Source organism: Psychromonas sp. MME1 (genome assembly GCF_041080865.1).
Lineage (GTDB): Bacteria > Pseudomonadota > Gammaproteobacteria > Enterobacterales > Psychromonadaceae > Psychromonas.
In genome coordinates, this window is sequence record NZ_CP160906.1 from 3,517,959 (window position 1) to 3,575,629 (window position 57,671).

58 protein-coding genes and 5 pseudogenes (2 of these 63 cut by a window edge) are annotated in these 57,671 nt (G+C 40.5%); 38 read left to right on the forward strand and 25 right to left on the reverse strand.

Going from position 1 to position 57,671, the window contains the following annotated elements; genetic code table 11:
• From AB2N10_RS16110 to AB2N10_RS16125, 4 genes are all read left to right on the forward strand, one after another.
• Positions 1–2,285, forward strand: partial view of a pilus assembly protein gene (locus tag AB2N10_RS16110; RefSeq protein ID WP_369434106.1) — the 3' portion only. 1,087 nt of this gene lie to the left of the window's left edge; only the last 2,285 of its 3,372 coding nucleotides appear in the window; its start codon lies beyond the left edge, outside the window; its stop codon occupies positions 2,283–2,285.
• A gap of 22 nt (positions 2,286–2,307) precedes the next feature.
• Positions 2,308–2,793, forward strand: a complete 486-nt coding sequence (locus tag AB2N10_RS16115; RefSeq protein ID WP_354623376.1) for a type IV pilin protein — start codon at positions 2,308–2,310, stop codon at positions 2,791–2,793.
• A 179-nt stretch (positions 2,794–2,972) separates the two neighbouring features.
• Positions 2,973–4,259: a DEAD/DEAH box helicase gene (locus AB2N10_RS16120; protein ID WP_354623377.1), complete on the forward strand. Its 1,287-nt coding sequence runs from the start codon at positions 2,973–2,975 to the stop codon at positions 4,257–4,259.
• Between the two features lie 8 nt (positions 4,260–4,267).
• The gene (locus AB2N10_RS16125) at positions 4,268–4,741 is read left to right on the forward strand and encodes an NYN domain-containing protein (RefSeq protein WP_354623378.1); all 474 of its coding nucleotides are present in this window, start codon (positions 4,268–4,270) and stop codon (positions 4,739–4,741) included.
• Here the strand turns inward: AB2N10_RS16125 and udk are convergent.
• Entirely contained in the window at positions 4,738–5,376 is a 639-nt protein-coding gene (gene udk / locus AB2N10_RS16130; RefSeq protein ID WP_369434107.1) for a uridine kinase, read from the reverse strand. The two genes, AB2N10_RS16125 and udk, sit on opposite strands and share 4 nt — an antisense overlap.
• A 168-nt stretch (positions 5,377–5,544) precedes the next feature.
• Here udk and AB2N10_RS16135 point away from each other — a divergent pair, with 168 nt between their 5' ends.
• Positions 5,545–6,018 carry an FKBP-type peptidyl-prolyl cis-trans isomerase gene (locus AB2N10_RS16135; RefSeq protein ID WP_354623379.1) on the forward strand — a complete coding sequence of 158 codons (474 nt, stop codon included), beginning with the start codon at positions 5,545–5,547 and terminating at the stop codon, positions 6,016–6,018.
• Positions 6,019–6,039: 21 nt separating this feature from the next.
• Here the strand turns inward: AB2N10_RS16135 and AB2N10_RS16140 are convergent, their stop codons facing one another.
• The 7 genes from AB2N10_RS16140 to queG all read right to left on the reverse strand — a co-directional run bounded on the left by AB2N10_RS16140 (position 6,040) and on the right by queG (position 10,420).
• Entirely contained in the window at positions 6,040–7,413 is a 1,374-nt protein-coding gene (locus AB2N10_RS16140) for an L-serine ammonia-lyase (protein WP_354623380.1), read from the reverse strand.
• Positions 7,414–7,435: 22 nt separating this feature from the next.
• Positions 7,436–8,062 carry a LysR substrate-binding domain-containing protein gene (locus AB2N10_RS16145; protein ID WP_369434684.1) on the reverse strand — a complete coding sequence of 209 codons (627 nt, stop codon included), beginning with the start codon at positions 8,060–8,062 and terminating at the stop codon, positions 7,436–7,438.
• Positions 8,047–8,340 (reverse strand): LysR family transcriptional regulator, encoded by a 294-nt coding sequence (locus tag AB2N10_RS16150; protein ID WP_369434108.1) that lies wholly within the window; start codon positions 8,338–8,340, stop codon positions 8,047–8,049. Before AB2N10_RS16150 ends, AB2N10_RS16145 begins: the two co-directional genes overlap by 16 nt.
• Positions 8,341–8,366: 26 nt before the next feature.
• The gene (locus AB2N10_RS16155) at positions 8,367–8,768 is read right to left on the reverse strand and encodes a DUF2750 domain-containing protein (protein WP_354623382.1); all 402 of its coding nucleotides are present in this window, start codon (positions 8,766–8,768) and stop codon (positions 8,367–8,369) included.
• Positions 8,769–8,836: 68 nt separating this feature from the next.
• Positions 8,837–9,064: a hypothetical protein gene (locus AB2N10_RS16160; protein WP_369434109.1), complete on the reverse strand. Its 228-nt coding sequence runs from the start codon at positions 9,062–9,064 to the stop codon at positions 8,837–8,839.
• Positions 9,042–9,164: a hypothetical protein gene (locus AB2N10_RS16165; RefSeq protein ID WP_369434110.1), complete on the reverse strand. Its 123-nt coding sequence runs from the start codon at positions 9,162–9,164 to the stop codon at positions 9,042–9,044. Before AB2N10_RS16165 ends, AB2N10_RS16160 begins: the two co-directional genes overlap by 23 nt.
• A 71-nt stretch (positions 9,165–9,235) precedes the next feature.
• On the reverse strand, positions 9,236–10,420 hold the full coding sequence (queG, locus tag AB2N10_RS16170; protein ID WP_354623384.1) for a tRNA epoxyqueuosine(34) reductase QueG: 1,185 nt from the start codon (positions 10,418–10,420) through the stop codon (positions 9,236–9,238).
• Positions 10,421–10,444: 24 nt separating this feature from the next.
• Between queG and AB2N10_RS16175 the strand changes: the two genes are divergently transcribed.
• The 16 genes and pseudogenes from AB2N10_RS16175 (at position 10,445) to AB2N10_RS16250 (ending at position 30,020) form a co-directional block, all read left to right on the forward strand.
• A complete protein-coding gene (locus AB2N10_RS16175) occupies positions 10,445–12,001 on the forward strand; it encodes an NAD(P)H-hydrate dehydratase (protein WP_354623386.1) in 1,557 nt (518 codons plus the stop codon).
• A complete protein-coding gene (gene tsaE, locus AB2N10_RS16180; protein WP_354623387.1) occupies positions 11,935–12,393 on the forward strand; it encodes a tRNA (adenosine(37)-N6)-threonylcarbamoyltransferase complex ATPase subunit type 1 TsaE in 459 nt (152 codons plus the stop codon). The genes AB2N10_RS16175 and tsaE overlap by 67 nt, the downstream gene beginning before the upstream one ends.
• On the forward strand, positions 12,390–15,272 hold the full coding sequence (locus AB2N10_RS16185; protein ID WP_354623388.1) for a LysM peptidoglycan-binding domain-containing protein: 2,883 nt from the start codon (positions 12,390–12,392) through the stop codon (positions 15,270–15,272). The genes tsaE and AB2N10_RS16185 overlap by 4 nt, the downstream gene beginning before the upstream one ends.
• Positions 15,273–15,295: 23 nt before the next feature.
• A pseudogene (mutL, locus tag AB2N10_RS16190) lies at positions 15,296–16,288 on the forward strand (DNA mismatch repair endonuclease MutL); the annotation flags it as partial.
• A gap of 266 nt (positions 16,289–16,554) precedes the next feature.
• Positions 16,555–17,160 carry a hypothetical protein gene (locus AB2N10_RS16195; RefSeq protein ID WP_369434111.1) on the forward strand — a complete coding sequence of 202 codons (606 nt, stop codon included), beginning with the start codon at positions 16,555–16,557 and terminating at the stop codon, positions 17,158–17,160.
• Positions 17,153–18,070: a tRNA (adenosine(37)-N6)-dimethylallyltransferase MiaA gene (gene miaA, locus AB2N10_RS16200; RefSeq protein ID WP_369434112.1), complete on the forward strand. Its 918-nt coding sequence runs from the start codon at positions 17,153–17,155 to the stop codon at positions 18,068–18,070. Before AB2N10_RS16195 ends, miaA begins: the two co-directional genes overlap by 8 nt.
• Before the next feature lie 225 nt (positions 18,071–18,295).
• Positions 18,296–18,523 (forward strand): RNA chaperone Hfq, encoded by a 228-nt coding sequence (hfq, locus tag AB2N10_RS16205; RefSeq protein ID WP_354623391.1) that lies wholly within the window; start codon positions 18,296–18,298, stop codon positions 18,521–18,523.
• Positions 18,524–18,662: 139 nt separating this feature from the next.
• Positions 18,663–19,954, forward strand: a pseudogene (hflX, locus tag AB2N10_RS16210) (ribosome rescue GTPase HflX).
• A gap of 101 nt (positions 19,955–20,055) precedes the next feature.
• The gene (hflK, locus tag AB2N10_RS16215) at positions 20,056–21,231 is read left to right on the forward strand and encodes an FtsH protease activity modulator HflK (protein WP_369434113.1); all 1,176 of its coding nucleotides are present in this window, start codon (positions 20,056–20,058) and stop codon (positions 21,229–21,231) included.
• On the forward strand, positions 21,231–22,097 hold the full coding sequence (gene hflC / locus AB2N10_RS16220) for a protease modulator HflC (RefSeq protein WP_354623393.1): 867 nt from the start codon (positions 21,231–21,233) through the stop codon (positions 22,095–22,097). Before hflK ends, hflC begins: the two co-directional genes overlap by 1 nt.
• Positions 22,098–22,829: 732 nt before the next feature.
• Positions 22,830–24,095, forward strand: coding sequence for a carbohydrate porin (locus AB2N10_RS16225; RefSeq protein ID WP_369434114.1), 1,266 nt, complete (start codon positions 22,830–22,832; stop codon positions 24,093–24,095).
• A gap of 88 nt (positions 24,096–24,183) precedes the next feature.
• Complete coding sequence (locus AB2N10_RS16230) at positions 24,184–25,161, forward strand: MalM family protein (RefSeq protein WP_369434115.1); 978 nt, start codon at positions 24,184–24,186, stop codon at positions 25,159–25,161.
• Positions 25,162–25,455: 294 nt separating this feature from the next.
• Positions 25,456–26,852 (forward strand): annotated as a pseudogene (locus tag AB2N10_RS16235) (sodium-dependent transporter).
• A gap of 81 nt (positions 26,853–26,933) precedes the next feature.
• Positions 26,934–27,545, forward strand: a complete 612-nt coding sequence (locus tag AB2N10_RS16240) for a YitT family protein (RefSeq protein WP_354623399.1) — start codon at positions 26,934–26,936, stop codon at positions 27,543–27,545.
• A 135-nt stretch (positions 27,546–27,680) separates the two neighbouring features.
• The gene (locus AB2N10_RS16245; protein WP_354623400.1) at positions 27,681–29,027 is read left to right on the forward strand and encodes a magnesium transporter; all 1,347 of its coding nucleotides are present in this window, start codon (positions 27,681–27,683) and stop codon (positions 29,025–29,027) included.
• Positions 29,028–29,057: 30 nt separating this feature from the next.
• Positions 29,058–30,020: a zinc transporter ZntB gene (locus AB2N10_RS16250; protein WP_369434116.1), complete on the forward strand. Its 963-nt coding sequence runs from the start codon at positions 29,058–29,060 to the stop codon at positions 30,018–30,020.
• Between the two features lie 13 nt (positions 30,021–30,033).
• On the opposite strand, the gene AB2N10_RS16255 is transcribed toward AB2N10_RS16250, so the two are convergent.
• Positions 30,034–30,885, reverse strand: coding sequence for a LysR family transcriptional regulator (locus tag AB2N10_RS16255; RefSeq protein ID WP_354623403.1), 852 nt, complete (start codon positions 30,883–30,885; stop codon positions 30,034–30,036).
• A gap of 147 nt (positions 30,886–31,032) precedes the next feature.
• On the opposite strand from AB2N10_RS16255, the gene rimK reads away from it, so the two are divergent.
• The 3 genes from rimK to AB2N10_RS16270 are packed head-to-tail and all read left to right on the forward strand — an operon-like array spanning position 31,033 to position 33,344.
• Complete coding sequence (rimK, locus tag AB2N10_RS16260; protein WP_354623404.1) at positions 31,033–31,938, forward strand: 30S ribosomal protein S6--L-glutamate ligase; 906 nt, start codon at positions 31,033–31,035, stop codon at positions 31,936–31,938.
• A gap of 6 nt (positions 31,939–31,944) precedes the next feature.
• The gene (locus AB2N10_RS16265; protein ID WP_354623406.1) at positions 31,945–32,973 is read left to right on the forward strand and encodes a succinylglutamate desuccinylase/aspartoacylase family protein; all 1,029 of its coding nucleotides are present in this window, start codon (positions 31,945–31,947) and stop codon (positions 32,971–32,973) included.
• A gap of 26 nt (positions 32,974–32,999) precedes the next feature.
• Positions 33,000–33,344: a RimK/LysX family protein gene (locus AB2N10_RS16270; RefSeq protein ID WP_354623407.1), complete on the forward strand. Its 345-nt coding sequence runs from the start codon at positions 33,000–33,002 to the stop codon at positions 33,342–33,344.
• Between the two features lie 190 nt (positions 33,345–33,534).
• Here AB2N10_RS16270 and AB2N10_RS16275 read toward each other — a convergent pair whose 3' ends face one another.
• A complete protein-coding gene (locus AB2N10_RS16275; RefSeq protein WP_369434117.1) occupies positions 33,535–34,392 on the reverse strand; it encodes a mechanosensitive ion channel family protein in 858 nt (285 codons plus the stop codon).
• Between the two features lie 215 nt (positions 34,393–34,607).
• On the opposite strand from AB2N10_RS16275, the gene AB2N10_RS16280 reads away from it, so the two are divergent.
• Positions 34,608–34,853 carry a DUF2960 domain-containing protein gene (locus tag AB2N10_RS16280; protein WP_354623411.1) on the forward strand — a complete coding sequence of 82 codons (246 nt, stop codon included), beginning with the start codon at positions 34,608–34,610 and terminating at the stop codon, positions 34,851–34,853.
• A 73-nt stretch (positions 34,854–34,926) separates the two neighbouring features.
• Here AB2N10_RS16280 and ovoA read toward each other — a convergent pair.
• The 3 genes and pseudogenes from ovoA to AB2N10_RS16295 form a co-directional block, all read right to left on the reverse strand.
• Positions 34,927–37,043, reverse strand: a pseudogene (gene ovoA, locus AB2N10_RS16285) (5-histidylcysteine sulfoxide synthase).
• Between the two features lie 204 nt (positions 37,044–37,247).
• Positions 37,248–37,835: an alpha-isopropylmalate synthase regulatory domain-containing protein gene (locus tag AB2N10_RS16290; RefSeq protein WP_369434118.1), complete on the reverse strand. Its 588-nt coding sequence runs from the start codon at positions 37,833–37,835 to the stop codon at positions 37,248–37,250.
• Positions 37,832–38,992 carry a 2-isopropylmalate synthase gene (locus tag AB2N10_RS16295; protein WP_369434119.1) on the reverse strand — a complete coding sequence of 387 codons (1,161 nt, stop codon included), beginning with the start codon at positions 38,990–38,992 and terminating at the stop codon, positions 37,832–37,834. Before AB2N10_RS16295 ends, AB2N10_RS16290 begins: the two co-directional genes overlap by 4 nt.
• A 248-nt stretch (positions 38,993–39,240) precedes the next feature.
• On the opposite strand from AB2N10_RS16295, the gene AB2N10_RS16300 reads away from it, so the two are divergent.
• Positions 39,241–39,717, forward strand: coding sequence for an Lrp/AsnC family transcriptional regulator (locus AB2N10_RS16300; protein ID WP_354623413.1), 477 nt, complete (start codon positions 39,241–39,243; stop codon positions 39,715–39,717).
• A gap of 135 nt (positions 39,718–39,852) precedes the next feature.
• Positions 39,853–40,185 carry a rhodanese-like domain-containing protein gene (locus AB2N10_RS16305; protein ID WP_354623414.1) on the forward strand — a complete coding sequence of 111 codons (333 nt, stop codon included), beginning with the start codon at positions 39,853–39,855 and terminating at the stop codon, positions 40,183–40,185.
• 23 nt (positions 40,186–40,208) lie between these two features.
• Here AB2N10_RS16305 and AB2N10_RS16310 read toward each other — a convergent pair whose 3' ends face one another.
• The 4 genes from AB2N10_RS16310 to AB2N10_RS16325 all read right to left on the reverse strand — a co-directional run bounded on the left by AB2N10_RS16310 (position 40,209) and on the right by AB2N10_RS16325 (position 44,443).
• Positions 40,209–40,733: a phosphoribosyltransferase gene (locus tag AB2N10_RS16310; protein ID WP_369434120.1), complete on the reverse strand. Its 525-nt coding sequence runs from the start codon at positions 40,731–40,733 to the stop codon at positions 40,209–40,211.
• A 22-nt stretch (positions 40,734–40,755) separates the two neighbouring features.
• Positions 40,756–41,871, reverse strand: a complete 1,116-nt coding sequence (locus tag AB2N10_RS16315) for an SO_0444 family Cu/Zn efflux transporter (RefSeq protein ID WP_369434685.1) — start codon at positions 41,869–41,871, stop codon at positions 40,756–40,758.
• Between the two features lie 60 nt (positions 41,872–41,931).
• Positions 41,932–42,711, reverse strand: coding sequence for a phosphatase (locus tag AB2N10_RS16320; RefSeq protein WP_354623417.1), 780 nt, complete (start codon positions 42,709–42,711; stop codon positions 41,932–41,934).
• A 136-nt stretch (positions 42,712–42,847) separates the two neighbouring features.
• On the reverse strand, positions 42,848–44,443 hold the full coding sequence (locus AB2N10_RS16325) for an alkaline phosphatase (protein WP_354623418.1): 1,596 nt from the start codon (positions 44,441–44,443) through the stop codon (positions 42,848–42,850).
• Between the two features lie 427 nt (positions 44,444–44,870).
• Here AB2N10_RS16325 and glgC point away from each other — a divergent pair, with 427 nt between their 5' ends.
• Entirely contained in the window at positions 44,871–46,163 is a 1,293-nt protein-coding gene (gene glgC, locus AB2N10_RS16330) for a glucose-1-phosphate adenylyltransferase (protein ID WP_354623420.1), read from the forward strand.
• Between the two features lie 60 nt (positions 46,164–46,223).
• Here glgC and AB2N10_RS16335 read toward each other — a convergent pair whose 3' ends face one another.
• Positions 46,224–46,484, reverse strand: coding sequence for a DUF2999 family protein (locus AB2N10_RS16335; protein ID WP_354623421.1), 261 nt, complete (start codon positions 46,482–46,484; stop codon positions 46,224–46,226).
• A gap of 242 nt (positions 46,485–46,726) precedes the next feature.
• On the opposite strand from AB2N10_RS16335, the gene ltaE reads away from it, so the two are divergent.
• Positions 46,727–47,740, forward strand: coding sequence for a low-specificity L-threonine aldolase (gene ltaE / locus AB2N10_RS16340; protein ID WP_354623423.1), 1,014 nt, complete (start codon positions 46,727–46,729; stop codon positions 47,738–47,740).
• Between the two features lie 2 nt (positions 47,741–47,742).
• Positions 47,743–48,252: a spermidine N1-acetyltransferase gene (gene speG, locus AB2N10_RS16345; RefSeq protein ID WP_354623425.1), complete on the forward strand. Its 510-nt coding sequence runs from the start codon at positions 47,743–47,745 to the stop codon at positions 48,250–48,252.
• Positions 48,253–48,313: 61 nt separating this feature from the next.
• Here speG and AB2N10_RS16350 read toward each other — a convergent pair whose 3' ends face one another.
• The 5 genes from AB2N10_RS16350 to AB2N10_RS16370 are packed head-to-tail and all read right to left on the reverse strand — an operon-like array spanning position 48,314 to position 51,350.
• Positions 48,314–48,811 (reverse strand): CreA family protein, encoded by a 498-nt coding sequence (locus AB2N10_RS16350; protein ID WP_354623426.1) that lies wholly within the window; start codon positions 48,809–48,811, stop codon positions 48,314–48,316.
• Between the two features lie 23 nt (positions 48,812–48,834).
• Complete coding sequence (locus AB2N10_RS16355) at positions 48,835–49,611, reverse strand: Zn-ribbon-containing protein (protein WP_354623427.1); 777 nt, start codon at positions 49,609–49,611, stop codon at positions 48,835–48,837.
• 2 nt (positions 49,612–49,613) lie between these two features.
• Positions 49,614–49,943, reverse strand: a complete 330-nt coding sequence (locus tag AB2N10_RS16360) for a hypothetical protein (RefSeq protein WP_354623429.1) — start codon at positions 49,941–49,943, stop codon at positions 49,614–49,616.
• Positions 49,944–49,978: 35 nt separating this feature from the next.
• Positions 49,979–50,293, reverse strand: coding sequence for a DUF3301 domain-containing protein (locus AB2N10_RS16365; protein WP_354623430.1), 315 nt, complete (start codon positions 50,291–50,293; stop codon positions 49,979–49,981).
• A gap of 16 nt (positions 50,294–50,309) precedes the next feature.
• Entirely contained in the window at positions 50,310–51,350 is a 1,041-nt protein-coding gene (locus tag AB2N10_RS16370) for a DUF3549 family protein (protein WP_354623432.1), read from the reverse strand.
• On the opposite strand from AB2N10_RS16370, the gene AB2N10_RS16375 reads away from it, so the two are divergent.
• Positions 51,349–51,522: a hypothetical protein gene (locus AB2N10_RS16375; RefSeq protein WP_369434121.1), complete on the forward strand. Its 174-nt coding sequence runs from the start codon at positions 51,349–51,351 to the stop codon at positions 51,520–51,522. The two genes, AB2N10_RS16370 and AB2N10_RS16375, sit on opposite strands and share 2 nt — an antisense overlap.
• Positions 51,523–51,640: 118 nt before the next feature.
• Here AB2N10_RS16375 and AB2N10_RS16380 read toward each other — a convergent pair whose 3' ends face one another.
• Entirely contained in the window at positions 51,641–52,186 is a 546-nt protein-coding gene (locus AB2N10_RS16380; RefSeq protein ID WP_369434122.1) for a PEP-CTERM sorting domain-containing protein, read from the reverse strand.
• A 554-nt stretch (positions 52,187–52,740) separates the two neighbouring features.
• On the opposite strand from AB2N10_RS16380, the gene AB2N10_RS16385 reads away from it, so the two are divergent.
• The 7 genes and pseudogenes from AB2N10_RS16385 (at position 52,741) to AB2N10_RS16415 (ending at position 57,049) form a co-directional block, all read left to right on the forward strand.
• Complete coding sequence (locus tag AB2N10_RS16385; RefSeq protein WP_354623435.1) at positions 52,741–53,091, forward strand: YqcC family protein; 351 nt, start codon at positions 52,741–52,743, stop codon at positions 53,089–53,091.
• A gap of 34 nt (positions 53,092–53,125) precedes the next feature.
• A pseudogene (gene truC, locus AB2N10_RS16390) lies at positions 53,126–53,855 on the forward strand (tRNA pseudouridine(65) synthase TruC).
• 1 nt (position 53,856) lies between these two features.
• Positions 53,857–54,651 (forward strand): hypothetical protein, encoded by a 795-nt coding sequence (locus AB2N10_RS16395; protein WP_354623436.1) that lies wholly within the window; start codon positions 53,857–53,859, stop codon positions 54,649–54,651.
• Between the two features lie 8 nt (positions 54,652–54,659).
• On the forward strand, positions 54,660–55,394 hold the full coding sequence (locus AB2N10_RS16400; RefSeq protein WP_369434123.1) for a 5-oxoprolinase subunit PxpA: 735 nt from the start codon (positions 54,660–54,662) through the stop codon (positions 55,392–55,394).
• 8 nt (positions 55,395–55,402) lie between these two features.
• Complete coding sequence (locus AB2N10_RS16405; RefSeq protein ID WP_369434124.1) at positions 55,403–55,672, forward strand: carboxyltransferase domain-containing protein; 270 nt, start codon at positions 55,403–55,405, stop codon at positions 55,670–55,672.
• Between the two features lie 23 nt (positions 55,673–55,695).
• Positions 55,696–56,097: an allophanate hydrolase subunit 1 gene (locus tag AB2N10_RS16410; protein ID WP_369434125.1), complete on the forward strand. Its 402-nt coding sequence runs from the start codon at positions 55,696–55,698 to the stop codon at positions 56,095–56,097.
• Positions 56,090–57,049: a biotin-dependent carboxyltransferase family protein gene (locus tag AB2N10_RS16415; RefSeq protein ID WP_354623441.1), complete on the forward strand. Its 960-nt coding sequence runs from the start codon at positions 56,090–56,092 to the stop codon at positions 57,047–57,049. The genes AB2N10_RS16410 and AB2N10_RS16415 overlap by 8 nt, the downstream gene beginning before the upstream one ends.
• A gap of 63 nt (positions 57,050–57,112) precedes the next feature.
• On the opposite strand, the gene AB2N10_RS16420 is transcribed toward AB2N10_RS16415, so the two are convergent.
• A protein-coding gene (locus AB2N10_RS16420; RefSeq protein WP_354623443.1) for a DUF4382 domain-containing protein crosses the window boundary here: on the reverse strand, positions 57,113–57,671 show its 3' portion. It continues 509 nt past the right edge of the window; the window shows 559 of its 1,068 coding nt (coding positions 510–1,068); its start codon lies beyond the right edge, outside the window — the gene reads right to left on this strand; the stop codon is at positions 57,113–57,115.

Here is a 57,671-nt window from a genome sequence, read left to right on the forward strand (position 1 = left end):
TTGATATGGATCTTAGACCCGACCTAACAAATAGTGATGCCGTGTATAAAAATAACATTACGACCTATATGGTTGGCTTTTCTGAACCGCAAGTAATGAATTCATCCTTAATAAATAATATGGCGGATTTCGGTGTAGGGGCTGATGCAGATACTGGACACCTTCTAACTGCATCGAGTGGTGAGGAGCTAGAAAGTGCATTTGCAACCGCAACCAATAACATTTTTGCTAAAGTAGCTGCTGGATCAGGGCTCGCCTTTAATACGAGTAGACTCAGTGCGGAGAGTTCTGTGTATGCAGCCAGCTTTAATAGCGCCAAATGGTCAGGCAGCTTGCAGGCATTTGAATTGTCCGATACCGGTGATGTTGCTAAAACGGCTAGTTGGGATGCGGCAATTAAACTCGATGCGATGGATTACACCGCTAGAAATGTCTTTAGTTATAATGGGGCAACGAAAAAAGGGATTGTATTCGAGAAAGGTTCTCTAAGTCCAACGCAATCAGCGGATCTTCAGGCTGGGCCTAAAGGTAGTGCTGGAGTTGATAGTCTCATTAATTACATTAAAGGGGATCGTAGTAATGAAGGTGTCGCTGCGACAGATTATCGAACCCGTGCTAGCGCACTTGGTGATATTGTTAATTCAACGGTGATTTATGTTGGTAAGCCTGAGTTAAATTGGCCGAGTTATGATGCTGCTGCTGAGGTTAAATTTGGAAGCTCTACGGCGAGTTATGCGACATTTAAAAGTAATTATAGTGATAGAAAATCGATGCTTTATGCTGGGGCCAATGATGGCATGTTACATGGATTTATTGCCGATAAAACCGATGCGAACGTTGGCCAAGAAAAATTTGCTTATATACCCGGAATAATCGCATCAACGGAAGAGGGGAAAGGGCTTCACTATTTGGCAGAGTCTGACTATGCACACCAATTTTATGTTGATTTATCGCCGACCGTTAGCGATGTTTTCGTCAATGATGCGTGGCGTACGATACTCATTGGTGGCCTACGTAGTGGTGGTAAGGGCTTATTTGCACTTGATATAACAAATCCAGCTAATTTCACTTCATTGGCTGCTAATGCTCAAAAGCTTGCCTTATGGGAATTTAGTAGTGCTGATAATGCTGACTTTGGTTACAGCTATAGCAAACCAACGGTTGCGATGATGGCCAATGGCAAATGGGCAGTGATTGTTGGCAATGGCTATAATAATAGCGGCGATGGCAAGGCTAAATTGTTCATATTATACATTGATCAAGGCACCGATGGGACTTGGACCGTTGATACCGATTACAAGGTGATAGATACCAAGGTCGGTAGTACTGGAACACCAAATGGACTATCTACACCTCGTGCCGTCGATATTGATGGCGATAGTGTCGTGGATCGCATTTATGCCGGTGATTTACAAGGTAACATGTGGGCGTTTGATGTTGGTGATAAGAATGCTACAAAATGGGAGGTTGCTTATGGCAGTAAGAGCACTCCAGCGCCTCTTTTTACCGCGAAAGATAGATTGGGCAATGCTCAGCCTATTACCACTGCACCTATTATTGCTAAAAATGTTAATACACCGACAGGTAATAGCAATGAGCCGAATCTATTGGTCTTTTTTGGTACGGGGAAATATATAGAGCAAACAGACAAATCGTCGCTTAGTGAAATGAGTTATTATGGCATATGGGATAACCAGTCTGGGTCAAAAACACGTACAGATTTAGCTGAAAGAAAATTAATAACTAGCGGCAATAGACGAGTTATCAGTGGTGCAAGTATTGACTGGACTGATAAAGAGGGGTGGTATTTTGATTTGGTTAATCGCACCACGCTATCTAATACTAATGGCTCAGCAATAGGCGAGCGAATTATTTCTGATTCGCTGATTCGTAATGGTGTGCTGCTATTCAGTACCGCTATTCCAAATGTTGTCAATTCAGATCCCTGTGTTTCTAATAGTGAAAGCTGGCTAATGGCTGTCAATATCAATACAGGTAAAGCACCTTTATATGTTGTTTTTGACACTAATAGCGATGGAGAAATGGATTCAGGTGATACCACTTCTAGTTACGACAGTAATGGTGATGGTGTGATAGATGCAAAGGATAATGTCAGTTATGGTGGCACAAAATCCGAAGGTTCGATGATTGTCGGGGATGTCTCTATTCTAGGTGATAATGTTTATAGTAATGATGTTGATGGCAAGCTAAATAAAGAAGAAATCAATATTGAAGGGACTGATAAACAGGGGCGCTTATCCTGGGAAGAGCTGATTAGACCATAAAAATAAGAACTAGGAAGTTATCATGAATAAAGAGAAAGGATTCACCCTCATTGAGTTGCTCATTGTGGTCGCTATTATTGGTATTTTGTCGATGGTGGTTTATCCATCCTATCAGGATAGTATGAAAAGCTCGCGTCGCGCCGATGTTCAGGGGGCACTACAGGGATTAGCGCAAGCGATGGAGCGACATTATACAACCAATGGCAGTTACGCAGGTGCTGCTACTGGCGGAGGCAATACAGGGGCTCCCGCGATATTTTCAAGCAAGTCTCCCATTGATGGTTCAACGACGTACTATAATTTGAAAATTGTTTCAGCGGGCGTATCGAGCTATTTAATCGGTGCAGAGCCTGTTGGCGCTCAAGCGGGGGATGGGGTGTTTATTTTGAAATCAACGGGCGCACGTGGTTGGGATGCGAACAATACAGCTGCAGGGGTGCTTGCTAATTTAGGCGCTTCACCCAATGAGGTTGCCGCTACGGAATGGTGTTGGAAAAAGGGATGTTAGATAAAAGGTTTTTCTTTTCTAATATTATTGAAATTAAATGGCGCTATAGTTGATGTAATACTAGTGCCATTACCCGATGTAGTTGATTCTTAAAAATGTGATATAGCGCAAATCTCTTTGTTGCTGTAAGCTACGCGCCTATTTTATCCTTTTTCACCCATTATATAAGAGACCCCGTTATGAGCTTTGATTCCTTAGGTTTACCCGACTCGCTCGTTAAGGCCGTTGCCGAACAGGGCTATACCGAACCTTCGCCGATTCAACGGCAGGCGATTCCTGCAGTATTGGCGGGTAAAGATGTGATGGCTGCGGCCCAGACGGGAACGGGAAAAACGGCAGGATTTACTCTGCCCCTGCTCGCGTTACTAGAAAAAGGTAATCGTCCTAAATCAAATCAAGTTCGCGCCTTGGTGTTAACACCCACCCGCGAGTTAGCGGCACAGGTGCATGCTAGCGTACAAACCTATGGTAAAAATATGCCATTGCGTAGTGTGGTGGTTTTTGGTGGGGTGAAAATCAATCCACAAATGCAAAACTTACGTCAAGGTGTGGATATATTAGTGGCAACGCCTGGCCGTTTATTGGATCTTTATAATCAAAATGCAGTGAACTTCAAACAATTAGAAGTGCTGATTTTAGATGAAGCGGATCGCATGCTGGATATGGGCTTTATTCACGATATCAAACGTATATTGACTCTATTACCAAAAAAACGTCAGAACTTACTCTTCTCCGCGACCTTTTCCGATGATATCAGGCAATTAGCCAAAGGGTTGGTGAATAATCCCGTGGAGATATCGGTTAGCCCGCGTAATACGACCGCTGAGAGTATCACTCAGTTTATTTATGAAGTCGATAAAAGCAAAAAAACGGTGGTGTTGAGTACCTTAATAAAAGAGAACGATTGGAAACAGGTATTAGTGTTTGTGAAAACAAAGCATGGTGCTAACCGTTTAGTGAAAAGTCTGCAGGGGCGCGGTATTAGTAGTGCGGCAATTCACGGTAATAAAAGCCAAGGGGCGCGTACTAGAGCCTTGGCTGAATTTAAGGAGGGAGTGATTACTGTCCTAGTGGCGACGGATATTGCTGCTCGTGGTATTGATATCGACCAGTTACCGCAGGTGGTTAATTTTGATTTACCACATGTGAGCGAAGATTATGTGCATCGTATTGGTCGTACAGGTCGAGCAGGTAAAGATGGCCAAGCGTTGTCATTAGTCTGTAATGAAGAGTTTAAACTGCTAAAAGATATTGAAAAGTTGATTAAAACTGTTATTCCACGCAAGACACTTGCTGGTTTTGAGCCGGGAGAGCCTCTGCCAATATCGGTATTAGATACGCGTGAAGCGAAACCGAAAAAGCCGAAAAAACCACGTGAAGGACATCGCGATGGGCAGCGTTCAGGTCCAATGAGCGGTAGCAATAAAAAACAGCGCTCCGTGAGAAATAACTTTGTTGGCGGTTAACGCTAAATATGAAAAAAATAGCGATCTTTGTCGATGTTCAGAATATTTATTACACCACTCGTCAAGCCTATGGTAAACAGTTCAATTACCGTAAATTATGGCAAAGAATAGCTGCACAGGGGGAGATCGTGCAGGCCTTTGCCTACGCGATTGACAGGGGCGATAAACAGCAACAGAAATTCCAAACAGTCCTGCAACATATTGGTTTCGAAGTGAAACTAAAACCCTATATAGAACGCTGTGATGGCAGTGCCAAAGGTGATTGGGATGTCGGTATTACCATTGACATAATGGAAATATCTCGCCAAGTGGATACGATTATTTTACTCTCTGGGGATGGTGATTTTGCTATCTTGTTGGATAAAGTAAAACAGCGTTATGGTGTGGCCACAGAGGCCTATGGTGTGCCTAAATTAACGGCAAAAGCCCTTATTGACTCTTGCAGTCTGTTTAATCCTATTGAGCGAAATCTTCTACTCTAATTGAGCAATTGACGGATTTTTGCTTTTAACATATCTATTGCAATACGGTTTTTACCACCACGCGGCACGATTAAATCGGCGTGTTGTTTGGATGGTTCAATAAACTGGATATACATCGGGCGAACGGTCTCTTGATACTGTTTCAATACTGATTCCATGGTACGTCCACGTTCGGCTACATCTCTTTTCAAACGACGTAATAAACAGATATCCAGCGGCGTATCCATAAAAATACTAGCATGTAATTGGTCGCGCAATTTTGGCGAGCTAAGCAGTAGAATTCCCTCTAAAATAATAATTTTCTTAGGGGCTATATGTGTGGTCTCTGGAAGACGGTTATGCGTGTTGTAGCAATACTGTGGGATATCGACGGCTTTACCATTGATTAAACTTTTTAAATGGGAGATAAGTAGTTGATGGTCTAGCGAGTTAGGATGATCGTAGTTGGTTTTGATACGTTCATCCATCGGTATATCGCTTTGATCTTTATAGTAGCTATCTTCGGATATGATGGCGATTTTTTCTGCCCCTAAATCTGCTTTTAATTCTTTAAAAATGGTGTTGGCAATTAAGCTTTTTCCTGATGCAGAAGCGCCTGCAATAGCGATGATTAAGCAGTCAGATTTGTGGGGCATAAATAGAAACCTTGTTTGATTTATTAATCTGTTTATTATCGTGCAAAACTAGCCGATAGTAACCCTCTTTTTTATCTAAAGCGGATTATATTTACCTCTTTAACATGTCACTGAGCGTATAAATTTAGTAAAGTGTTGTTATTCATAACTACTTTTAAGGTATCTATCGTGTTAAAAATTATTATTATCGCACTTATATTAGTTGTTCTATTTTTTATATTTAAAGGCATCGGAACGAATAAAAATGCGGCACAAAATATTCAAATTGGTGCTGATTTTCTCGCTGAAAACGGTCAAAAAGAGGGGGTGATTAGCCTTGACTCTGGTTTGCAGTACAAAGTGTTACAGCAAGGTAATGGAGAAGTTCACCCTAAAGCAGGCAGTAATGTAAAAGTCCATTATCATGGTATGCTCATTGATGGCACAGTGTTTGACAGCTCGGTTGATCGCGGAGAGCCAATCTCTTTTGGTCTGAATCAAGTAATTCCAGGCTGGACTGAAGGCGTGCAATTGATGGTTGAGGGAGATAAATACCGCTTTTATATCCCCAGCAATCTGGCCTATGGCGAGCGTGGTATTGGTAAAATACCCGCTGGCTCATTGTTGATTTTTGATGTGCAATTACTGGCTATAAATAATTAATGTTATTGCCCTCTGTTTTGTTTATTCACAGGGGGCAGCAAGGTGAATAAGGGCAAGACCACCGAGGGATGTTTCACGATATTTTTGATTCATGTCTTTGCCCGTTTGCAGCATGGTGGCAATGACTTTATCTAAAGAGATGATCGATTTACTGTTTCTTTTCAACGCCATGCGAGAGGCATTGATCGCTTTTATCGCTCCCATTGCATTGCGTTCAATGCAGGGAACTTGTACCAAACCTCCAACCGGGTCACAGGTCATCCCTAAGGAGTGTTCCATCGCTATTTCGGCGGCAATACAAATTTGCTCATTACTGCCACCGCGTATTGCAGTTAAGCCTGCTGCAGCCATCGATGAGGAAACACCTATCTCACCTTGACAGCCTACTTCGGCACCCGAAATAGAGGCGTTTTCTTTGTAGAGCATGCCGATGCCTGCGGAAACCGCTAAAAAATCTCTCAGCTGCTTATTATCTAATTCATGGATAAAACGATGGTAATACATTAAAACAGCGGGGATAACGCCAGCCGCTCCATTGGTTGGCGATGTTACTACCTGCCCTCCTGCGGCATTTTCTTCGCTAACAGCAAAGGCGTATAAGTTGATCCAATCCAATATTGTCATGGGATCGCTATCAATGGATTGGTTTGCCTCGAGGGTTTTTAATAATGCTGGTGCTCTACGGGTGACATTTAGCCCTCCCGCTAATACACCTTCAGTTTGTAAACCACGTTGTAAACACAAAGAGATGACCTTCCAAATTTGATCCGTTCTTGTTGCCAGCTCTTTTTCACTTCGTAATTGTAATTCATTTTTTTGTACTAAGGTGCCAATACTTAAGCCAGCTTGTTCAGCTTGTTTAAGTAGTTGTTCTGCTGAGTGAAAGGGGTATGGAAAAACAATTTTATTGTTGGAATCTGGCTGTTTGTCGAGTTGTGATGCGATTTTGATAAAACCACCCCCCACGGAGTAGTAGGTTTCGCTAAAAAGTTGCTCGTTATGTTTATCAAAGGCACTGATAGACATGCCATTTTCATGGTACGGTAACGTTTCGCAATGAAAATGCATATCCTGTTGCATATCAAAATGAATTTTTTGCCGACCTAAAATAGTTAAAGTGTGGGTCGCGAGGCTATTTGCTAATAGTTGTTTTGCAGATTTAACTTTAATGGTATCAGGTTGAGTGCCTAGCAGTCCTAATATGATAGCTTGATCAGTATGATGTCCTTTTCCCGTTAGTGATAGTGAGCCATATAAGTCAATTTTTATTTTGTGGACTTTAGCTAGTTGCCCCTTAATGGCAAGGGCAAACTGGTAGCCGGCAATCATTGGGCCATTGGTATGCGAGCTTGAAGGGCCAATGCCTATTTTGTATATATCAAAAATAGATAACATAGAATTCTCGAAATAGAGTAGGTTAACAGGTTATTTGTACTTTATTCGCGATTAACATATCGCGTATTGTGGTTAATGCTTTACCACGATTAACAACCTTCCATGCTAAGTAAAGAGGGATGGGATTAGTGATATGCTCGATTTGCAATTCGACTAATTCACCGCTATTTAGATAGTGATTAATACGTGATCTTGGTAAAAATCCGTAACCAATTCCAGCCAGTTGTGCTTTGATTTTATATTCGATATTGGGTACATAAAAATAGTGATTATTATTGAGTACCGCATGGGTATTCGCTATCCATTGCCGCGCGCTATCATGCACTACAACCGCGCGGTATTTAGCAAGGGTTTCATTGCTGATTGGTTGTGAAAGCTTAGCAAGCGGATGGTGTTGGCTAACAACAAAAGTGGGCTTGAAGTCGCAAAGATGCACGGTTTGAATGCCTTTTTGTTTGGGAATGGGCCCGGATGCGCCGATGATCATGTCGATACGGTCATCAACTAGGGCTTCCCATGCGCCATTCATGACCTCTTCACTGATATCCATTTCGACACTGGGGTGTTGTGATAAAAAATTGTTGCAGATAGAGAAAATTTGCTCACAGGATAATATTGAATCAATGGCAATATTTATTTTAGGTTCCAGCCATTACTAATTGTTTGTGTGGTGATGCGTAGGCGCTCCACTGCTTGTAGAATTAAACGCCCTTCGTGCAGTAAATTTTTGCCTGCAGGCGTTAATACTGCCCGGCGTCCTTGTTTTTGGAAAATGGTTACCTGCAGCTGATCTTCTAATTTTTGTACTATATAGGAGAGGGCAGAAGGGACTTTATCGAGTAGCTCTGCTGCAGCGGCATAACTGCCCCGTTTATGGATGGCGTCAATCACGGCAATAGCTTCAAGTGTAATCGGAAATGCAGACATGGGAGCTCTCTTTTAGTGGCAACTGGTTAACGTTTATTGCTTTTTTTCCTCTCCTCTTTCTGTAGCTCATAATCAAATTCATCGGGGAAAAAAACAGTGCCCTCACTGTTTTGATCTGGGAAGACAACAATCGCAAGTTCATCATCTGCTAAGCCGTTAGTCCAGCGGCTATGCCACTTTGCGAGTGAAATAGATTCCGCAGTACAATGCTGCCATTCATCAGTTGCCCATGCTTCAGCAAACTCTTTATTAGGCCAAACAGGCACGCAATCCTCTTCATCACTATTGAGCATGACACAACCATGTTCATCTACCAAAAGCCAGATTGCTCTATTTTTAACAACCTCTTTAATGAGATAGTTATGGCGTTGTTTGGCATTGTAGTGCTGAATAGTGTTAATTTGTTGCTCGCTTAATGGTTCGCTCATGGCCTTGACCTCTGTAGAGAATAGTCTGTAAAGAGTAATCGAAAATGGCGTAGTCGTCTTTCTATTTTTTAACTGAGCTGATTTATGTGTGTGGTCTCCGTGGCCATTAGGTGGTCAATAACGGGGATCATAACAATGGGATCATAAGCGCGAATAATTGCTTGAGCCATTTTTATGCGCGCTTGTTCCGTGTTATCGAGTGACTTACGGGCATTGTAAAAGTGATCTTCGCTTATCCATTTACTATAGGATATCCATTCGCCATCTTTGCTCTTAAACAGCCGAACCGAGCGCACCGTGTTTTTCAATATTAAGGTGAACAATCTCTGACCATCCTTCTTTGAAAAGCTGTTCGCTGCCAGCTTTAATGTCCCAGCGAAAAAGTACTGCAATCATAAAAACTCCTCATGTTAGATACCTCTTAAGTCTTTGCGACAATAGCGACTATGTCAAGTTAACGGGAGCGATTAAGCATCGCGTGGAAGACCTTTTTCGATGGCTTTGATTAAGCGTAAGTTCAGTCTATCATTGTCCGTTGCAATATTTTTTTGTTGTTCCTTTAAAGCCCATTCAATGTGTTCATTAAGTAGCGCGGAATGGTTTTCGGCAAGTCTATTTTTTAATGCTGCAATTATCTCATTGCTAGCGGGGGCATTGCCTAATGCTACAGCTATATTACGTAACCAACGTTGATAACCGATACGACGGATTGGGGACCCTTCGGTATTGGTTAAAAATTCATTTTCACGCCAACTAAATAGATTCAATAAGGATTGTTTTTGTAGTTGTTCTCTCGCTTGGTAGTCTGCTTCTTGAGTAGTTTGCGCAAAGCGATTCCATGGGCAGATTAATTGACAATCATCGCAGCCATAAATACGATTACCGATAGCTTTTCTAAATTCAATAGGAATTGCCCCCTGTAATTCAATGGTTAGATAGGAAATACAACGGCGTCCATCAATGATGTAGGGGGCAACAATCGCTTGCGTGGGACAAATTTTAAGGCAAGCAACACATTGTCCGCATTTATTTTCCTGCGTTTTATCTATTGGCAAGGGCAGATCAATAAGTAACTCGCCGATAAAGAACCAAGAACCCGCTTTTGCATCAATTAATAGCGAATGTTTTCCAACCCAACCAAGGCCCGCTTTTTCGGCCAGTGGTCTTTCTAATATGGGGGCGCTATCAACAAAGGGGCGATAGCCGAGTTGCCCGACCTGTTGCTCTATCTGTTGACCAAGTTGTTTGAGTTTTTTACGTACCACCTTGTGGTAATCTCGGCCCAATGCATAACGGCTAATGTAGGCGTTATTTTTATTTTTTAGGGTTTGCGCGAATTGAGCGTGTTCAGGGAGATAATCCATGCGTACGGAAATAACACGCAGTGTGCCAGGGTGAAGTTCAGCGGGGCGCGCACGTTTCATCCCATGTTTTTGCATATAATCCATCTCGCCGTGGTATTGATTATCCAACCACTGTTGCAGGTGCTGCTCTTGCTCGGTTAGGTCAATATTGGTAATACCAACTTTTTGTAATCCTAATGCTTTCCCCCACGCTTTAATATTGTCAGCTAATCTTTTTAAACTTAGATCCGTGAAAGCACTGTTTTGTTCGTTTATGCTTTTTTCAGCTATATTTTTAGAAGTTGTCATAGGTATTCTCAATAGGACGATAAAATGTATTCAGAGCAGATAAAAACGCGAGCTAGTTTACCACAGACATTATATCACTCTCAGCAGATTAAGATCTTTGAAAGTAAAGCAGCGATGTTATCGGGAGTTACACTTTATGGCCTAATGCAACGGGCAGGAGAAGCTTGTTTGGCGGTGTTAAAAATGCATTTTTGTGATGCTAAACAGATTCTCATCTTCACGGGTAAGGGCAATAACGGTGGTGATGGATATATATTGGCGCAGCTTGCGAAGCAGGCTGGATTGTCGGTGCAATTATGTCAAATGGGCTCAAGTTATGATCTTCGTGGTGATGCAGCAATCGCTCGAGATAGTTGGCTTGCTGCTGGTGGTTGCATAGAGTCGGTAACAGAAGCCGATTTTTCGCGTGCCGATCTGCTGGTCGATGCATTATTGGGGACGGGCTTTACTGGTGAGCTTCGTCCTGAATACCAAATCTTGATTGAGCAAATTAATGAGAGTTCCATCGCGGTGTTGAGTGTTGATCTTCCCTCTGGTTTAGATGCTAATTGTGGAACACTGCATAGCCATGCCGTCAAGGCGCAGGCAACGGTCAGTTTTGTGGGATTAAAACAGGGGCTCTTTACTGGCCATGCAAATGATTACTGTGGGCAAATTTATTTCACTGGATTGGGTATTTCTGCTCAATTTAGTAAGTTGGCGAGCAGTGAGGTGAGTCGTATTGGTTATCAAGAGTTATGTGTTCATTTATTACCTAGAAGCCGTTATTGTCATAAGGGAATGTTTGGACGAGTATTGCTGGTTGGTGGAAATTTAGGTATGTCTGGCGCAGTACGACTAGCGGGTGAAGCGGCATTGCGAAGCGGTGCTGGCTTGGTTAAAATATTAACGCGAGTGGAAAATCAAGGCTACATTAATATTGGCTGCCCTGAATTAATGGTAATAATCCAAGAACAACAAAAAAATTTCATGGATTGGCCAACACACCTCGTTATTGGTCCCGGTTTGGGGCAAGATGTATGGGCGCAACAGCTGTTTAAATTAATCACAATGTCTGAGTTACCCTGTGTGGTCGATGCCGATGCCTTAAATTTATTAGCCGAAAATAACCTTTATAAAAATAATTGGGTGTTAACTCCCCATCCTGGCGAAGCGGCTAAATTACTTGCCTGTACGGTGCAGGATATTGAAGCGGATCGCTTTGCCGCTGTGCGTAAAATACAGCGTCGTTTTGGCGGCATTGTTATTTTAAAAGGTGCGGGTAGTCTAATTTGTGACCATCAGCATATCTATGTGGCTAATGTAGGCAATCCGGGGATGGCAAGTGGTGGCATGGGAGACTTACTTTCTGGTATTATAGTTGCTCTGTTAGCACAAGGTTTGAATCCGTTAGTTGCCGTACAGTTAGCCGTATGTCTTCATGGTGAAGCGGGCGATTTAGCTGCACGTTATGAACAACGTGGTTTATTAGCCAGTGACCTATTCCCTTATATTAAGAAGTTAGTTAATCCAAAATGTCTGAATTATTTACAGAAAAATTACAAGATGCAGAGCAGACCGTCGTATTTGGCAGACGATTAAGTGCCGCCTGTCATGAACCAATATGCATCTATTTACATGGTGATTTAGGTGCGGGTAAAACCACCTTAACACGTGGCTTTATTCAAGGGCTTGGGCATAAGGGGAATGTAAAAAGTCCAACTTATACATTGGTTGAGCCCTATCAATTAGAGAATTGGAACGTTTATCATTTTGATTTATATAGACTCGGCGATCCTGAAGAGCTTGAATTTATGGGGATCCGTGACTATTTTGCTGATAACAGCCATTGTTTAGTTGAATGGTCTGAGCGCGGAGAAGGCATTTTGCCTCAAGCAGATATCGATTTAACACTTACTTATGTTGGTCAGCAACGCATTGTTGAGTTACGTGCAAATAATGCCAAGGGCGATCAGGTGTTAAATAAATTATGAGATCTCATACCGCTCTCTTGCTGCGTTTCGCATTGCTATTGTTTATCTCTCTACAGGGCATAAATAACCTCGCCAACGCTGCGCAAGAAAATCAATTAAAGGGCGTTCGTTCATGGCCTTCTCCGGATAATACGCGTGTTGTTTTAGACCTCACGGCGAAACCTGACTATGATATTCATTATTTAACAAAACCAGATCGTGTCGTTATTGATATTAACAATGCACGTAGTCAGGTTAATTTAAAGAAAATAGTAAATAAAGGCCCGCTAATTAACAATGTGCGAGAAAGTGCCAGTGGTAAAAAGGGTACCTACCGTTTAGTGATTGACCTTAATAAAGAGAGTCGCGCGAAAGTATTCACCCTACCTCCTGCTAAACCTTACGGACACCGTTTGGTCCTGGATTTACCACACCAAGCTGATGCAAATAAAAGCAAACCCGCTGTCGCAGAAAATAAAGCTGTTGCACCACCAGCTGTTATAGGGCGTGATATTATAATTGCTATTGATGCAGGGCATGGTGGTGATGATCCCGGTGCGCTAGGCAAATCGACCTATGAAAAAAAAATTACCCTAGAAATATCCAAACGTTTACAAGCTCATATTAACCGTCAAAAGGGGATGAGCGCATTTTTGATTCGCACGGGGGACTATTTTGTTGATTTGAATAAACGTTCTGCGATAGCGAGGAAAGGAAAAGCGGATTTTCTCGTTTCTATTCATGCCGATGGATTTACTTCTAGTAGTCCTCGGGGGGCTTCGGTTTGGGTTTTATCAAACCGTCGAGCGAATACTGAACTTGGTCGTTGGATGGAAAAACATGAAGCTCATTCAGAATTGTTAGGCGGTACAGGTGGGTTGATTGAAGAATCTAGTAGTGTTCCATTTTTAACGGAGATGTTCTTAGATATGTCTATGGGAAATGCCATGGATGTAGGTTATAAAGTTGGTGATTTGGTTGTTACTGAGCTTAAAAAAGTGACCAAGTTACATAAGGGGAAACCTGTTCATGCGAGCCTTGCAGTCCTTAAATCACCAGATATACCTTCCATTCTAGTGGAAGCTGGGTTTATAACGAACCGAACCGAAGAGCGCTTACTTAACCAAGCTGAACACCAAAATAAGATTGCCAGTGCCGTGTTCCAAGGTATTTATAAACACTTTAAAGAGTCTCCACCCCAGGGCACCTTATTCGCTCAGAAAAAGCGCGCAATTAAACATACCGTTCGTAGTGGGGAATCATTATCGCTGCTTGCACAACGCTACGGTGTTTCAAGTACAAGTTTACAGAGCTATAACGGTTTGAAGTCAACTTCGTTGCGTATTGGTCAAGTCATAAAAATTCCACCCAACTACCACCTGATAATAGAAGAGCTACCTGTTACTGTTGCCAGTACTCCTGTGCAAAAAGAGCAAGTTCACCAAGTGCAGCGTGGTGAGTCACTTTCTGTTATTGCCGCAAAATATGATAGCAGTGTCGAGACGCTAAAAAATCATAATGATTTGCGTTCAACCTCCCTGCGTATTGGTCAAAAAATCAAGATCCCAGCAGGCTCAGCAGCCGTGACAACCGTGCAGCTTGTTGCGCCCGTGGTAATCAAAGAGCAAGTTCACCAAGTGCAGCGTGGTGAGTCTCTGTCTGTCATTGCCGCGAAATATGATAGCAGTGTCGAGACGCTAAAAAATCATAATGATTTGCGTTCAACCTCCCTGCGCATTGGTCAAAAAATTAAGATCCCAGCAGGCTCAGCAGCCGTGACAACCGTGCAGCCTGTGGCGCCCGTGGTAATCAAAGAGCAAGTTCACCAAGTGCAACGAGGTGAGTCTCTGTCTGTCATTGCCGCGAAATATGATAGCAGTGTCGAGACGCTAAAAAATCATAATGATTTGCGTTCAACCTCCCTGCGCATTGGCCAAAAAATTAAGATCCCTGCAGGCTCGGTAGCCGTGACAACCGTGCAGCCTGTTGCGCCCGTGGTAATCAAAGAGCAAGTTCACCAAGTGCAGCGTGGTGAGTCACTTTCTGTTATTGCCGCGAAATATGATAGCAGTGTCGAGACGCTAAAAAATCATAATGATTTGCGTTCAACCTCCCTGCGTATTGGTCAAAAAATTAAGATCCCAGCAGGCTCGGTAGCCGTGACAACCGTGCAGCCTGTGACGCCCGTGGTAATCAAAGAGCAAGTTCACCAAGTGCAACGAGGTGAGTCTCTGTCTGTCATTGCCGCGAAATATGATAGCAGTGTCGAAACGCTAAAAAATCATAATGATTTGCGTTCAACCTCCCTGCGTATTGGTCAAAAAATTAAGATCCCTGCAGGCTCAGTAGCAGTGACAACCGTGCAGCCTGTTGCGCCCGTGGCAAAAGAGCAAATTCACCAAGTGCAGCGTGGTGAGTCACTTTCTGTTATTGCCGCGAAATATGATAGCAGTGTAGAGACGCTAAAAAATCATAATGATTTGCGTTCAACCTCCCTGCGTATTGGTCAAAAAATTAAGATCCCAGCAGGCTCGGTAGCCGTGACAACCGTGCAGCCTGTGGCGCCCGTGGTAATCAAAGAGCAAGTTCACCAAGTGCAGCGTGGTGAGTCTCTGTCTGTCATTGCCGCGAAATATGATAGCAGTGTAGAGACGTTAAAAAATCATAATGATTTGCGTTCAACTTCCCTGCGCATTGGTCAAAAAATAAAAATTCCAACGCCTGCTCAAGCCGCTAAAATTGCAAGTAAACAGATAAGTACCCATAAAGTACAGCCAGGTGAGTCTTTATCGGTTATTGCAAAACGTTATGGTACGACAACTCAAGCGTTAAAAATAACCAATAAACTAAGATCTAATTCACTGAAAATTGGACAAGTATTAACAATTCCAGTCACTTAAATTTTCTAGGGATAAGGTTACTGATGCCTATACAAATTTTACCTGCGCGATTGGCTAATCAAATAGCCGCTGGCGAAGTCGTTGAACGTCCTGCCTCTGTTGTTAAAGAGCTAGTTGAAAATAGTTTGGATGCTGGTGCGACAAGTATCGAAATTGAGATCGATAAGGGCGGTGCTAAATGCATTCGCGTTAAAGATAATGGCAATGGTGTTGATAAAGACCAGCTTACGCTAGCATTAAGTCGTCATGCGACAAGTAAAATTAGCCATTTAGATGATTTAGAGGCCATTGTCAGTCTTGGATTCCGTGGCGAGGCTTTAGCCAGTGTAAGTTCGGTTTCTCGTTTGACTTTTACCTCTAGGCCTGTAGAACAAGATCAGGCATGGCAAGCCGTAGCCGAAGGGCGAGATATGCAGGTGCATATTCAGCCTACTGCACATCCACAAGGGACAACCGTAGAAGTCTTAGATCTGTTTTTTAATACGCCTGCACGACGTCGATTTTTAAAAACAGAGAAGACAGAATTTCAGCATATTGATGAGGTTATTCGCCGTATTGCCTTAAGTTATTTTGATATTGCCTTTACCCTCAAGCATAACGGTAAGGTGGTTCGTCAGTATCGAGGCGCGCAAACTGATAGGCAAAAAGAGAAACGACTCGCTGCGATATGTAGTGAAAATTTTGTACAGAATGCATTATATTTTCAAAATAGTGACAACACCTTGAAAGTATCCGGTTGGATCTCAGATCCGAGCGCTGCTCGACTACTTAATGATGTACAATATTGCTATATTAATGGACGGATGATCCGTGATAAATTGATCACTCATGCCATCAAACAGTCCTATGCTACTCTTTTACCTGAAGGAAAATTTGCAGGATATGTTATTTATATTGAGTGCGATCCGAGTGAAGTCGACGTAAATGTTCATCCCGCTAAGCATGAAGTTCGTTTTCATCAAGCACGTTGGGTACATGATTTTATTGTTAGCACATTAGCTGACACGTTAACCCAGCCATTACTCAATAATAATGACGAATACGAACCGCGCGAAGAAAAAGAGCGTCACATGACTATCACGATTCTTCATTTGATAATGAGGACAGCGAGCCAGCACAAATAGATACAGCGACATACTCTCCACGACAAAGCTCCGCTTATTCATCAAGTTATTCAAAACAACCACTGGATCGCAATCAGGTTGATGCTTACTGTAGTTTTGTTAGTGAAGCGCACCCCGTAATTTCTACCTCCTTCTCAGCTGGTCAACCATCTTCATCAGTGAAGGTGTTTAGCATCGTCACTCTGTTTGCTGGCGAATACCTATTAGTTAAATTGAATGCAAAGCAAGCATGGTTAGATAGCGATGCGCCATTACTGGTTTTGTCATTATCGCGTGCGCAGCGGATGGTGAAGCAGTCGCAATTATTTTCAGCCTGGAATAATGGAGAGGTGATTGCACAACCCCTGTTATTGCCCGTACGTATTGAACTTAATGAAAAGGATCGTCACATCATCGATAATTTTCAAATTTTGTTTCATCGTTTAGGTTTTACTTTTAAAGTTCAAGGTAAGAAATTAATAGTGAGTAAAGTCCCTGCACTGCTTAGGCAAGCTCCTATTGGTAAAATTTTACCGATTTTGTTTAGCCACCTTAATAGATATCAAGCAGCACTAAATGAGATAGAAGTTCATGAGTTTTGTTGTTTTTTAGTAGAGACATTAGAAAATAACCAGTTAAAAGAAAATATTTGGACAGAACAATCTGCTCAGCAACTACTTGATTTATTGGTCGACTCATTCACTGATGAACTTAATAATCAGCAAGCGAGGCTGTTTGTTGAACCCGATTTATCCCTCTTATTGCAAGGTTTTGCAAATGAATAAAAATCCGACCGCTATTTTTTTGATGGGGCCGACGGCCTCTGGAAAAACTGATTTAGCAATCAAACTTGCACAGCAGTGCCATTGTGAAATTATTAGTGTCGATTCAGCGCTAATTTATAAAGGTATGGATATTGGTACTGCCAAACCAACCGCTGCTGAGTTGCAACAAGCCCCCCATGCATTGGTTAATATTCTTGATCCACTTGAAGCTTATTCTGCGGGAGATTTCCGTGAAGATGCCTTGCGTTTAATGAAGGCTATTTGTGAACGTGGTAATACACCCTTATTAGTGGGGGGCACGATGCTTTACTATAAAGCATTACTTGATGGCTTATCACTTTTACCGAGTGCAGATCATGTTATTAGGGCTGAAATTGAAGCGCAAGCAGAGCAACAAGGTTGGCAAGCGATGCATGATCAGTTACGAGAAATCGACCCCGTTTCTGCTGCGCGCATTCATGTTAACGATCCACAACGTTTATCGCGAGCGCTTGAGGTGTACCGCATCTCCGGTAAAAGTCTAACCGCGTTAACGGCAATAAAAAATGACCCTATTCCTTATCAAATAAAGCAATTTGCGATAGCCCCAAGTGAAAAAATAGCGCTGCATCAACGTATTGAACAGCGTTTTCAAATGATGTTAGCGGCAGGATTTGAACAGGAGGTACGGGCATTATTTGATCGTGGAGACTTACATTTAGATCTACCATCGATGCGTTGTGTTGGTTATCGACAAATGTGGGAGTATATAGAAGGGAAGATGGATTATGAGGAGATGGTTTTCCGTGGTGTCGTGGCGACACGGCAGCTAGCTAAGAGGCAAATGACCTGGCTGCGGGGTTGGCAAGATGTTACTTGGTTAGAAAGTGGCAGCGAAGAAAATTTTGATATTATAAAAGCCGTGTTATAGGCGCAGCTAATTAAGCTTGTCGTTAATGGTTTATTAAAGGTGAAGAGGGCGGATTAATTGCATTTTTAAACAATCCTTAGAAAAGCGATGAACTATATAAAATTGAGTATCCTGATATTAGAAAGTGTTACAGATCAAAATTTTGGCTGATTAAATCAGTTTTTATTTGTTCATTGTTTATACTTCATCCACTAGCTAATTAATAACAATAATAGGGAATAAAAAATGGCTAAAGGGCAATCATTACAGGATCCGTTTTTAAATACTTTACGCAAAGAGCGTATTCCAGTTGCTATCTATTTGGTAAATGGTATTAAATTACAAGGGCAAATTGAATCTTTTGATCAGTTTGTTATATTGCTAAAAAATACCGTAAGTCAGATGGTTTATAAACATGCTATTTCAACGGTCGTGCCATCACGTCCCGTGCCACCCATTCCTCATGTTGAATAGCCATTTAATCTTTCTGCAATTATTCTGTTTTGGCTTGTCTTTGTGCAAGCCATTATAAACGCTATTTTTTCTGACCTTTCCTCTGCTTGTGGTAAGATGAAGACTTATTTTTTGTATTTTTCTTATTTTGGAGCTCCATTTGTTTGATCGTTACGAAGCCGGTGAACAGGCTATTTTGGTGCACATCACATTTTCCGATGATAATAAAAAAGAGGATATTGATGAGCTAAAGTTGTTAGCAAGTTCAGCTGGTGCTAATGCCGTTGCAACGGTAACTGGTGCGCGTAAATCTCCCCATGCACGTTTTTTTGTTGGAACAGGCAAAGCGCAAGAGATAGCCGATACAGTGAGGGCCTTAGAGGCCGATGTGGTTATTTTTAATCATGCTCTATCACCCGCTCAACAACGTAATTTAGAAGCACTTTGTGAATGTCTGGTACTTGATGAACGGCACTTATATTGGATATATTTGCTCAGCGTGCTCGGACTTATGAAGGTAAATTACAAGTTGAGCTTGCTCAATTAAGGCACCTTGCAACACGTCTTATTCGTGGTTGGACTCATCTTGAGCGGCAAAAAGGCGGAATAGGTTTGCGTGGGCCTGGTGAAACACAATTAGAAACCGATAGGCGCTTGTTACGTGCCAGAATTAGTACCATTAAGTTGCGTTTATCGAAGGTTGAAAAACAGCGCGATCAAGGTAGACGTGCACGGCAACGTAATGAAATTCCAACTATTTCTTTAGTTGGCTATACCAATGCAGGGAAATCCACGCTGTTCAATGAGATTACCGGTGCGACTGTTTATGCCGCGGATCAGTTATTTGCAACACTCGATCCAACACTACGTAAAATTGATGTTGAAGATGTGGGGAATTGTATTTTAGCCGATACCGTCGGTTTTATTCGCCATCTGCCACATGATTTGGTTGCAGCATTTAAAGCCACCCTACAAGAGACGCGTGAAGCAACATTGCTTTTACATGTGGTTGACTGTTCCGATGAAAATTATCGAGATAACATTGATGCCGTGCAGAGCGTTTTGGCCGATATTGATGCCGGTGAGGTGCCACAATTAATGATTATGAATAAAATTGATGCATTGGAAGATGTTCAACCGCATATCGATTTTGATGATCAAGAAAAACCGCTGCGTGTTTGGTTATCGGCACAAAGTGGAATTGGCACTGATTTACTCTTTGTCGCATTAAAAATGCTATTATCTAAGCAGATCCGCGTGCTTAAATTAGCTATTCCCCCTAAGCAGGGAAAATTACGAGCGCTATTTTATCAATTAGAATGTATTGTTAATGAATCCTATGCGGAAAATGGTGATTGCATTTTAGATATCCGTATCAATAATGTTGAGTGGTCTCGCTTGTTAAAACAGCAAGGTGATGACCTTGAAGCGTATATAATTGAGAGTAAATAAACGTGAATGTTACATAATATGTCATGTTTTCTTTATTATTTGATAGAACATTGTTACATTGGCTTAATAATTTGTTTGTGTTACTAAATCGGGAGCTAAATATGGCTTGGAACGAACCGGGAAAAGATAAAGATCAAGACCCGTGGAAAAATGATGAGAAGAATAAAGATCAGGGTCCCCCTGACCTTGATGTGGTTTTCAAAAAGTTAGGTGATACTCTGGGGGGATTATTTGGTAAAAAACCACCGACTAGAGGTGGTCAAAGTGGTGGGGGTAAGTTTCTTGCTATTGCTATTGCCGCTGTACTGTCGGTCGTTTGGTTTGCTAGCGGCTGGTATACCATCCAAGAATCTGATCGAGGTGTTGTACTACGTTTTGGTGCTTATCATTCTCAAGTAGAGCCTGGTTTGCATTGGAACCCTAAATTTATTGATAACGTTATTCCCATTAATGTTGAAGCATTTCGTACCATGCCAACCAGCGGTTTCATGTTGACTGAAGACGAAAATATTGTACAAGTATCTATGGAAGTTCAATATCGCATCATCGCACCGGAAAAATACCTATTTAGTGTAACTAATGCGGATAATAGCTTATTGCAAGCACTTGATAGCGCATTACGTTTTGTTGTTGGTCATTCAAGCATGGATGATACATTAACGACAGGTCGTGAAGTGGTTCGTCAAGAGACTTGGGAAGGATTAGATAATATCATTGCTCCGTATGATATGGGCATTGAAATTGTTGATGTGAATTTGCAACAAACGCGTCCACCCGAGCAGGTTAAAGATGCCTTTGATGATGCGATTGCAGCACAAGAGGATGAAGAGCGTTTCATTCGTGAAGCTGAAGCTTACGAAAGAGAAAGGGAGCCTATCGCGCGTGGTCAAGTTAAACGTATTGAACAGCAAGCTGAGGCTTATAAACAGGGGATTATTTTAAAAGCGCAAGGTGATGTTGCTAAATTTAATAAATTATTACCTGAATATAAAATAAACCCACAGGTAACCCGTCAACGTTTATACCTTGAAGCAATGGAGTCCGTGTTGGAAAATAGCTCTAAAGTATTAATTGATAATAATTCAGGTGGCAATTTGACCTTTTTACCACTTGATAAATTAATGACTAATAGTGGTGCTAGCACAGTCAAACAAAAAGTCGTTTCAGAAATAGAAACTCGTTCTCGAGCAGATGAAAAAGCTGGCTTAGATGAGCGTTCTTCATCAAAAGATAGTCGCCTACATAACAGTAGCCGTAGCACGGGGAGAGAATACTAATGAATAAATTATTAATACTACCTGTTTTGCTCGTTTTAGGCTTTCTTAGTAGTGCGTTTGTTGTATCTGAAGGTCACCACGGTATCGTAATGCAATTTAGCAAAGTGAAACGTGATGCTGAAGGTGTGCCACTGGTTTTTGCACCTGGATTACATTTTAAAGTCCCTTTCATTGATTCAGTAAGAACTATGGATACGCGTATCCAAACACTTGACGATCAAGCTGACCGTTTTGTTACTTCTGAGAAAAAAGATCTGATTATTGACTCCTATGTAAAATGGCAAATTGAAGATCTTGCTGTTTATTACTTAGCAACAGGCGGCAATAAATTACAGGCAGAAGCATTGTTAAAACGTAAAATTAACAATGGATTGCGTAATGAAATTGGTTCTCATACCATTAAAGATATTGTCTCTGGTAAGCGTGGTGAAGTGATGGAAACAGCGCTTAAGCGCATGGCTCGCTCAAGTGAACTTGGTATTAAAGTTGTTGATGTACGAATTAAAAAAATCAACTTACCAGAAGAGGTAAGCTCGAGTATTTATAAACGTATGCGTGCTGAGCGACTCGCGGTGGCAAAAGAGCACCGTTCACAAGGACAAGAAAAATCTGAGGTGATCCGTGCTAATATTGACCGTAAAGTATCTGTCATGTTATCGCAGGCAAATAAAGAGGCGGCTGAAATACGGGGTAATGGAGATGCTATTTCTTCTAAAATTTACGCAGAATCTTACCAACAAGACGCAGAATTTTTTGCTTTTCTTCGTAGCATGGAAGCCTATAAAAAGAGTTTTGCTAGTAAAGATGACGTGATGGTGTTAAGTCCTGACTCTGACTTCTTTAAATATATGAATCAGCAGAAATAGAACCCATTTTTTGTTGATAAAAGGCCCTGTGTTATATCGATGACATGGGGCTTTTTTTTGATTCATAATTAGTTATTAAAATAACTGAAAGTTTATATTTCACTTGCAACTCTGATCACTGAGCTCAGCTATGTAGCCATCGTAATGGGGGAAAGGTGAAAGTGTCCTATTGCTTGGATCAAATTAACGATAATTACCATTGTTTATGATAAGTGAGATAATAGGCCTTATGATTGCTAAACTGTTGTATTTTTATTTGTGATCTATATGCCCATGATACTTCAAGATACAGAGTCAGCAAGGAAAAATAGTACCGAGATGCTAAGCAAATAATTGAAGTATAGTTATTCTACATCGAGATTTTGTATAAAAGGGTAAGCCTAAATAGAAAAAGGGCGCATTGATAGCAAAAGTTAATAAAAGTAGTCGTTATGTTAGATATCCATCCTATTGTATTTATCCTAAGTTTTAGCTTTATTTTAGCCTTACTTCGTATTGTTTTTTTGTAGGTAATTACTCTGCCTTTTATAATTTGTTAATATCGAACATGGTGTGTATAGGATTAAAAATGTGATCTTTGATGTAAGCGCTTTCTTATGTGTTGATTTACTTCACAGAAAAGTCAGTAATTAATCTATATTATCTTTGTTAATTATTGATAAATGGTAGTTTATTATTAATTAGTTTAACTAAAAAGTAACATTGACAATTATATTATATGGAAATTACACTATGAAAATGAAAGCGCTTACAATTGCTGTTGCACTTGCGTGTACTGCAACTTCTGTTACTTCCTTTGCAGGAACTCCAAATTTTTCAGGTTATGGTCGATATGCATCAGAAGCTTCTGACGATACTATCTATGGCATTCAAGCTGATAACTCAAAGATAAATGGTGTCGGCCGTTTAGGTAACGAAGGCAACTGGATGGAGTGGGCACTCTCCCAGGACTTCGTTGTAGATAAAGCAACATTTGACATGAAAGTCATGCTTGACACTCCTGGGTTTGCTACATCGACTACTGCGGAGCAAAATGAAGATGGCAGCATTAAAATCGATGAAGGCTGGCGTAGCGCAGATGTTCAAGTCAAACAATTCTATGGTGGTGGTAAAGGGATTTTTGAATCGCAACCAGAAGCATATGTATGGGGGGGGAAACGCTTCTATGGACGTGAACAAACTGGCTTAAACGATTACTTTATGATGAGTGGCGATGGTGCCGGTGCTGGTGTTGATAACCTTGATTTTGGTTGGGCTAAATTTGATGCAGGTTGGATCCAAGGTGGTAATGGTGCTCTTAGTTCAAATCAAAATGATGGTAATATCAGTGCAATTCTATTACATCTACATGATATTAAAGTCGGTGAGAGCGGCAAGTTGAAATTCCGTACTACCTTCGCTGGTTTATCTGGTAATATTGCTGACGATCAAGATATTAAAAATGATACAGCAATGCAATTCTATACGGGGTATCACCATAGTTTATCAAATGGTTGGTTCCAACTTTCTGCCCGTTATGAAACTGATTCTCTTGCGTTATCTGGTGCAAATGCAGCGGGTTGGACAATTGGGGGTAACGCAGATCACGAAGCGGCTGGTTATATGTTGTTCTTAAATGGTGCCGTTGACTTCACCGAAATGGCTTCAATGGAATATGCCGCTGCGTATCTATATACCGATTGTAAAGATGATGAAGGTTGTGGTGATGCAAAATTTGATGATCAAATGGAATATAACGCCACGGTACGCCCACAAATTAGTTGGAATGAATATATGGCAACTGCTTTAGAAGCTGGTTATCAATATTCCCAAGTTGATAACTCCGATAATGATAGTACTGCTTGGAAAGTGACATTATCACAAAATTTCCAACTAGGTCACTTTATGTGGTCTCGCCCTGTAGTACGCTTCTATGCTGTAACAGGTTCAACAAAACATGTTAATAACAAGTCTGATGACACTAATAAGGTTGGGGCAATGGTTGAAGCTTGGTGGTAAGTCGTTTTATCTTCCACTCTAGCTAAAACTTAAGCTTCAAGGGCAACGAATTTAATTCGCTGCCCTTTTTAATTTAAAGGATTATATTTTGAAAAAGTTAGGGTGTTTTCTCGCAGCAGCATTACTTGCTGGCTGCTCTTCTAGTGGCGGAGTGTTTGATGTCAATAACCCATTCCGTACTTGGGATTCTCAGTTTTCAGGTCAGCATGAAATTACTGCAAAATTAAGATCTGGACAGGCACTTCCTGTTGCCTTGAAAAATTTACCATTTCAATTAGCGCCATTGGAAAATACTATTCAAGTTGATATTACAGAGAAGTCACCCGTAGTTAATTTTCCTGAGGGAAAATCCTATGTTGCTCCACTCATGTTATCATCGTCATTGAATCAATTTACCTTTGAATTAGAAAGTTTAATTGGACGAAGTGTATTTGTGCCTAGTGTACTGTTTTTAGATGAAAACTTGCAAAAAGTAGCCCAAATGAATAGTCATGAGTTAATTACTGATGAATACCTGCGGATGAAGCGTGAATTTTCAGAGGAATTGGCTACAAAAATCCGTTATATTGTGGTTTACACTCGCAATGAGCTACTGGATAGTAAAACTGAGCTACCAAATCCTCGTAATGATTATGACATTGCTTTAGGTATGCAACCTGAAGATATGAAAAAATTCTATGCAAAAAATTCCGCATTAGGTCATTTGAACGTTAAAATTAGCAATGTATTTTTTGCCGCTCCAGCTGTTTTGCCGACTACTGGTGAAAGTGGTATTAAAAGTGCGGAGCATGATAATGTAACTTTATCAGTGAAGAAAACAGCAATTGATCCTCTTCCTCAGACTGTTGGTACAAGTGTCGTTGAAAGTAAATCCGATATAGTTGCTCAGCCTACGGCTATACCGACAATATTGCCCGATACCGAAGCCTTTTATCTTAAGCAAATCACTATTGCAGTAAAAGAAGATAATCTAGCTCGCGCCTGGAGTTTAGTTGAAGAGGCACAAAGAGCTGGATCAACGAAGGCAAAAGAGCATTATAAGAAAGAGATTAAAAATTTAAATTAATCTTGTATGTGAATGTAATTTTGGCAATATAACGCGGTACTATTTATTACCGCGTTTTTCTTCTTCCTTTTATCCCTCAGTTTACAGATTAACCTGAATGCACCATATTTTTAATGTTTATGATCTTTTTTGGTGCGTTTCCTTTTGATAATGAATCTTAAATAGACTGTTTGTTACTTTAAAATCGTTGTAGGAAATGTTTTGTGCCTGTTGTCTATTTGTAAAATAAATAATTTTATTTCTGGCCTACAAATTGCTATTGTTATGTTTTACATTATAAATGGAATATTATAAATGCATACAGAAACACACGTTTCCAATCGCTGGTCAAGCAGATACGCATACATATTAGCAGCAACTGGCGCTGCGGTTGGTTTAGGCAATTTATGGAAGTTTCCCTATATTATGGGCGAAAATGGTGGTGGCGCATTCGTTCTCGTTTATCTACTTTGTATCCTCTTTATCGGTATCCCCGTGATGATGGCCGAAGTGGCTATTGGTAAACGTGGTCGCTCTACACCAGCCAATGCTGCTGCGATGGTGTCGGTTGAGTCAGGGCACTCTTCACACTGGTCTGTGATAGGCTCAATGGGCGTGTTAGCAGGCTTTTTAATTCTTAGCTTTTATGTGGTTATTGCGGGTTGGGCTGCTGCCTATGTTTTATATGCGGGTACTGGTGAATTTAGTGCCGCTGCTGCCAATAGCACGACACATGCAGAAGCTATCGGCACGCTTTTTGGTAATCTAGTTAGCAGTATTCCACAACTGCTTATTTGGACGACATTAACGGTGGTTGCCGTTGTTTATGTTATATCAAAAGGTGTTAAAGATGGTCTAGAAACAGCGGTAACTTACTTAATGCCTGCACTGTTAGTACTGCTTATTTGTATTATGTGCTATTCCGCGATTGTCGGTGATTTTGCATCTGCCTTTGCTTTTATGTTTGATGTCGACTTTTCTAAGCTAACGATCAAAGGTGTATTAGTCGCACTGGGACATGCATTTTTCACGTTAAGTTTGGCCTCAGGTATTATGATGGTTTATGGTGCATATTTACCCGAAGGTGTCTCTATCGCTAAAACATCAATTATGATAGCTATAGCAGATACGGTTGTGGCATTGATTGCTGGTCTCGCTATTTACCCAATTGTTTTTGCACATGGTCTAGAGCCAAGTGTGGTCCGGGTCTATTGTTCCAGTCGTTACCAATCGCGTTTGGCTCTATGCCAATGGGTGATTTTGTTGGAACATTATTCTTTATCATGGTGGTCTTCGCGGCCTTTACATCGGCAATTGCATTACTGGAGTCTGCTGCGGCATACTTAGTAGAGCGCCAAGGTTTAACACGTGTTAAAGCTGCGATTATTGCTGGTAGTGGCATTTGGCTATTGAGTTTGGGTACGATTGGCTCATTAGCAGGAAGTGAATGGGCGCAAATTAATTTTGGTTTCATGGGCGGTAATATTTTTGATGCCCTTGATTATTTAACGGCGAATATATTGTTACCGCTAGGTGGGTTATTGATATCGGTATTTGCGGGTTGGATAATTAAAACTGAAGTTGTTAAAAGCGAGTTTAGTTTAGCGCCGTGGCAATTTAGTCTAGTCATGGTATTACTGCGTTTTGTTGCACCATTAGGTATTTTATTTGTCTTTGCTAATTCAGTGGGTGTGCTAGATTTTATCAGCTAGCCTGTGGTAACCATTAGTTATGTAATGACAAAGCCGCTTCAATTGAAGCGGCTTTTTTAATAACAGGATAAATAGAAGTCAATGTCTAAACGAATAAATGCTGATCAGCATTCCTATTTTGAAGATTTTCAAGCGATTGTGATTGCGACTTTATTGGTTGCATTAGGGATTAATTTTTTTAATAGCGCCGGCTTACTCCTTGGTGGTACAGCAGGCCTTGCTTTTTTAGGGCAATACGCATCAGAGTATAGTTTCAGTGTCATATTCTTTGCGATTAACCTTCCCTTTTATTATCTTTCTTATTGTCAACTGGGAAGAAATTTTACAATAAAAACATTTATATCAGTTTTGTTACTCTCTATTTTTGTCGAGTTTACCTCTGCCATGTTACAGTTTACTTTATTAAATTCAGTATATGCTGCGATTATGGGCGGGTTGTTGATTGGTTCAGGCTTACTCATGTTATTCCGTCACCAAGCAAGTTTAGGCGGTTTGAATATATTGGCACAATACTTATCTGCGAAGTATGGAATTTCCATCGGTAAATTTCAAATGGGGGTAGATTGCATGGTGGTTTTTCTTGCCATTTTTATTGTTGATTGGATGTCGATACTCTTATCAATAGTCGCTGCTGTATCTTTGAATTTAATCTTACTTGTGAATCATAAACCAGGACGTTATAGCGGAAAATAATAAATTTCCCTAATTTTGCGGCTATATTCATAATAATGTAAAACCATTTTTTCATCTATATTTAACTGATTATTCGTTATATATTACAAAACTGTAACATTTAGCTTACTGATTATAATAAAAAAGGACTCATTTATGTCGATCGAATTAATATCAGTTTACCTTGATAAAATTAATATTAAATTAGAAGAAAATACTGATTTAAATGAGCTTATTCAAGAGATCACCGATGAACTGCAACCTGAACAGATTGCTGTTTTATTAGAATCATTTCCATTAGTAATACGAGAAAAAATTTGGCAATCCTTTAGTTTAGAAACTCGCCAAGATATTTTTGTGGAAATGAAAACTGAGTCTAGACAACTGCTTTTAAATAGCTTTGATGATGAGTATTGTTTTCCTTTATTTGAAAAACTAGATGCTACTTGCCTTTTGGATTTATCTGAAAGCCTTAATGATCGATTTATAAATTACGCTATTAAAAATATGACTGCAAAGCAACGCAGTTTATATAAAAAAGCACAGGATTACTCCGTTGACGAAGTTGGGCATTGGCAGAATTTTCAGGATATTCAAATCCCTAAAAAGTTGAAAGTCTCATCGGCAAGAAAAATTTGTTCAGTGAATTTACCTGTTTTAACAGAGGTTGCTTATATTGTCGACGCTGACTCTGTTTTAATTGGTGATATAGCGATTAATCAGCTACTCAGTGCAGATCCCGACAGTAACATAACGGATCTTATGAACAGTGATTTTGAGGTTCTTAAAAGTAGCGATGATATCGATGATGCTGTCGATAAAATTATTTTTTCAGGTAAATCGGCTTTAGCGGTGATAGATGAGAATGGTTGTTTAACTGGACGCTTAGATCTGCATTTTGCTTATAAATATAAAGAACAAAAGAATGAGGATCTGATCACGCAAGCTGCGGGTTTAAATAACGAGGAAGATCTTTTTGGTAGTATTTGGTTAAGTAGTAAAAACAGGGCGGTTTGGCTTGGCATTAATTTGGCAACTGCCTTTTTGGCTTCATGGTTTATCGGTTTATTTGAAGCTACGATTCAACAAGTTGTCGCGTTAGCTGTGCTTATGCCGATTGTGGCCTCGATGGGGGGGATCACCGGAAGTCAAACGATCACAATTATAATTCGAGGTTTAGCGTTAGGGCAGATCACAAACAGCAATCGAAAAGATATTGTTAATAAAGAGTTAAAAGTTGGTGCTATTAATGGCGTATTATGGGCAATGGTGATTGGTATTATTACCTATCTATGGTTCGATCAATTTCTACTTTCATTAACTATCTTTCTGGCGATTTTAGGCAATATCATCATCGCCTCTTTATCGGGGGTTTGGGTGCCTTGGGTGTTAGATAAATTCAAAATTGATCCCGCTTTATCGGGCGCCGTGATATTAACCACTATTACGGATGTGTTTGGTTTTATTGCATTTCTCGGTCTAGGTACATTATTTTTAATTTAATCGCTATCAGCATAAAATAGGTGAGTTGTCATGGATAAGAAAGGCTTGATATATGGTTTTTACTTTAATGATGATAATGTTCGTGAAGTAATTGATTCGAGTGATGCAATTGATATCACTCGAATCCATTGGCTGCATTTTGATTATAGCCTGCCTGCCACTCGAGAGTGGTTACAAAATCAGAGTCAGCTAAATCCAGTTGTTATCAGTGCGTTGCTTAATGAAGAGACTCGCCCAAGGGCAACGATGCTCAACCAAGGGGTGTTAATCGCTTTACGTGGTGTTAATCTTGCCCCAAATAGTAACCCTGAAGATATGGTATCAATTCGTATATGGGTTGAGAAAGGCCGGATCATTAGTACCCGAAAACGATTGATCATGTCTGTTCATGATTTGGTGGAAGCTGTTAACAGGGGAGCTGGGCCTACATCCCCGGTAGAAGTCGTCGTGCAATTGGTGGAGCGGTTAATGGCAAGGATGACTGACACCATCAATGATATCGAAGAGAAAGTATCTGAAATTGAAGAGACTATTTTAACGACAAGTACCTATGGTTTGAGGAGTGAAATTGCTGATTTACGTCGTCAGGTTATTTCGCTGAGACGTTACCTGATGCCACAACGTGAAGCTATTCAGCAGTTACTAAGTGACAAATTCACTTTATTTTCTTCGCAAGATAAAATTCATTTACGTGAAAGCGCAGATCAATTAATTCGTTACATAGAAGAGCTAGAATCGATAAAAGATAGAGCTGCAGTTTCACAGGAGGAGCTTAATAATCGCATCAATGAGCAGTTAAATAATCGTATGTATGTATTATCAATCGTCGCAGCTATTTTTTTACCACTGGGTTTTTTTACGGGACTATTGGGCATCAATGTTGGTGGTATACCCGGCTCAGATAATGTGGATGCTTTTCTCTATTTCGTCTTCTTTTTAGTGGTTGTTGTTGCATTACAAGTTATTTTATTTAAGAAGAAAAAATGGTTTTAAAGGGAAAGATTGTTTATATATTTACATGGCTAAATAGTTTTAAAGTATCTTCAATAAGCTCAATTTTTTCATTTTTGGCTAGATAATTTGCGTAAATATCACGCGAGTAAACTGGCGCATTGTTAACTAAATAGAGTTGCTTACTCGCCAAGTAGTGTTCGGTTAGCTGTCTTGGCAGGTAGGCACTTCCTCCAACCCCTAATAGGAAGTTAAGCGCGACTATAGGCTGATTTATGCAGTGCTTAGCTGCTGGTGCATCGTGGTAATCTCGCATATATTGCGAATTTATCGATTCACCATAATCGACTTTAACATAATTACTCAGCGTAAAGGGATGATTAACATTTTGTTGTTCGCTGGTAACTAAATGTAACGGTACCGTTGCTATTTTTTCCGTGATTAGTTCTTCAGCAAAAGTAGGTTCGAATAAAAAGGCAATATCAACGATACGGTTTAAAATATTTTTGCGCAGCTCGACAGGGTTGTAGGTTGCTGTTAATAGGCTAATATCGTCTCTATTTTTATGAATTTTTTGCAACCACTCTTGTAGAACAATATCCCAAATTGACATCATGGAACCGATCGCTAACTGTTGTGAATTGTTGTCTGTGATGCTTATATCTTGTTTAGTTTTTTGCCACATCAAAATGATTTCATTGGCATGTTTAATCAAGCGCTCACCCTCTGCTGTTAACTTTAGGTGATTTTGACTGCGATCAAATAACAAGACACCGAGTTCATCTTCAAGCAACTTTATACGCGCACTTACGGCGGATTGAGTGATAAAAAGCGATTCAGATGCTAATCTAAAATGTAATGTTCTGCTCACTTCAAGGAACGTTTTTAGTAATTCTATTTTCATCATTTTATTCACTTCATATAAGTTACATAAATGTTAAATGGATTGTAGCGAAATAGTTTTATTATATGGAGTTTTGTGAGTAGAATCCAAATCACATTCAATGTCCATATTATATCGTTATTCTTGGGCATATTTACTATTGAGATTATTATGAAAATTGCTATTTTATCAAGGAATGCGAACTTATATTCAACTAAGCGTTTAAAAGAAGCTGGCGAATTGCGTGGCCACGAAGTTGACGTCATAGATACTTTACATTGCTATATGGATATAACGAGTAGCCGTCCAACCGTACGTTATTATGGTGAGGAATTGCCTAAGTATGACGCAATTATCCCACGTATTGGGGCCTCTGTCACTTTTTATGGTACTGCTGTAGCAAGGCAGTTTGAGATGATGGGAACCTTTAATGTTAATGAATCCGTTGCTATTAGCCGTTCTCGAGACAAATTACGTTCATTACAACTATTATCAAGAAAAGGCATTGGTCTACCAAGAACCGGATTTGCCTGTAAACCGGATAGCGTTAAAGATTTAATTAAAAATGTTGGTGGTGCGCCTGTCGTTATAAAGTTATTAGAAGGAACGCAGGGCATTGGTGTGGTACTGGCTGACACCGAGAAAGCCGCAGAAAGTATTATCGAAGCGTTTATGGGGCTTAAGGCTGATATCCTAGTACAGGAATTTGTAAAAGAAGCCGGTGGCGCTGATATTCGTTGTTTTGTGGTGGGCGGTAAAGTGGTTGCTGCAATGAAACGTCAGGGGGCCGAAGGTGAGTTTAGATCTAACTTGCATCGTGGTGGTTCTGCAAAAGTAATTCGTTTGTCTAAAGCTGAAAGAGAAACGGCAGTTAATGCCGCCAAAGTGATGGGATTGAACGTGTGTGGTGTTGACCTATTGCAATCGGCAAGTGGTCCAATGGTAATGGAAGTTAACTCTTCACCGGGACTAGAAGGGATTGAAACGGCAACAAAAAAAGATGTCGCAAGCATGATTATTGAGTTTATTGAGAAAAATGCTGGAAATAGTTTAAATAAAACACGTGGAAAAGGATGATAAAAAATGGCTAACGCATTACGTATTGGTGAATTTGATATTTTACCTGGAGAAAATCGTAAAATAAAAATACCCGTTGCCAAACTATATACTGATGCGGAGGTCTCTTTGCCCGTTCATATTATCAGGGCAAAAAAAGCTGGACCTATTGTTTTTATAAGTGCAGCTATACATGGTGATGAGCTTAATGGTATTGAGATTATAAGGCGCTTATTGGGACAACCTAATTTTAAACTAATCAGAGGAACCATTATCGCCGTTTCGATGGTTAATGTTTACGGTGTGGTTAACCAGAGCCGTTATATGCCAGACAGAAGAGACCTTAACCGCTCTTTTCCTGGTTCTGCGAAGGGAACCTTGGCTGGGCGAGTAGCGCATATATTTTTAAATGAAATTGTGAAACATTGTGATTATGGCATTGATTTGCATACCGGAGCGATTCATCGCTCCAATCTACCGCAAATTAGAGCAAATTTATCTGATTCTGAAACCAAAGAGCTTGCTCTGGTGTTTGGTGTGCCTGTTATTTTAAATTCAAACTTGGTTGATGGTTCTTTGCGAGAGGCCGCCGTTAAAATTGGTACTAAGGTTTTGTTATATGAAGCAGGAGAAGCCTTAAGATTTGATGAGTTTTCAATAAGAGCTGGAATAAAGGGAATTGAAAATGTTCTGCAGCATTTAAGTATGATGCGCAAACGATCAATAAAAAGGAAAAAGATAGAACCCTATATCGCCAATCATAGTAGTTGGTTAAGAGCTAATGCAAGTGGTATCGTTAATAATATAAGTAACCTAGGCGATCAAATCATGAAGGGAGATATTTTGGCTGAAATTGGCAGTCCCTATGGTGATGTGTTCGGTGTTGTACAGGCGGTTCGCTCGGGTATTGTGATTGGTAAGCAAAATATTCCTTTAGTACAAGAGGGGGAAGCGATGTTTCATATTGCTTATTTTTCTGAAGATGATGAAAAAATTGCCGATGATATTGAAACCGTGCAAGAGATGTTAGTTCAAAAAGATGATATTAAACGTTAATTTTCTAAAGAGAGTTTAATACGATAATGAAAAACAAGAAAATTGTTGGACGATTAGAGTCCATTGCCTTACCTGAATTAGAGATAGATGACTTACAAGTGCGGGTTGATACTGGGGCAAAGACCTCTTCTTTACATGTCGATAATATTGTTAAATATTTAGTTAAAGGGAAACCTTGGGTGAAATTTGATATTCACCCCGATATTCATAATGTTAATCGATTACTTGCTTGTAAAGCACCAATCAGTGACATTAGAAAAATAAAATCCTCTAATGGTACCGCTGAACAGCGCTATGTTATTGAGACTCCAATTACATTGGGCTGTGATACATGGCCTATTGAAATTACTTTAACCGATGATCTGATATGAATTATCTAATGTTGCTCGGACGTGAAGCGCTTGGCAAAAATTATTTAGTTGACCCAGCAAAGGTTTTTTTACAATCTAATGATATAAAAGAGTAGTTATCCCCATGATACTTCAGATGCAAGGTCTGCAAGAAAAAGCATCCTATGTTATTGAAGTCTCATGGGTAACAGCGAAATAATGAAAATTGGTATTAGATCTTATTTGCACATTTTTTCTCTGCAAACCACATGGACATAAAATCGGCTGTTAATTGTTGTTCTATTTCTAGCGCGCGAACCGTTGGGCAGAATATGGTAAATATTACTTGTGTATCTCCAGTCTCTGATGTAGCTATTTGGATGTGAGGCTCTGGGCCAGTTATATTAACATCCAATCGATTTTCAATGAGTTGATTATATCGAATGGCAACCTCTCTAAAATCGGCACAATATTCATTCGCTTTTACGTAGAGGGCATTAAGAAACGTAAATGGGTTGACGCTTTGATCTCGGGTGATTGTAAAGTGGTGCATTGCATAACGTTTTAAAAAATTTAAATTTTTAATGGATGAAGTAATTAACTGGCTATTAGGCAAATAGAGCGTTTTGCCGGTAAATTCATAGGAATCTATATTTACTTCTAATAGTGTTAATTTGATCCAGTCTGTTGAGTGCACTTCACCATAATAGTTACCGACTTGAATCCAATCGCCAATGCGATAAGGGCGACTTGAGAGAATATACATAAAGCCGATAAAACATTGGATAAATTCCCGTGTTGCTAAAACAATAGCAACAATAAATGCGGCGATTGAAAATGCAAATTTTTGAATCTCTTCTGCCCAAATGTTAAATACAACGATTAACAGTACAACGGTGACGATGTTGTTGATCATGTTTATTTTTATTTTTTTATTGCTCTTATTCTTATTTTCGACCAAACGAATCAATAGCATTTTTATGATCATAATTGCGCTAAAAAAAACCAGTGCAATAACAAATTTGTTATCTATAATCGCCGATAAAATGGATAAATAATGATCGCTAGTTGAGGTTACTTTTTCTAACACGGTAAAACCTTATTGTTTTTTAGAGCTACTGATAGGCGTAAATAATAGAGGGAATTATACCTGACTTTTTATTTTTCTTATGATTATTACGACTCTTTTTTATCTGTTAGCTTATCACTGATTGTTTCGTATATCAGTGATAGCTGGCTATTTATTATTTTAATCAATAAGATAGATTAGATACTTATGCAGAATGGCATTATTAAGGTGAATTTATGGCAAGGCAAGTGAGTTACGTATTTAAAGGTGCAAGTAAAACAATGCAATTTTCTTATCACCGCTTTCATGATGTGTATGAAGCCGTTGCACAAGCAGAAGGCATTGACTTAACAAATTATTTTGAGATGAAAAAACAGCTGGAATTGAGTTGCAGAGGGCAAGGGATTATTAAAAATTTCCGTGATACAGAATTTGCACGGATGGGGTTCTCTGACATTAAAATTATTCGAGAGGAAAAGTAACTTTTCCAACCTGGCAGTTAGGGTCATTGCTATGCCGATTGCCATTAGTTGCATTACTGTCCCATTCAACGGGCTAAGTTTTTGTGCATTTCTGCCAGATGGTCATTTGCGTAACGGTATGTTGAAATTTGCGTGCCGTTTCTCTAATGACAAAAGGAATATCGGCGCAGTGAATTAAATTGAAATGGCTATCTAAGGCTGCATGCAGCCCATCTAAGGTGGAATAATTTTCACCATTCACCTTCACGCCGCCTAGCCATTTATCTTTTGCCGTGTAATCCTCTAACCATGTATAGGGCGAGGTGATCACAAGGTAGCCATGTTCATTTAACCGCGCTTGAATTGTATCCAAAAAAAGTTTCGGTTCGGAAAGTCGATCAATTAAATTAGCGGCATAAATTAGGTCATAGCCGGTATAGCTGGGTTTTAGGTTTGTTGCATCACCCTGCATAAAGCGAACTTTATCTGTTAATCCCTGATATCCCAGCTGCTTTAATGAGATGCTTTTATATTCAACTAAATCTCCTTCTTTGGGGATGCAATAACGTTTTTCTCCTCGTTCACATAATTGATAGGCTTGCTGAATGAATCGTGCAGAGAAATCAATGCCATCAACATGAGTAAAGGTTTTGGCTAATTCAAATGTCGCACGGCCTACCAACAGCCAATATCTAACGCCTTGTCACACTGTGTTAATCTTATTGCTTGTAAAGCCTGTTTGACGGCATTGATAGAATAATTTTCTACAGCGAAGTATGTCGCTCCATAATGAAATTCTAGGTATTGTGCAATTAGTTGGTCTGATTCATAAATATTAACCTGTGTCGCATTATTTGAGTGATGATCCGATTGCACATAGCGAAACCCTGCATGTTGATAGAAGTGTCGACGAAAGGCGTAGCGGGATGAACGCAATGTTTCATTTCCCGTGGATATCCAAGAGCCTCCTTTGATGAGATTGTGTTTGCCATCAAAAGTAGGGGTAGAAAAATCATCATAAAGGGGGTCAATGGCAAAACCACTGAAACCATCCATCGCAGTTTCTGTCCATTGCCAAACATTGCCGACAATATCGAAGAGACCATTGTGTTTAAATATATTAATCGGACAGGAGGAGGCATAATAGGCAAGCTGCGTATTGCCAGGAACATGTTCGCCATAGGGAGCATCATAGGGGATATTTTCTCTTAAAAGATACCACTCTGCTTCTGTCATTAATCGGATAGAAGAATGGCATTTTTCTGCCTTCCAGTTACAAAATGCCTTTGCCTCAAGCTGATTTACTTCCACTGGCCAATTCAAAGGAAGGGGTATCTCTTCGCTAAGATTGCGCTGCATAATTTGTTGATTGCGTAAAAACCAAAAACGAGGCATTTGCGCCTTGGTATAGGCGAGCCAATTTTTTCCTTCTTGGGTCCAATATTGCGCTTTGTTGTAACCATCATCTTCGACAAAGGAGAGATACTCTTGATTGGAAACAAGGTATTTAGAGGCCTTAAAGTCGTCAACGGTAAATGTTTGCTGACCATATTCATTGTCCCAACCGTAACGGTCATCATCTTTGTTTTTGCCTAACGTAATTTTTTTTCCAGTAATGTTTATTAAGCAATTATCCGCGGCGCTGCCGGTATCAGGACAGGCTGACCAGTTTAATTGGCAAGTCACATCAGTAATGGGAAGTTGGCGAATGATAACCGATGAGGTTTCAAGGTGAATTCGTTCGTGTTCAATGGCCATTATAATCACCCAAGCGGCAGATGATTGTGCAATGGGTAAGGTTAATGGCATTGTATCAATAAATAGAGTAACACGCTGTTTAACTAGGGCTCGATAATGTCGTACCGCATCCACGCTTGGCCAGTTATAGTGCGTTTGATCAAGGTCATCCCATGACATTTCATCAACTCCGATGGCAAACATCGATTCGAAATTTTCATTGATCCGTGCATCTATAAATTTACCCAGTTTTAATTTATTAATAAAAAAAGTCGCGGTATGACCAAAATAGAATATTAGAGGGTGTCGTAGTGGTTCTGCTCTTTTAAAATAAGCGTCATCATTATTGATGAGGCTAAATAATGATTCATATAACGCCCAAGTCGTCTCAAAGTATGATTTTATTGCAGCGCGTTTCTGTTCTTTATCTTTTCCCGTTAGCAGGACTGTTTCACCGTTGCTTATTTTTATCATATCCATCGATTTAGCAGCCTCTTTAGTCAAACATTTTATTAATAATAGACACTATTCCTAGTTAATACGTAACCATGTGTCAGATAGATCTTTGTTGGGGAAAAATTCATTTTTCAGTTGATGCTGAGGAGCGTAATAGAATGAAGTAAAAAGAAATAATTTAATGATGGCGAGGCCGTGATTGCCTCGCCGTGAAAATGAAATTTATAGGGCGGCTGATTTTACGTTTTTGTGCTGGCAAATACGAATACCACTACGATTAACGGCATTGAGTACGGCTTGTAAAGAAGCGGTAACGATATCATCACATTTAGCGGCTGCGCAGTAACGTTGACCTTGAATACTCAGCTGTACATAGGCCATTGCTTCTGCTTGTTCATTTTCGGCGCCTTCTTTACTTGGCAGGGCATGTTCGCTGTAGTCGATTAAGACAACATCCGTGTTGATTGATTTACTTACTCCTTTTACAAAGGCATCTAATACACCTTTACCTTCTCCTTGAAGGGTTATCGCAGCATCAATTGAGGTTATTTCGGCATTCAGTATATCTTGATTATCTTGACGATTAAGTTGGTAGTTGTTTATTGTTGCGATACTTTGCGCGGCTAAATACGTATCGTTGAAAATGGTATAGATAGTGGTTGCCGATACTTCGCTTTCACTATTTTCTGCATGTAATTGCACATGCGGACTAAAATCAACTTGCATCCAACGAGGCATTTGAATGCCATAATCTAAATCCAGTACATAGGCGACCCCGCCTTTTCCTGATTGGCTATTGATACGGATCACTTGTTGGTAGGATCTCCCAGATCTCGAGGATCGATGGGAAGATAAGCGACTTGCCAAGGCGTTTCGGGATCATGTTTACGTTGCTCTGTGTCAATCGCCATACATTTGTTAATGGCATCTTGATGACTACCTGAAAATGCGGCAAAGACTAATTCGCCAGCATAAGGGTGGCGAGGATGTACCGCGAGTTGTGTGCAACGTTCAACGGTGCTGATAATACGATCCATATCAGCAAAATTTAATTGCGGATCAATCCCTTGGCTATAGAGATTCATCGCCATGGTGACAACATCCATATTGCCAGTACGCTCACCATTACCAAGTAGTGTTCCCTCGATACGGTCTGCTCCAGCTAATACCCCTAATTCGGCGGCAGCAACACCACAACCTCGGTCGTTATGGGTATGTAAACTGATACTGATCGATTGACGATGGCTAATATTGTCTGAGAACCATTCAATTTGATCGGCATAAACATTTGGAGTAGAGACTTCCACTGTTTCTGGTAAATTGATAATGACCTTGTTATCTGGTGTTGGTTGCCAAACGTTAATCACGGCATCACATACGGCTAAGGCGTAATCCATCTCCGTGCCAGTAAAGCTCTCAGGAGAGTACTGAAATGACCAATTCGTTTCGGGAGCGGCGCTAGCAAAATCGCGTACCCATTGCGCTCCTTGTATCGCAATTGCGGTAATTTCATCGCGTGATTTTTTAAACACCTGTTCACGTTGCACTGTGGAGGTTGAATTATATAGATGTACTATTGCATTTTTAGCTCCTTTCAAGGCAGCAAAAGTGCGTGCAATTAACGGCTCGCGAGCCTGTGTTAACACTTGGATTGTTACATCATCGGGGATTAAATCCTGTTCAATTAATTGGCGTACAAATTCGAAATCAGGTGCCGATGCGGCAGGAAAGCCCACTTCAATTTCTTTAAAGCCCACATCAACTAATAATTTAAACAGCTCCATCTTTTGACTCGGCGTCATCGGCTCGATTAACGCCTGATTACCATCGCGTAAATCAACACTACACCATTGCGGTGCGGTTTCTATAACCCGATTCGGCCAGCGTCTATCTTTTTTCTGTATAGGTGCGTGAGCGCGATATTTTTTGTGATTAAAATGAGAGTGAGTATTAGCGATATTTGACACGAGTCATTTCCTTGCGAGTTGCGACTAGGGGAGATGTTTAGGCTGATGAATTAGCGAGTTGGCGCACCTTGATAAGGTTGTTGCCACCCGTTTCTGGTAAGAAACATCGCTCGCTATCCATGTGTAAACTATAAAAGAAAAAATGTAGTGAGTGGTTGCAAATTAACTATTTATTTATATTATTTATGCAATAAATCACTACTTAATTTGATATTATTAGTGAATGTTAACTATCGGGTGAAAAAACCATGCAGGAAGTCATTAAATTCGACCGTATTGATAAGAAAATTCTTACTCTCATGCAGAGTAATGCGCGTATTAGTAATTTGGAACTAGCCGATAGTGTCGGTTTGTCTGCGACACCTTGTTCTCGTCGAGTGAAAAGGTTGGAAGAGTCTGGAATAATTGATAAGCATGTAACGCTATTAAAACCCTCGGTACTTGGATTAAATCTAACCGTCATGATCGGCATTTCCATGGATCGCCATACGCCCGATCGTTTTGATAAATTTGAACAGGCTATTGCAGGGTTACCCGAGGTACTAGAATGCTTGATTGTCGCAGGGCAGAGTGCCGATTTTTTATTAAAGGTGGTGGTGCGTGATATGCAGCATTATGAAAAATTTCTATTAGGGCAGTTAACTAAGTTAGAGGGAGTGACAGGTGTCCATTCCAGTTTTGTTTTGCGAGAAGTTTTTAAAAAAACGGAATTGCCACTTGATTAGTAATCGTTAAAATATATCCAAATATATTGTGGATAAGCGTTTTCAAAGCACCTATATTTTTTACGTCACATTGTAGTATGTTATCTATTGCTGCTATTGTATTGCTTAACTTAATAATACTTGAAGGTGCCTACTATGAAACTGAGTTTTTCTCTTAAAATTATACTGCTAGTATTAGCAAGTAGTTTAAGCTCATTATCCTTTGCTGAAGTTGTTTGGATTGATGTACGCAGTCAACAAGAGCATGCTGCGAACCATATTGATGGAGACATATTGATTGTGCACACCGATATTGTTGCACAGACTATGAAATTATTCCCAGATAGGAATACAGAAATTCACCTCTATTGTCGCAGTGGCCGTAGAGCCAAAGAAGCAATGCAGGCTCTTAATGCCGTGGGATATACTAAGGTCTCGAATGCTGGTGGAATAGATGAGACGCGCAAAGCGAGAGGGCTACCTCATTAATCTCTGTATTGGATGAATATTGGTCATTTTATTAATTTACTGACAAAAGGTAAATTTCTATATTTATCTTGCCAAGGTAATCCGTAACCGATCAACATGTCGTCATTTGCCATTTCATAGGCAAAATATTGTTTGTTTAAGATTTTAACGCGACCTGGTTTAACGAATAGTGTTGCAATTGAAAGTGATTTGGGTTGAAAATTATCAGTAAAGAATTTAGCCACTCTTTTCATCGTTCCTCCTGACTCGATGGCATCATCCACTAAAATAACATGCTGATCTTTAATAGTGACATTCTCAAAGTAGATAATATCTGAGCTGTTATTACGATCACCGGGGGTATGTATACAGGAGATATAATCCATTTTCAGCTCAAACTGTAACTGTCTGACTAAATCTGCAGTGAATATTATGCCTCCGGGCACTATCGAAATAATAACGGCCGTTTGCCCTTTAAATTGACTATTAAGTTTTTCTGCAACGATATTAACGCCTTGCACTATTGTTTCTGTGCTGAGAACCATTTCACCGATATTTTTGCTGTCCATATTGAAAATTACCCTCGGAATCTTAAACGATTTTACGGAGCGATTTTACCCGTAGCATATCAAACAATACTTTACCCATTAATATTGCTAAAATGATACCCGCAATATTTATCATCCACTTGGGTAATAGACTGCTCTCAGCTCCTATCTGAGGAGTCACGACAAAACCGCACGTTGCCACCAAATAGTTAACAATGATTCCTGATAGTAATGCAACACCGATCACACCCGCTAGATACCCCCATAATGCACGTTTACCTAACTCACTGCTGACAACCCCTAAAGTCGCAATATTGGTTGCTGGGCCTGCCAACATAAAGACAAGTACGGCACCGGGAGATATTCCAGCAAGTAATAAACCTGCTGCGATGGGGGTTGATGCCGTGGCGCAGATGTACATGGGAATTGAAATGATGACCATGGCTAACATTGCTAAGATACCATCGCCCCATTTTGCTAAAAAGTCGATAGGCACATAAGTTTGTACTAGGGCTGCAAAAAAGAGACCTATTAATAACCAGCCGCTAGTATCTTTTAGCAAATCCGTTGCAGCAAAATGTAAGCCATCAGAAATTCGTGTTGTGATGGTTTTCTTTTGTGGCATTTTATCTGTTCCACAACAGCTTGATGTTGGCTTATTTCCATTTTTTGAGACGTTGCTAGAGGTGCATTTGTTGCTGGAGATCGCTTGGTTATTACTGCAACAGCTACTATTTTTAATTTGCGTTTGTGTGGAATCGGAATGATTCTCTTGGCCAACTAACAAACCAGCTGTAATGGCGCTGATAATTGCAGTAAGGGGTCTGACTATTGCCATAAAAGGGCCGAGTAAAACATAGGAAATCGCTATCGAATCTACCCCTGTTTCCGGTGTTGAAATCAAAAAGGAGGTGGTTGCCGCCTTTGATGCGCCCGAACGCCTTAGACCTACTGCCGCAGGTATAACACCGCATGAACACAAAGGGAGGGGGGCACCGAGTAAGGCTGCTTTTATTGTGCTTTTAAAGCCATGTCCACCAAGTTGCTTCTGCATCCATGACATAGGGACAAAAACCTTCAGCATGCCTGCTAGAATAAGCCCTAGGATCAACCAGGGGGCTGATTCTAAAAAGAGAGCAATAAAATTAGTGAATAGCAGCATCAAATTTCCTTATTTTGTTAACTTTACTTGAATGATAAGTGCTATGTAATTGATATTTCAAACGTTATTGAGTATTGTCAACCAAGGTGCTAACTCTTTCGCAACTGGTTTGCCATGTTCGCCTAAAAAGCTTACAAAGCGTTCAGGTGTTTTGCTTATAATATTTTTTTCATTGAAATTTAGCGCGATTAGTTTTTCTATTGCTTGATCGAAAATCCCGACTTGAAAGCTGATATGGGCATCGCTGCCTAGGCTAATTTTGCCGTTATGCTTATCAACGAGTTCAATTAATGAACTACAAAAGGGGGCTGAACCTTGTCGCGAATGGGTAAATGAGCTGTTATTAATCTCCAGTAGGACATTATTATCTTTAGCTGCGCGTACGATCTCTTCTTGATCAACGGGGTAATTAGGATTACCGGGATGACCAATAATTTGGATAACACCACTCTCCATCGATTTTATTAAAGCACGTGTATTTTCTTTTAAACTTGCTGGTGGAAAAACAGGTTCATGAAAGCTGGCAATGGCAAAATCAAGATGGGATAAAAGCGTATCTGTTAGGTCTACATTACGATTTTTGGCTTGTGTAAAAGGCGTTGTCAGGATATTCGCTTCAATGCCCCGTAATATGGCAATACCATCAACGACTCTAGGAATGACATGCATATTCCCAAAATGCCATGGGTGTGGGGCATCGGGCATCGTTGACGCGTGATCTGTGATAGAAAAAAGCTGTAAGCCATTTTTTTTAGCGGCAAAAATATAGTCGTGAACAGTGCTATAGGCATGGGTGCTTGCAATGGTGTGAGAATGCGTATCGCAAAGAATTTTCATGGCAGATGGCCTCGAATAGTGGCAGGATATAAGCCACTATATACCTGTTAGCAATGAAAATGCAAAATGCATTTTCATTGCTATATGAGGTTTTTTGATAAAATCAGTTGATTTTACTTGTGCCTGCAGCGAGTGATTATTTTGCACTCATTTTTACTGTTTTTATTAATAATTTACCAATATCAGTATGATGAGCAAGCTGCGAGAAAGGTGCTGTTACTTGTGTTGGTCCATAGGCAATAACAGCAACGGGCGTATCGGTGTGCGTCCCCGTACCCCAAACTATATTTTGCTGTTCAGCCATCGCTCGACCAATAAGGTCATTGCGGATCTCATCACCATAAACATAGAAGGCTTCAAAATCGTCAACCTTAGGAAAAGTTTCTGCTTTTAAATAACTGTTTTCGGGATCATGATAATGATTGGGTTCAGTCGTTAAAATCGCTTCAGCCTGTGCTAAGGTGATGTCAAACTCACTATTTTGGTTCACTATTTTTTGTAGTGTTTGTGGCGTTTTTTCGCTTTTATCGAATTCAGCCAACATCATCGCAAAGCTGTTTTTTTGTGCATATAATTTATCTAAAATAGTGATGCTACCGAAATTAAAATTAGGCTTGTAGTCTCTATCTTTAAAGGCAATGCCACTGCGTTTTTCCGCTTTTGGCGTATTGGAGCGTGAATAGCTAAAACCAAAGCCACCCGTTTCATGATCTGCGGTGATCACGACTAAGGTGTCTTGACGATCTTTTACCCATTCATAAACATATTGTATTGTTTCATCGAACTTAAGCATTTCATGGAGCATGGTTCCTGCATCATTGTTATGTCCTGCCCAGTCAATTTGCCCACCTTCAACCATTAAGAAAAAGCCGTCTGGATCTTGAGATAGAATATCTAATGCTTTTTCTGTCATCTCCTTGAGGCTCGGCTGCGTTCTTTTGGGATCATGCTTACTGTTGCTATATTCGATACCATCTTGCATACCTGAATAGGCAAATATGCCAAGCAATTTGCCATTATTTTTAGTTTTAGCAAGATCTTGACGTGTGAATGCCAAGTTATAGCCTGCATTTTTCGCCTCTGTTAATAGATTTTTTTCATCTTTGCGTTTCGATTTGATGGTGATCGAGCCACCCGTCTGTTGCACTATTTGTTGATATTGCTCCCCTTTGTCGTTTACTGATTTAGGTATCCAATAACGCAATCCACCAGAAAGCATGACATCGATATTGGCTGCAAGCATTTCTTGGGCAATTTCATTCTCTAATGAACGATGTGGTTGATGTGATGCAAAAGCGGCTGGTGTGGCATGAGTTAGACGTGTATCAGAGACTAACCCCGTTGCTTTACCCAAACGTTGCGCAATTTCCAGTACAGAATCAACGGGATTACCATCAACATCGAGGCCTAACGCTTCCGATGGGCTGTTTACACCTGAGGCGATTTGTGATGCTGAGCAAGCAGAGTCAACCACTAAGGCATCGGCGGGGCTATGTAGAGACATACCGAGGACACCATTATCAATCATGGTTTTAATGGCGGTATTTTTGCCCTTATAAATAGAGTGAGGGGCCTTACGTGCATACTCTTCTAGCAAACCCATTTGTCCCGGCCCCATGCCATCACCGATCATGACAATGACATTTTTAACGGGTGTTTGTGCAAAACTGTTATAGCTAGCCAGTGTCAGTGACACCGCAAGAAGCGATTTTTTCACTAAATTTAATGACATATTACTAATTTCCTTATGCTGGTCGGATAATAGCCAATTCCTTAATGAGCTATTTATTTTATTTAAATAGCGTGACTAATTTATGGTATTGGTATTGCTTTAGAGTGGTCATTGTAGTGCTGAATTATGACAGTAATATTAATTATTCCACTGTTCAAAAAAGAGCAAATCCATTAATTGTTTTTATTAGTAGATGGGAAAGTCATAAATCAAATAAGCGTTTAACAAACTAAATTTATTTATCAGCTATCATTATGTTTTGTGATATTGAACTTGTTAAATTTAGTTTTTTTTACACCGCAGCGTCTAATATTATAGGGTAAAAATAAATGTCGCCAAAAAACAATGCTATTTTAATGGTTAATTTTTTATTATTGTTTTATATTTCAGTGATCGTGCGTATCTTATAAATATAAAGAGGTGTTATGTGAATAACCATGATAGATATATAGATAATCTTACCAGAGATACATATGCAATAATTTTAGCAGGGGGGCGAGGTAGTCGTTTATTTGAGTTAACCAATCGTCGTGCTAAACCCGCGGTCTATTTTGGCGGTACATTTCGTATTATCGACTTTCCGTTGTCTAACTGCATTAATTCAGGCATTCATCGCGTTGGTGTGGCAACACAATATAAATCACATTCATTAATTCGCCATATTAATCGTGGCTGGGGAGCATTTAAAGCCGATGCATCTGAATTCGTGGAGATATTACCGGCTTCACAGCGCTTCGGCGAAAATTGGTATGTTGGAACGTCCGACGCGGTATATCAAAACTTAGATATTATTCAAAGTCACAATCCAAAGTATGTTTTGGTTTTATCTGGCGACCATGTGTATCGTATGGATTATGGCCTGCTCATTGCCCAGCATGTTCGAAGTAATGCTGACATGACCGTATGCTGTATTGAAACAACAGTTGAAGAGGCTGCTGGTAGTTTTGGTGTGATGACGGTGAATGATGAAAATAAGGTCATCTCCTTTGCAGAGAAGCCTGCAATACCTGATGAAATACCTGGTAAACCCGGCGTTTGTTTGGCCTCCATGGGAAATTATGTTTTTAATGCTGAATTTTTGTTTGAGCATTTACATAAAGACTTCATTAAGGAAGCCTCAAGTCGCGATTTTGGCAAGGATATAATCCCATCCATTATTAACGCTCATAAAATTTATGCCTATCCGATGCAAGATCCAAATATTAATAATCAACCCTATTGGCGTGATGTCGGTACATTAGATTCATTTTGGGAAGCCAATATGGAGTTGGTCGAACCTAAACCGCAATTTGATCTCTATGATAGAACATGGCCAATTTATACCTATCAAGAGCAGCTTCCTCCTGCTAAGTTTATCTTCGATAACGACCAACGACGTGGTACCGCCTATGATTCAACCGTTGCCAGTGGTTGTATTATTTCTGGCTCCACTATTCGAAAATCACTTTTATATTGTAGTGTACATACCCATTCATACAGCTTGATTGAACGTTCTGTATTGATGCCAAAATGTGATGTTGGTGAACACTGTAAGTTACATAAAGTGATTGTTGATACTAAATGCCGTATTCCCGCTGGGTTAGTTATTGGTTACGACAGAGAGCAAGATATAGCTAATGGTTTCCGTGTCTCTAAAAATGGCGTCACCTTAGTGACTCAAGATATGCTTGATAAATTAGCTGCTAAAAAAGCAACTGAAAAAGTCGTTGATATGGTGTAACTAGTTAACCTAGAAAGATGAGAGCCGCACTCTCATCTTTTTTGGGGGATTATTTTTATGTTATGCCTGATTTTCATTCAGTTTTGCTTTTGCTTCTTCTACCTTCGAAAAATCTAACCCTAACTCCTGCACAGCCTCTTTAATTAACTCGGGTTTAGTCATGACAGACATCATTATAGTTTGTAATTTATCAGCGGGTAAACCGAGTTGTTGTATGGCACCCATTGCCATTAATGGGTTTTCCGTTAAGGTTGTAAATAGTGTTTTAATTTGCTCATCGCTGATATTTAACTCTTTTAATGTTGCAATAATAGGATTCATTTTACTTTTGTCCATTCACTTGTTTATTGAGGTCGCGTAGCTATAAGTTGAGTGGGTACTCAATCGTTATAGATTAATGTGTGAGTATACTGCAATTTTCTCTTCTTTTAACGGTTAATGAAAGTATAAATAATAGTTGTGATGGTGAAGTATTGGCATAAGATAGTTTATTTTAACAAGCATTAATGAATAGATGATGATTAGATTTGTTATCATTAACACATTTGTACAAGGAACAAAATATGATTGATTTTCGTTCAGACACGGTGACTCGTCCCTCTCAAGCGATGCTACAGACAATGGTCGCGGCTCCCGTTGGCGACGATGTCTATGGTGATGATGAGAGCGTTAATGCACTTGAAAAATGGGCTGCTGAAAAGCATGGTTTCGCCGGCGCAATCTTTTGTAGCTCAGGTACACAGGCTAACCTGCTTGCATTAATGGCGCACTGCCAACGCGGTGACGAATACCTTTGTGGTCAACAGGCGCATAATTATAAATTTGAAGGGGGCGGCGCTGCAGTATTAGGCTCTATTCAACCGCAGCCCATTGAAAACGAAAAAGATGGTTCATTATCGTTGGTAAAATTACAGGCCGCGATTAAACCCATTGATCCACACTTTGCGCGTACTCAATTGTTAAGCTTAGAAAATACTATTAATGGTAAAGTGCTGCCACTCTCTTACTTAAAAGCGGCACGTGAATTTGTCGATCACAACGGCTTACAATTACACTTAGATGGCGCGCGTGTCTACAACGCTGCCATCGCATTACAGGTCGATATTAAAGCCATTAGCCAATATTTTGATTCCATGACCATCTGTTTATCAAAGGGGTTAGGCGCGCCCATTGGTTCCCTATTGTTAGGGTCAACAGCATTAATCGAGAGCGCTCGTCGTTGGCGTAAAGTATTAGGCGGCGGTATGCGTCAAGCAGGGTTAATTGCCGCAGCAGCGCATTATGCATTGACCCATAACGTACAACGTTTAGCGGAAGACCATGCAAATGCGCACTATTTAGCGGAGCAGCTAGCGACAATTCAAGGCGTGAGCGTTAATCCTGACCATGTGCAGACCAATATGGTGTTTGCCAAATTAGATACGCAGATTGATCAGCTGGCTTTGTGTGAAGCATTACAACAGCAAGAGATCATTGTGAGTCCCGGGGAGCCGATGCGCTTAGTCACCCACTTAGATATTAGTCGTACCGATATCGACACATTTATAAGTGCAATTAAACAGTTTATTAAGGTTTAAAAATGGAATTATCGCTAAGGGCACTTGAGCGAGGCGACTTACGCTTTGTTCATCGCTTAAACAATAATCGCAGTATTATGTCCTATTGGTTTGAAGAACCCTACGAATCCTTTGATGAGCTCGAAGAGCTCTATAATCGTCATATTCATGATAGCGCAGAGCGGCGCTTTGTTGTGGAAAATAAAGAAAAAGAGATTATAGGGTTAGTTGAGCTAATCGAAATTAATTACATTCATCGTAGTGCTGAATTTCAAATTATTATTGCCCCAGAATATCAAGGTAAAGGCTTTGCCAGATGGGTGATTAATAAAGCGATGGACTACTCCTTTACTATTTTGAACTTACATAAAGTTTATTTACTTGTCGCAACGGATAATCAGCGCGCAATTCATCTCTACGAATCATATGGTTTTATTGAAGAGGGCCATTTGGTCGGGGAGTTTTTCATTAATGGTGAATATCGAGACGTAAAACGTATGTATATGTTGCAGGACAATTATTTACAAATGTAGCGTTCGTTATAAAGCATCGATGCGCCCAGTCGCGATTTAAAAAACGCGACTGGGTTACCGTTTATTTGGCGTTGAGCACAGCCGCTTTCTGGTAGGCCTTCGTACCCCACAATGGTACCGTTGAAAGGCTATGTTTGAAACTGCCTGATATCTCTTTGGTGGAGTATGAAACATACATTATGGTTTGATTTTCAGGGTCATAAATTCGGCGAATTTTCATGTTTTTAAAGAAGATGCTTTTGGATTTTTTAAACACGACCTCACCGGATTTACTTTTATCAATTTGCGCTATCATGGCTGGCGTTATTTCACCCGTTTGACGACAAGCTATCGAGCTGTCGGAAGGATCTGACAAACTTAAGTTAGCTTCAATACTGGCGATGTGGCAGGTGACGCCTGTGACAATGGGATCAACCAAGGTATTTATTTTGATATCTTGCATGGTGAACATGCCCAAAGAGACATCCCCCACTTCATCCTGCGTACAGCTTTTGAGGATAAAAAAGCTGATCACTAATAGCAGTGCGATAGCCGCGAACAGTTTGATTTTTTTTAACATAACGATTTCCTTAATATGTGGGGCTATTTTTTAAAGTCCCATGACAGGTTTGATACTAACTGGCATGGATCGCATTTGAAATCAAAAATATCAAGTAAAGGCGAGGGTAATTTCCAATCACCGCCACAACTTGGGCATGGACGCGCTTGCTCCTCTTCGAGGCTACGTCCTGCAACGCGATATAGATAATAATAGGTTGGTACTTTGGTAATATATTCAATGCGTTTACATAAATTACTGCCACGGTAGAAGAGTTTACTCTCTACGTCGCCAATTTCCTTTAACGCCATGATTGAAACCGCTGAGCCGTTCATCTGTAACTCATCGCAGTTTATCCACTCTTCCTGCCATTTTATTGCGCTTTTTCTATCTCCATTGCTAATTGCCTCTGGCGTTCGATAAAGCGGAATGGGTGCCAATGTTTCACCACAGCGCAGTGGCGAGCAGGTATCTAAAAAAGTCGTGTATAAAATTTGCCAACTAGGCTGAAAGTTTTCCGCGCTGCATAAGGAGTTAAGATCTTCACCAATGCTTTTAATTTTCGGAGAGAGCAATCCAGCCTTGGTTAGCCCTGCCAAGGCGTGTGTCACCTGTGGACTATTAAATTGCTCATCTAAACTATTATTTTCTGGGCAAACGAGACGTGTGGTAAACCAGCCTTCAAACATGGCGATGGGAAATTCGCGTCCAAGAATTTGGCCGTTGTAACGTAGCATATCGAAATAGTTGTTGATGGCTCTTTCAACCGCTGCGTACTGGGTGTTTTGATAACACTCAAAGGTGAGCTCTTTAATAAACATGGTTATTGATTATCTTCTTTTATGGTGGTTTGCAATTCTGTTAGCGCTATTTTTAAACGGTTAATTTCATCACGTAAGGGCATCAGGGCTTGCTCAATTTTTTCTTCCAACAAAGCTTCTAATTCACGGCTAACTGTTGATTGCGGCGACGCTTCTTGTGACGCATTATTCTCTTCATTAAACGCTTGTTGTGGATTTTTTTGCCACATTCTAAGACCTTCAATAATAAGCGGTAAGGGAACATTCTTGGGTAAGCGTGCTTTTATCATTGCGACATTGGGGACTTTTCCCTGTTGGCTGATCTGTTCTGCAATAAGTAATATTTGCTGCATAAAAAATTCCTGATGATCTACATTAGCCTGCCCTGTTAATGAAGTGTGTTGGGATCTTCATAGGTACGGTACACCGGGAGTTTAAAACGTGCTGTACGTAGCCCAGTTAAAAAAAGCACACCTTGATAGTTGTTGTCGTTATCGCTGCTAAATTCAAAAACAAAACTCGCCTGTAAAAATTGTTCTCCAAGTTTGAAGTTAAAGCCTGAACGAGCCACTGAAAGTAGCTGTAAATCGAGTTTGTAGCAGTGTTGAGTGATAAGCTCTTTAGCATATTCCGATTGTTGACGTAGCTTCCAAATGAGTATGGCAATGATGATAGTCAAAACAATAAACAGTAAATCAGTCATGGTGACCCCTTTAATACTAGTCTTTTTTTACTGCACTAAACAGTCGCCCAATCGCTTGGGATAGTGCAGGTGAACGAGCCGTTAAGCGCAATTGTTGAAGTAATTTTTCACGCAAGAGAGGAATGGCAACTAAGTCGCTAAATAATTGTGGAAATAGTGCTGAGTGGTGATTAGCCAGCGACTCTAAAAAGCGATTAAGTAGGGTTTCATCTTCTAATAATGTCCATAGACGCCCCGCAATGCTGACGTACCAATACTCATTGTAAATCAGCGACGAGTTAAATTGTTCCAATATTAGTGCCTTGGTGATACCCACGCTTGGTGCGCTGGCGAGTGCACGTAAGAGTAAAATCGCATTATCTTGGCGGTCCGCCTGTAGCTCAATCTGTGCCTGTTTGGCAATGGCGCTTGCAAGGTCACTGCCTATCTCCGTTTGATGCTCTAAACAGACTGCTAATGATTGCAGTGGTTGCAGCGGTAATTTTGGCAGCGCTGATAGTAAATGTGTTTGATTGTTATCGTGGCCTAGGCGGGCGCAGATATCTGCAATGCCTTGCAGGCCAACTGTTTGCCAATCAGCCCAATCCCGTTGACCTGCAAAGTAAGCATGCGCTTCAGGATAAAAAGTAGAAGGGGGACGGATAAATGCAGCATTGAGTTTGGCATTAAAAATGGCCAGTTTTTCGGTATTCGGTTTAAAGATAAACGGGTTACTTGCGAGGTTATCCTGCTGCTCTTTACTGATCTCCGTGGTTAAATCATCGCCCATAGCGGCAATAACCATCTTAATAAAGCTTGTTTGAGCTGTTATTTTCATTAACCCTTGCTCATCTAATGGCATTTTTAAAAACCAGATGAAGTGGTCTTGTTGTTTGACCTGCCAAAAAGTGACCGCTATAAATGCATGTTGTTGAATCGGATAGGGGTAAGGCTGTTCACTATGCGCAATTTTTTTAAATTCACTATTGCCGATTTTCGTCACTTTTCGCCCAAGGTCATATATTCTAAATTGACATTGCGATTGCGTTAAAAAATCGGTTAGGGTATTCATATTCATGGCATTTATTCTATTATTAAGCAGGAATAGCGATTATACCCATGCTACATCAAGAAGCAAAGCCAGCAATAAAAGCGCACCGATTGCGAGTCATGAGATAGCAGTCTCGTTATTAATTCTACAGAGCGATTTTATCACAATGCAGATGGAGGTATTTCTCGCCTTTTGCTAAATAAGCCCTTTATTTCACTGCGATAGTTAGAGAAGGTAAAAGGGCAAAAAGCAAGATCAGGCCGCATGAGCCGTTTTTTTGTTATGTATTGATCTGACGAGCCTTACAAACATATGTCTTATTTTACTTTCTTGCGTAGAGCAAAAACAAATAAACCTAAACCCAACAATGAAATAGTAGCAGGTTCTGAAACTACTGCTATTGAGTCAATATCTATTCGCCACTCCTTAACTACTCCAGAACCACCGAATGATAAAGACCCCATCAAGTCAAATGTAATACCGTGTTCACTAAAAGATGCACTAAAGTCAGGGTTGTTGCTAGGAAATAATCCTATTTTAGTCTGTATGGCATTTACTCCAATAATCAAGTCATCGAAGCCATTAATTACGAGCTGTTGTTCTCCCATACCTAAGCCGCCATTGAACGTATTGGTAATTCTAAATAAGGCATAAGTATCAAATAAATCAAGTTCAAATAATGCAAATGAATTATAGGTGTCAGTAAACTCTATATCATTGGTAACAATTTCGGATGAATTGAATAAAATTTGACCATTTGAAAATGAATTCTGTGCATAGACTTCATTTCCAATTAGAGAGGCATTTACCCCTGTTGATATTACTAATGTTATTACTGCCGATACTAGTTTCCATAATTTCATTTGTTTTTTTCCTTTATTTATTAATTAAAAGTATTGAACGTCAACTACTGCCATACACTATAAGCAGCCATTAATTTTTAAACATAACAGCTTATATAAATGGCATCATCTGATGCATCGCCACCTATCTTATTTGGAATTGTCACAACATTATCTATTAATTATCACTTAATCAATTGGTTCGCTAACTATTTGTACAGATTTTGATTTGAGATAGATATGACACTACAACCTATTACCTTTTGAATGGAAAGTCGGGGGGGGGGGGGCTATACATTTACCCCCAACAAATTAACAGCTTAACCTTTTAAGGCGGTGGGTTTGATCAAGGTAAAATGTAACATTATTCACTTTTCGACTGTGACAACGCTGGGCTGGTTTGTGTGTTAGCCCCCGTAGGGCACGGAAAAAAGCTGCAGTTATAAAATCTCTATTTAGCATAATAATTATTCAATTTTATCCCTAACATCTCGACACTCTTTTTATGACTGACTTTGCATCTTGAAGTATCATGGGTATATTAGTTGTTTACTCGTTAAAATTAGGCACGATTAATGATTGAAATTGAACCTGAGCGCCAAACGCGCCATTTACTCGCTGCACTTTTACATCAGTTAGAAAGTGAACTGCGTTTACAGGCTCTATGGCAACGTGACCCACCGAGCGAAGCGGCACTACAGAGTCGCGAGCCTTTTGCTATCGATACTTTAAATTTTGTGCAATGGCTGCAGTTTATTTTTTTACCTAAGATGATTAATTTACTGCGTTATTCTTTACCTTTACCAACAACGATCTGCGTTGCCCCTATGGCCAATGAATATTTTAAGGCGCTACCGCTAGATAGTCGTCAAATAGAGGATATTATTAGTCGTATTGACCATTTGCTAAGTGAGCCCCATGAATGAAATTGATGCCTTGATCGAAGATCAAGATTTACAGATGACGGTGACTAGCCCAGATCTTGATATTCTTTATCAGGATGATTTTTTAGTGGCGGTTAATAAACCCTCTGGTTTGTTAGTGCACCGAAGCTGGATTGATACGCACGCCACTGAGTTTGCCTTACAAAAAGTGCGTAATCAAATTGGCCAATATGTTTTTCCGATACACCGTTTAGATAAGCCGACTTCGGGCGTTCTTGTTTGCACTTGATAAAGAGAGTGCCAAACAGATTAGCGCTCAGTTTGCCGAACATTCCACCACCAAACGTTATTTAGCGGTAGTGCGCGGCTTTTTAGCTGATGGTGAGTTGGATTATGCGTTGCGTGAAGATCTCGATAAAATTGCCGATAAACAGGCGCAGCAAGACAAACCGCCGCAACCAGCGCAAACGCAATACCGTTGCTTAGCGCAAACCCAGTTACCTATTGCCGTTCGTCCCTATGATTCATCACGTTACAGCTTAATGGAGCTGACACCGAAAACGGGGCGCAAACATCAGTTGCGTCGTCACATGGCGCACTTACGTCACCCTATTATTGGTGATACTTCTCACGGCGATGGTAAACATAATGCCATGTTTAGAGAGAACTTTGCTTCCCATCGGCTATTACTGCATGCGGCTTATTTATCCTTTGTGCACCCACAGAGTAAGCAGTTGCTAGAAATTAATGCGCCATTAGATGCTGATTTTGTCTCTCTACTGGCTGCCTTAAAACTGGATTATTAATATGAATCAGGCCATTAAAGTCGTCATATTGTTGATTATTGCCTCACTGTTTAGCGGTTGGTTGTGGCATAGCCATCACGATTTAATTGATGAGTGTGGTCATAGTAAAACGCTTAATCAAGATCAGCGACAAAGTTGCAACCAACGTATCACTAAGCTGGTCAAAGAGGCGTTGAGTGGTAGTCATCCTGTCACCATTGATATTCCCGAACATGATGCAAAAGTGACCTTAAATAAAATGCAGTCCGTGCATCATCGCCTCTACTTAAGAGGAGATTATCAACTCATGTTAAGGGAGGCTACAGCGCAACAGGAAGCGTTATATGATAAAGGGGTAGGGCTATTAAACCTTGCTAAAGTAACCCTATTAAATAGGCAGCAAGGGCCTCTTCTCTATTTTGCCGCCCCTTTTGTTATTAATGTGGCAGGTAGTGGTGTCTTTTTTTATGTCGGGCTCTTTTCCTATGACTTAAACACGCAGTTGAGTGACCATGTTGACTCGCTGTTTTTGGGCGATCGTATTCTTGATGAACATATTGAGTTAATTCATGATGGGCTTCGCATTTCTTTTTTACAACATGGTGAGCATCAATCACTGAGTGAGTATCCTAATCACCGGATTGAAAAAAAACTACAGCTGCTCAATCTATTTCAAACGAATAGCAAGGCCAAATTTAACGAAGTTAAACCTATGCATCATCGCGTGGATACCGATCGCGATGGCAGCAATGATTGTAAAAATGATGGCAGTTGTGACCATAGTGTTGACGACAGCCAACCACATCCGGCGTCGTGAGGATAACTATGAAATTAAATTGTGATATGGGTGAAAGTTACGGTGCTTGGAATATGGGCGCAGATGCACAGGTGATGCCTTATATTGATCAAGCTAATATTGCCTGTGGATTTCATGCTGGCGATCCCGATGTGATGTCGGTTACTATCGCCTTGGCTAAACAGTATCAGGTACAAATTGGCGCTCATCCTGCTTATCACGATATGCAAGGCTTTGGGCGTCGTTCAATCGCCCATAGCCCCGCGCAAATTACGCGTTTAATCTGTTATCAAGTCGGAGCACTGGATGCGTTATGTGCATTGCATGGCACACAATTAGCCTATGTGAAGCCTCATGGTGCGTTATACAACGATATGATGGTTGATATAGGTCTCTTTAGTGCAATTATAGATGCGCTTGCTAGTTTTAAGCAGCCATTGGCTTTAATGATTTTGGCTCGACCTGATTTGCAGGCGTATCAAAAAATAGCTGCGAGTGCGGGGGTAACCTTGCTCTATGAAGCCTTTGCCGATCGCGCCTATGATGATCAAGGTTATCTGCTATCACGCAAAGAGCCCGGAGCGCTGTTGAGTGATCCCGCTTTAATAAAAAAACAGGTTCAGCTGCTGATTGATGAACAGCGTGTCATTAGTGTTAGTGGTGAGTCTATCAAATTGCCGGTTAATGCATCCTGTGTTCATGGTGATAACCCCGTTGCAATTCATCTCATTAGCGAGTTGCGACAATTAATTATTAATCGCTGAGTGAACAAATGACAACTATCTCTCCTGTTAATGAAAATTGTTTTTTGATCCAATTAGCCCCACAAATTGACCTCTCTTTAATTGATCAAATTGCCTATTGGGTGACGCAAATAGAGTTACAATTGGGCGCTGCTTTACTCGATATAACCCCGTCTTACACCACCATTTTAGTTGAGTATGACCTGCTACAGGTAAGCCCGCTGGATGTCGCTAAACAGTTAGAGGCGATCATCGCGCTTGCCCCTGCGAGGTTCAAGGAAAAGAAGAGACTCATTTAATCGAGCTGCCTGTATTTTATGATGTGAGTGTCGGTTGGGATCTCGATGCCTTATCACAACGGACAAACTTAACCGTTGCTGAAATTATTCAATTACACAGTGAGACTATTTATCGGGTTTGTGCCATTGGCTTTGCACCGGGATTTGCCTTTTTAGCAGAGGTGCCCGCCGCTATTCAAGCTCCCCGTCACGCTACACCTCGTCATTTTGTACCTGCTGGCAGTGTCGCTATTGCCGATGCACAAACTGCGGTTTATCCAAGCGATAGCCCCGGTGGCTGGCAAATTATAGGTAACTGCCCGATCACTTTGTTTGATCATCATCGCGATCCCATCACCCCTTTTAAGGTTGGTGATAGAGTCAAGTTTACTGCCATTTCAGCGACGCATTTTGCCGAATTAGGCGGAGTCGTTCGCCATGAATAATTCAATTGGCTTAGTGGTAAAACAGGCTGGCATGTTTAGCCAATTACAGGATGGCGGTCGCTATGGTGTTGCCAAACAGGGGTTAAGTCAGGGGGGATGCTGTGATGAAATAGCCGCTGGTTGGGCTAATTATCTACTTAAAAATAGATCGGATAGTTGCTTGCTTGAAATTACCTTTGGTCAATCTGAGTTTTTTGCTGAGTGTGATTGTCAATTGGCCTTAACGGGGGCTGATATGCAGGCGGTTATTCGTCACTCATCTGGACAAAAAACAGTGCAGCGTAATAACCGAAGCTTTATTGTTAAACGCGGCGAATCATTACAACTGGGATTTGCGCGTAGTGGTATGCGCGCTTATTTAGCGGTTCAAGGTGGCTTTCAAATTGCGCAACAGTACGCCAGTAATAGCACCGTAGCGCGTAATGCGATTGGGGGGCTCAATGGCGATGGTGGACAACTGCAAGCGGGTGACCGGTTAGCCATCTTGCCACAACGTATCGAACAGCATCAATTTGTAATGCCAAGTCAATATGTTCCCAATTATGAACAATCGGTTACGATTGGTGTGATTGAATCTTATCAGGTAGATACATTTACTGCAGCACAGAAAAAGCAGTTTTATAGTGGCGAATATTGCATTTCTGCACAAAGTGATCGCATGGGCATGCGCCTCACGGGGGAGCCATTAGCCGGAGATTTAAAGGGGATTATTTCCGAGGGCATTGCCTTGGGGAGTATTCAAATTGCCGCAGATGGATTGCCCATTATTCTATTACAGGATAGACAAACCCTAGGTGGGTATCCAAAAATAGGGTGTGTAGCACGCTCTGATTTAAGTTTATTAGCACAGCAATCGGTAGGAAAAAAAGTTCGTTTTAAACCCGTTTCATTAGATGCGGCGCAATTACGTTATCAACAGCGGCTCGCTTTTTTTAATGGAGATCGCTTTTAAACGCAGATAAAAAATGCCGCGGTTAAAGGTGCGGCATCAATAAATACAGCGTTATTTCTGCGCTTACTGCTGTTCGCTAATGGTCGCAGCGGTCACCGTTTCTCCTGCAATAACACTCACATTCACGGCTGGCGCATTTTGATAAATAAGGCTAGGCACAGGTGGCTCGGTGACGTTAGGATCGGCAACAACGGGCTCAGCAAGCTCGGTATCATCGCTGCTACAGGTGTAACCTATGCTGTAATCTCCCACTCGTACAAAACCAAACTCATATTCATAGAGGGTATCACTCTCTACTATACGTTCGTTTACTTTGGCAGCGGCAAGTGGCGCTAGCATTGGTTGCCCTAGGTAGCTGTATTGCGCTATTTCATCGTTTCTGAAGTCACCCATTAAACTATTTTCTGTTTGTGGGTAAAGATAAGCCATGGCAACACTACCAAGACAATTATTCACAACGTTACTATCAACAGATCCTTGAATTGTGCCTGCATCATCTGCATGGACCAATTCATAGCCAGTGGGTTTTAAGGTCCAATAATCTTTATTACCTACGGGGGATTTGAGTACTTTCATCAGGTTAAATTCAGCAACTAAATAATTATTGCCTGCATGAATGGTA

Bases quoted from the DNA above. Each gene is read 5' to 3' on its own strand.
- AB2N10_RS16115 (WP_354623376.1), top strand. From the start codon at position 2,308: ATGAATAAAGAGAAAGGATTCACCCTCATTGAGTTGCTCATTGTGGTC.
- AB2N10_RS16120 (WP_354623377.1), top strand. From the start codon at position 2,973: ATGAGCTTTGATTCCTTAGGTTTACCCGACTCGCTCGTTAAGGCCGTT.
- AB2N10_RS16125 (WP_354623378.1), top strand. From the start codon at position 4,268: ATGAAAAAAATAGCGATCTTTGTCGATGTTCAGAATATTTATTACACC.
- udk (WP_369434107.1), bottom strand. From the start codon at position 5,376: ATGCCCCACAAATCTGACTGCTTAATCATCGCTATTGCAGGCGCTTCT.
- AB2N10_RS16140 (WP_354623380.1), bottom strand. From the start codon at position 7,413: ATGTTATCTATTTTTGATATATACAAAATAGGCATTGGCCCTTCAAGC.
- AB2N10_RS16150 (WP_369434108.1), bottom strand. From the start codon at position 8,340: ATGTCTGCATTTCCGATTACACTTGAAGCTATTGCCGTGATTGACGCC.
- AB2N10_RS16155 (WP_354623382.1), bottom strand. From the start codon at position 8,768: ATGAGCGAACCATTAAGCGAGCAACAAATTAACACTATTCAGCACTAC.
- AB2N10_RS16165 (WP_369434110.1), bottom strand. From the start codon at position 9,164: ATGATTGCAGTACTTTTTCGCTGGGACATTAAAGCTGGCAGCGAACAG.
- queG (WP_354623384.1), bottom strand. From the start codon at position 10,420: ATGACAACTTCTAAAAATATAGCTGAAAAAAGCATAAACGAACAAAAC.
- AB2N10_RS16175 (WP_354623386.1), top strand. From the start codon at position 10,445: ATGTATTCAGAGCAGATAAAAACGCGAGCTAGTTTACCACAGACATTA.
- tsaE (WP_354623387.1), top strand. From the start codon at position 11,935: ATGTCTGAATTATTTACAGAAAAATTACAAGATGCAGAGCAGACCGTC.
- AB2N10_RS16185 (WP_354623388.1), top strand. From the start codon at position 12,390: ATGAGATCTCATACCGCTCTCTTGCTGCGTTTCGCATTGCTATTGTTT.
- miaA (WP_369434112.1), top strand. From the start codon at position 17,153: ATGAATAAAAATCCGACCGCTATTTTTTTGATGGGGCCGACGGCCTCT.
- hfq (WP_354623391.1), top strand. From the start codon at position 18,296: ATGGCTAAAGGGCAATCATTACAGGATCCGTTTTTAAATACTTTACGC.
- hflK (WP_369434113.1), top strand. From the start codon at position 20,056: ATGGCTTGGAACGAACCGGGAAAAGATAAAGATCAAGACCCGTGGAAA.
- hflC (WP_354623393.1), top strand. From the start codon at position 21,231: ATGAATAAATTATTAATACTACCTGTTTTGCTCGTTTTAGGCTTTCTT.
- AB2N10_RS16225 (WP_369434114.1), top strand. From the start codon at position 22,830: ATGAAAATGAAAGCGCTTACAATTGCTGTTGCACTTGCGTGTACTGCA.
- AB2N10_RS16240 (WP_354623399.1), top strand. From the start codon at position 26,934: ATGTCTAAACGAATAAATGCTGATCAGCATTCCTATTTTGAAGATTTT.
- AB2N10_RS16245 (WP_354623400.1), top strand. From the start codon at position 27,681: ATGTCGATCGAATTAATATCAGTTTACCTTGATAAAATTAATATTAAA.
- AB2N10_RS16250 (WP_369434116.1), top strand. From the start codon at position 29,058: ATGGATAAGAAAGGCTTGATATATGGTTTTTACTTTAATGATGATAAT.
- AB2N10_RS16255 (WP_354623403.1), bottom strand. From the start codon at position 30,885: ATGATGAAAATAGAATTACTAAAAACGTTCCTTGAAGTGAGCAGAACA.
- rimK (WP_354623404.1), top strand. From the start codon at position 31,033: ATGAAAATTGCTATTTTATCAAGGAATGCGAACTTATATTCAACTAAG.
- AB2N10_RS16265 (WP_354623406.1), top strand. From the start codon at position 31,945: ATGGCTAACGCATTACGTATTGGTGAATTTGATATTTTACCTGGAGAA.
- AB2N10_RS16270 (WP_354623407.1), top strand. From the start codon at position 33,000: ATGAAAAACAAGAAAATTGTTGGACGATTAGAGTCCATTGCCTTACCT.
- AB2N10_RS16280 (WP_354623411.1), top strand. From the start codon at position 34,608: ATGGCAAGGCAAGTGAGTTACGTATTTAAAGGTGCAAGTAAAACAATG.
- AB2N10_RS16300 (WP_354623413.1), top strand. From the start codon at position 39,241: ATGCAGGAAGTCATTAAATTCGACCGTATTGATAAGAAAATTCTTACT.
- AB2N10_RS16305 (WP_354623414.1), top strand. From the start codon at position 39,853: ATGAAACTGAGTTTTTCTCTTAAAATTATACTGCTAGTATTAGCAAGT.
- AB2N10_RS16310 (WP_369434120.1), bottom strand. From the start codon at position 40,733: ATGGACAGCAAAAATATCGGTGAAATGGTTCTCAGCACAGAAACAATA.
- AB2N10_RS16320 (WP_354623417.1), bottom strand. From the start codon at position 42,711: ATGAAAATTCTTTGCGATACGCATTCTCACACCATTGCAAGCACCCAT.
- AB2N10_RS16325 (WP_354623418.1), bottom strand. From the start codon at position 44,443: ATGTCATTAAATTTAGTGAAAAAATCGCTTCTTGCGGTGTCACTGACA.
- AB2N10_RS16335 (WP_354623421.1), bottom strand. From the start codon at position 46,484: ATGAATCCTATTATTGCAACATTAAAAGAGTTAAATATCAGCGATGAG.
- ltaE (WP_354623423.1), top strand. From the start codon at position 46,727: ATGATTGATTTTCGTTCAGACACGGTGACTCGTCCCTCTCAAGCGATG.
- speG (WP_354623425.1), top strand. From the start codon at position 47,743: ATGGAATTATCGCTAAGGGCACTTGAGCGAGGCGACTTACGCTTTGTT.
- AB2N10_RS16350 (WP_354623426.1), bottom strand. From the start codon at position 48,811: ATGTTAAAAAAAATCAAACTGTTCGCGGCTATCGCACTGCTATTAGTG.
- AB2N10_RS16355 (WP_354623427.1), bottom strand. From the start codon at position 49,611: ATGTTTATTAAAGAGCTCACCTTTGAGTGTTATCAAAACACCCAGTAC.
- AB2N10_RS16360 (WP_354623429.1), bottom strand. From the start codon at position 49,943: ATGCAGCAAATATTACTTATTGCAGAACAGATCAGCCAACAGGGAAAA.
- AB2N10_RS16365 (WP_354623430.1), bottom strand. From the start codon at position 50,293: ATGACTGATTTACTGTTTATTGTTTTGACTATCATCATTGCCATACTC.
- AB2N10_RS16375 (WP_369434121.1), top strand. From the start codon at position 51,349: ATGGCATTTATTCTATTATTAAGCAGGAATAGCGATTATACCCATGCT.
- AB2N10_RS16370 (WP_354623432.1), bottom strand. From the start codon at position 51,350: ATGAATATGAATACCCTAACCGATTTTTTAACGCAATCGCAATGTCAA.
- AB2N10_RS16380 (WP_369434122.1), bottom strand. From the start codon at position 52,186: ATGAAATTATGGAAACTAGTATCGGCAGTAATAACATTAGTAATATCA.
- AB2N10_RS16385 (WP_354623435.1), top strand. From the start codon at position 52,741: ATGATTGAAATTGAACCTGAGCGCCAAACGCGCCATTTACTCGCTGCA.
- AB2N10_RS16395 (WP_354623436.1), top strand. From the start codon at position 53,857: ATGAATCAGGCCATTAAAGTCGTCATATTGTTGATTATTGCCTCACTG.
- AB2N10_RS16400 (WP_369434123.1), top strand. From the start codon at position 54,660: ATGAAATTAAATTGTGATATGGGTGAAAGTTACGGTGCTTGGAATATG.
- AB2N10_RS16405 (WP_369434124.1), top strand. From the start codon at position 55,403: ATGACAACTATCTCTCCTGTTAATGAAAATTGTTTTTTGATCCAATTA.
- AB2N10_RS16415 (WP_354623441.1), top strand. From the start codon at position 56,090: ATGAATAATTCAATTGGCTTAGTGGTAAAACAGGCTGGCATGTTTAGC.